Origin of the sequence: Pradoshia eiseniae (assembly GCF_002946355.1) — a bacterium.
Lineage (GTDB): Bacteria > Bacillota > Bacilli > Bacillales > Pradoshiaceae > Pradoshia > Pradoshia eiseniae.
Genome location: NZ_PKOZ01000006.1, coordinates 172,429 through 223,827, shown reverse-complemented (window position 1 = coordinate 223,827; position 51,399 = coordinate 172,429). Strand labels below are relative to the sequence as shown.

The following is a 51,399-nucleotide window of genomic DNA, read 5'->3' as shown; positions in this document are numbered from 1 at the left end:
ACCGAAGTCATCTCATCGCCGCATAAACACGGCACATCCCTTTTTATTAAACTGTCTACTTTATAGGGTGCAGTTCATAGCCCATTAGGTACGTCTTTTAATTACTTCTTCTTGACGGTAGCTTTCTTCACCTTGCTTGTGTTGCCAGCCTTATCCTTCGCTGTTACAGAGAGGGTGGTATCGGCTTTTTGCTTCTTAATTTTGACGGAGTAGGAACCATTTTTCTTGGCTGTGGCTGAGCCGAGCGTTTTCTTGCCCGCCTTGACGGTCACCTTTGCACCGGCTTCAGCTTTTCCGGTCACCTTTGTTGAATTGATGGTTACTTTATTAACAGAAGGTGCTGATGGAGCTGTTTTATCCTTTACCGTTACTTTCTTCGCTTTGCTTGTGTTGCCAGCCTTATCCTTCGCTGTTATAGAGAGGGAGGTGCCGGCTTTTTGTTTCTTGATTTTGATGCTGTAGGATCCGTTTTTCTTGGCTGTTGCCGAGCCGAGTGTTTTCTTGCCTGCCTTGACGGTCACTTTCGCACCAGCTTCTGTTTTCCCGGTTACGGTTTGGGTTTTATCGGAAACCGCTCCGACAGTCGGGGCGCTTGGCGCTGTTTTGTCTTTAACGGTAATCTTAGTCTTGCTGCTTACTAAACCAGTCTTCTTATCGGTTGTCGTCGCATAAAGGACAGTACCGGCTTTTAGCTTATTCGGAAGCTTGATGGAAAACTTGCCTCCAGTCGCAGTTGCTGTCAGCTTCAATTTCTTATTATCTGTGATGGTGACAGTTGAGCCGGTAGGAGCCTTGCCTGTGATTGTCTTGCTTGCATCAGACACGGCATTTATGCTCGGTTTCTTAGGACCAGCAACCTTGTTAATAGTTATCGTTTTGATGACCTCATGTCCGACCAGGTCTGTGAGCACGAATTCAACTTCGTTGGCCCCATTTTCAAGATTTAGGGTAATATCCTTTGTTTTCTTGAATTCCTTGTATGTCGGGGAGTCTTCCATATCTACGAACGTGTTGATTTCTTCATTTCCATTGACCAAAAGGCGGAGCGCATTATAATTGTCTGTGACAGATACGGTCACCTTTTGGGTGGATGATGAGGTATATTCTTTATACTTCACATCAAGGGTTGGAGCTTTTGTGTCAATATAGATTTCTCTGTTGAAATCAATCTCATTCCCTGCCTTGTCAGCGGCAAGGAAACGGATTTCCTGTTTGCCTTCCTTGCTGAAGGTAATGGTGTCTTCGAAATCGTGTCGTTTCTTCTCCTCATTCCATGTTAAAGTCAGATCCTTCGTTTTTCCTTCATAGGCGACCTTCACATAATCTAGCTCAGAGTCATCTGTTACATACCCTTTGACAGGGATCTCCAATGAATCGAAATTACCGGTAGCTTCCGGAATTTCAGAAACGATATATGGGACAGTCTGGTCACCACTTGTTTGGAAATCATGGTTTCCGGCATAATCATGGGCTATGACTTTAATATCGTCACCTTCATTGACGGTAACCGGTGTTTTGTCTTCATCCTTGTAGGTATAATCCGTTAGCTTAATACGATATTTGTTATCGCTTGTTGGCGCGATGCGGGCATCGAGCTCATTTCCGTTAATGGAGATGGTCAGGTATTTGATTCCAGATCCAGAACGAGTATCTGCTGCTTGGAAGGTGATGGTTTTTGTTTCATCATCATATTTCAGCTTCGATACAGTTGGAGCCGTATTGTCTACCAGTACAGGCATTTTGAAGACCTGCGGCTGCTTGCCCTCATAGTCAATCATCGACTTGACTTGATAGTAATATAAGCCTTCAGCAACTAGCTTATTATTGGCCTTTCCATCCCACTTTGTCATGGCTGGGTTTAAGGACACTGAGGATGATGCGTAATAATTCTTCCGCTGATTCTTGTCCGTAAATAATTTTCGAAGGACATTGCCATTTGAATCAACAACCGAGTATTCTACTGTTTTGGCATTACGCAAGAACGAGAGAGCTGGTGCTGCTGTGTCATATACACCATCTCCGTTTGGCGAGAAGGCGATTCTTTCCGGGCTCAGGGTGTTATTGAATGGGTCAACTCCATAATAATCGCCAGTTACTGGATCTACCATGCCGGTTTCTCCATAGAAGGACTCCGGATCATTTGGCAGCGGATCGATGATATTGGCCTTATTCCAATCACCCTTAAAGCCGACAAAAGGAATTGACAGCGTTGGCAGGGAATCTTCCTTGTTTTTGGCTTTTAAGAAGACAAAGCCTTCTGTGAAGTACCCGTTTTTGAATGCTTTTTCAAGATTTGATTTGGCATTCTTTAAATTGATGGTAATGGTTAAATCCTTTGATTTCCCTGCTTTAACGGTCAATGTCTTATCTGATGTGACAACTGCTTTTTCGATTTCTTGTGGTGTCAAATTATTGAAGAGTAAGCCGCCTTTTTCATAGAGGGCATCTGTCAATACGCTCGTGTCGACCGTATAAGTTGCATCCTTTTTGCTGAAGTTCGTTGCTGTTAATGTGAAGGAGAATTGGTCCTTCGTGATTTCCCTTAAGGTGACCTTTCCTAAGTCCGTACCCTTTTGGACAACGTAAACAGGTGTATGGATGGCTGAATTTAACTGCATGACACCCGAACCTTGTCTGCGCGGTGAGTAATAGGTGCTGCCTTCAGGATCTTTAATGGTTGCAGATGTGTTCATTAATAACGTTTTCGCACGCTGAACCTTATCTTTGCCCGTTAGCTTAGGGAAGGTTTCTTCCACATATTGAAGGACTAGGGCTGAACCGCCGGCAACATGCGGGGCAGCCATCGATGTTCCGCTCATGACCCCGTATTTATCATTGTTTAAGGTCGAGTAAATCTTTCCGCCTGGTGCTGCGATTTCAGGCTTGAAATCAAGGTTAGGCGTTACGCCCCAAGATGTGAAGGTGGATAGATGGCCTGCAGAGGTGTTCTCAAGCTGGATCATCTCTCCGGTAAATTTGACTGTTCCTGTGCCACCTGCTTCAATAATTTTCTCTTCAAACTTTGTTCCATCGCTTACCCGTAAGGAAACGAGCGGAATGGTTGGATTGCTTAACGCCATGCTGACAAAATCGCCGTGAGCAGGTGTCCCTCTGACGATGACGCCACTCGCGCCAGCACTTTCCGCTTGCTTTTGGATTTCTCCGTAATTTGGATTCGCCGCAGTCCTCACAGCAAATACAATCTTGCCTCTGACATCCTTGCCCTCATATTTATCAGGGGCACCATCTGCCACATAGACTACTTCCTGCTCAGCTTTTTTGAACACATCGAGCGGGAGAGGGGAAGCCTGTGTTTTGTATCCGGCATCATAAGCGGTACCGCCGATCGTGAAGGTGAATTTGTCGACAAAAACATGTGTGTTTTCAAGAGATGCAACAGAAATGGAATCCTTCGACACGCTTGGTGAACCGACTAACCCGATATCGGGATTAGAGGCAAGCGGGTCATGATAGCCATCAGAGAATTGGGCGGAATTCCCGGCAGAAATGGACATGAGGACACCATTTTGTACGGCCCTTTCAATCGCTTTTTGTTCCGGGTCTTCCGGGTTTTGGAAGGCGCCTGTTGAGCCTAGGCTCATATTGATGACATCTGCGCCAAGCAAGATCGCATCATCAATCGCCTTGATATAGATATCTCCCCAAGTAGATGGCATGGCTGCGTCATTTCCAAAGACTTTTAGAGCCAGTAACTGTGTTTCAGGGGCAATCCCCTTGATGCCGCCGCTTTCTTTTTGGCCATTGGCACCAACTGTCCCACCGACATGCATCCCGTGCATGGAAGCATCAGGGCCGAGGTCGAGGATTTCTTGGTTTTTGTCATAATAATTGTAGCCATATGGCACCTTGACTGTGTGGTATTTGCCAGGTAGCTTGTTCGTGGAGATGGATGCTTTCACGTCGCTTTCAGATAACTTTGCTTCTGTCTCGTCTGTAAGAATCATGTCTTTATGGCTTGGGTCGATGCCGGTATCAACGACACCGACAACCGTACCGGTACCATCATATCCGTCTACCCATGTCTCTTCAGCTTGGACAATGTCTCCGCTTGAGACCATATCTGGTTTCGCTTTTGGCCGTTCATACTCATTTGCGATATAAACGGATGAAACATTGGAGAGCTTTTCGATTTCCGGGATGTCAGAAACCTTCGCCTCGCCGCTGACCCCGTTAGCAACGACCGTGAAGGAATTTTCTATAGAGAAAGTAATACTCTTTTTCTTGATGGAGGAGAGAAGGTCTGATTGTTCCTCCTTAACAGGAGATTGCAGGGCATTTTGCTTAGATTTGGACAATTCCTTAAATAGTACGCCTTGCTCTGTCGCGTATTCAATGGCAGGGCTTCCTTCTAATTCAATAATGATTCGAACCTTTTCATTTGGGTCATCAAACTGGCTTAAATCAAGCTTCGCTTTTGCTTTACCGTCAAACGTTCCAGCGCTTTTTTGGTTATCTGTATTTGCGCTTACGCTCCCTAATCCCAAAAGTAAATTTGAGAGTAATAGAATAACCGCTAAGAAAACAGCAGCTCCTTGCTTGAACATGTTTTTCATCCGATTTCCTCCTCTTTAGTTTTCGGGTAGAAAAGAATACGCTTCCTCCTTTGCCTAGGTATGTAGTTGGAGTCATAAGACTGCCAATATGTTAAATTTACCACCTTAATTATCATAGATAAAGGAAAATTTGTAAAAATTTAGTATATTAAGAATTTTGGTGGGGAAGCTTGCGACTCCTGCGTTTCATTTGGCATGCAAGAGTCGCAGAAGCAGCTCAGTCTAGAGACCTAGTTAAAAATCAAGCTAGAGGTCGTTATCTAAAAAAATGATTCCAGCTAAACTTAAGGCATAAGGAGGGAATGCAAAATGAAAAACATCGGAATCATCATCATAGCGATTATCGCCGGTTTTATTGTCATTGGAAATATTGGACCCATCCTCGTTCTGGGTATTACGGTAGGAGCACTTTATTTCGTGTTTAAGCAGTATGTAAAGGCGGATAAGAATGGGAAATTCATCTGGGGAGCACTAGGGCTTATTATCCTGATTGCGGCCATTAGTAATCTGTCGGCTTTTGTTGGTCTAGCTGCAATGGTGCTGCTGTATTATCTCTATAAAAATTATCAGGAAGATAAGACGGAAAAGGTGAACAGGGATGATCCATTCAAGAAGTTTGAGAGGGAATGGGAAGAATTAAGCAAAAAATAAGAAGAGGAGTGCTGGTAAAATGACAGATTTTTTCACAAAATTAAAGAAAACATTGGAAGCAGATCTATATGAGGTCATGGAAACGAAGGATAAGAAGCATCCTTTATATAAGCTGAATCAATATTTGCGGGAATCAGAGAATGAGGTTGGGCAAGTTCAGCGATTGATTGAAAGGCAGTATCGATTGAAGGATGAAGTGAAGCGTGAGCACCAGGCAGCCTATGATATGGCGCAAAAACGCAAAGACCAAGCGGAGATTGCGCGCAGCACTGAGGGGGCCGAGGAGCTTTATGAGTATGCGGTGCGTGAACAGACGATTTATGAGGAAAGAGCATCTCGCCTTGAACATATGCTTGTGCAAATCGAGCTTGACCTTAAACAGCTTGAAGAAAAATTTACCGCCATGCAGCAAAGTTTGAAGGATATGCATATTAAGCGGCTTGAGTTGATGGGACAGGATAATTTGTCTAAGGTATATGGGAAGATGGAAGAATTGATTGAGAAGGGGAGAGTTCCGAATGGAAAACGGAAGTCTTCAAACAGAGACAGTGATCCCCTAGATATGCGGGTTAGAGCAAATCATTATGGAATGATTATGGATACACGTCTTGCAGCCATGGAGAAAGATGTGAAAAATAGAGGGGATTTAAGCTAGAAAGATGATATGCTAGTAGGTAGGGCGCAGGCATTGTGACTTGCGCCTTATCGGACTTTTTTGTAGGAGGCAATCATATGTCAGGGTCGAAGGAACAATCACATTTGAAGCTCATATTGGTTGGCCTATTGATTGCAGGCTTGTTCGAAATTATTTTCATCCGGTTCGATGAGCTGCTCTTCAATGGAATTGCTGCCTTGGTATGCCTGTTTTATGGCTATAAGAATTATGCTACCATGACTGGAAAGATTGTCTTATGGGTTGGCCTATTCTTCGCTGTATCAGGACTAATCAGCTTATTCGTCGTACGTGCTATTATTTTTATTTTACTATTATTATTTCTTCTTCATTATCTGCAAAAAAGACGAGAGCCTGCTGAGATTAAGCCTTCCTTTGAAGGGAGCCAGGAAGCTAATTTTGTAACAGTCCATGGTCCGGTTTCAAGCCGTTTATTTGGGAATCAGTCCACACCTGAGGAGATTTATGAGTGGGATGATATCAATGTTGGGGTAGGATTTGGAGATGTGGTTATGGATTTAAGCAATACGGTCCTTCCAAAAGAAGAATCTATCATCGCCATTCGAACAATCGCCGGCAATGTGGAGATTCTCATTCCATATGACATTGGTGTAAAGCTATCTCATACAGCTCTCTACGGCACTGTTCGCTTATTCGACCAAGAGAAACGGGAAATTCGCAATCAGCAGATTGCCTATAAGACGGAAGGGTATGAGGAATCGAGCAGCCGCGTCAAAATCGTGACCTCTATCGGTGCAGGAAGCATCGTGGTGAGACGGGTATGAGTATCGTCAAACGCCAGATTCTCATCTGCCTGACTATTGCCGTTATCGTCGTCATCATCATGGCTGGAGCCTATTATTATGTGTTCACGCCATCTCACTGGAAGCCTTTCTATGAGAAAGAAATCTATCATATTCCATTTATATTATTTGTTCCGAGCGTTGCCATCGTCATTGGCTTGTTATTTGGGATTGCGAGCGGCTTATTTTATAAAAGTGAAATCAAAAGTCTCGATGAAACAATCTATAAGATGAAAAAGGGAGAAACCATCGAATATGCGAAGGAACCGAAAATTACGGATATCCGGGAGGCTGCCGAGAAATTAGCGGGGGTGCAGAGTACGATGCTCGAGCAGGTGAGGCGAACACAAATACTTGCCACCGAGAAGACGGAGGAGCAGGAAAAACTCGTTCAAAGCATGGTGAAGGAGGAGCGGAACAGGCTGGCAAGGGAATTGCATGATTCCGTCAGCCAGCAGCTTTTTGCTGCCTCGATGCTGATCTCTGCCATCAATGAATCCCCTGATGAATCTAGTGAATGGCGCTCAAAGCAACTGAAGCTTACAGAGGGGATGATTCAGCAGTCCCAGCTTGAAATGCGTGCGCTTCTTATGCATCTTCGCCCGGTGCAGCTAAAGGATAAAAGCCTGAAAGAAGGGGTAGAAAATCTCTTATATGAGCTGAAGCAAAAGGTGCCGTTCGAGGTTTATTGGAATGTCGATGATTTGCTGTTAGAGAAGGGGGTTGAGGACCATCTCTTCCGAATCCTTCAGGAATCGGTCTCGAATACGCTGCGCCATGCGAAGGCGAGCAGACTCGACGTATATATTGTCAAGCATGAGCAAATGGTGATTCTGAGAGTCATTGATGATGGCAAGGGCTTTGACATAAATACAGCGAAGGCAGGCTCGTATGGAATGGACAATATGCGTGAGCGGGCTCTTGAGATTGGCGGCACCTTCAAGATTATATCTTTTCCAAATCAAGGGACACGTGTGGAAGTACGGGTTCCAATCGTGAAAATGGGTGATAGCAAATGATAAAGGTATTATTAATAGATGACCATGAGATGGTGAGGATTGGTGTCTCTGCCTATTTATCCTCTCTGTCAGACATTGAAGTGGCAGGTGAGGCGGGGACCGGCGAGGAAGGGGTTGCTCTCGCGCTTTCTTTGCGGCCGGACATAATTTTAATGGACCTAGTCATGCCTGAGGTGGACGGGATTGAGGCAACTAAGCGGATTATCGCTAAATGGCCAGAAGCTAAAATTATCATCGTCACAAGCTTCATAGATGACGAGAAGGTTTATCCTGCCTTAGAGGCAGGAGCTATCAGCTATATGCTGAAAACATCGAAGGCAAGCGAGATTGCCAATTCCATAAGAGATACTTATAAAGGCCAAACCGTCCTGGAGCCTGAAGTGACCGATAAATTAATGGCCAAGCTCAGAAAGCCAAAAACACAAGCGTTGCATGAGGAATTGACAAGCAGGGAAAGGGAAATCCTGCTGCTAATGGCGAAGGGGAAATCGAATCAGGAAATCGCGGATGAGTTGTTTATTGCCATAAAAACGGTCAAGACCCATGTAAGTAATATCCTGTCCAAATTACAGGTACAAGACCGGACGCAGGCCGTGATTTATGCATTCCAGCATCATTTAGTTGAAGTGGAGGAGTAATCCTTCGCTTTTTTGTTTGGATAAACAAAAGATAATCATTTAGTCAGACCAAAAAAGGCTGTCCTGCAAATCCCTTGAAAGTGGGCTTTGCAGGACAGCCGCTAACGATTTAATCCCGTTTATGCATATTGCCGTCATAATCACGTGTTCTATCTTTTTGAATGGCCTGCTCCTCAGGCGGCTGGGTATTTCGTTCGAGATCTTCTGTATCCTGTCCCATTCCGCGCAGGAAATCAAGTAATAGACCGACGGCGCGATTGACTTCTGGATCCTTTAGGGTTTTGGCAAAACCAAGATAACTGATTGGCTTTTCCTGTTCTTTATTCTCGGCCATTCGAGCGACACCGGCATTTAATTTCACTACGAATGGTTCAAGCTGCTTGACATTGATTGTGCCTAGGACGCCGACCAATAGGAGCATGTTCTTTAAAAGGTTGGTTGCTTCCGGGTTGTCGAGCGCTTTGACAAGGGTGTAAAGCACTTTGTCCCCCTCTGCAAATAAACTTGTGGCCATCGTTAGGGCACCGCGGTTATTCATATGCTTCAGCAGGTCAATCGTCTCAAGAATGGCATCCTTGTTATCTAAAAGAGCTGTTTCAATTTCGCGTAGATCCTGTGCTCGTTTTTCCTCTGCTGTCATTTCAATCTTGTGGACATTTTTGATAGCCTTAGCCATTATTTTTCCGCCCCACTTTCGCTAGGTCTCCAGGGAAGATATAATCCTTACGTGCCCATTTACGCTCTACTTCCACCCCTTTTTGCGGGTTAGGGTTTCCGTTCCGATGGTTGATGCGCGGAAGCGGACTGTCGCCATCGTAGCTGATTACTTCCATCTTCGCTGATATTTCCTTGTAGGCTGGTGTGTCTGTGTCCTTGTCAGCAAAGCTGGATGTTAATAGATTGATTGCCCCGTCTCCTGAATCATTTAATGGGAGATAAACTTCCTTTCCTTTGACCCGGTCTGTAATGAGGCATTTCACTTTTGCTGAGCCGTATGGAGAAGTCAAACGGACAAGGGTACCGTCCTTAAGGCCTCTTTCCTCGGCAAGCTCCGGTGATACCTCAAGGAATACCTGTGGTGTCTTCGATGTGATTCCTTTGGATTTATAGGTCATATTGCCTTCATGAAAATGCTCCAGTAAGCGTCCGTTATTGATATGCAAATCATATTCCTCGTCAAACTCAAGCGGTTTTGTCCATTCGACTGGGAAGAGACGCGCTTTTCCATCCGGGAACGGGAACCGGTCCTTAAACAAGAGCGGTGTGTCAGTTCCATCAGGGGCAACCGGCCATTGCAGGGTGTTATAGTCTTCTAGCAAATCATAGGATACTCCTGCATAAAGCGGTGACAGGGAAGCTGCCTCTGCCATGATTTCGCTAGGGTGACTATAATTCCAGCCTGCTCCAAGCTTATTGGCTACTTCCATGATAATCTGCCAATCAGGTTTGGAATCGCCGAGCGGTTCCATCGCTTGATATAAGCGCTGAATACGACGTTCTGTGTTTGTGAATGTTCCTTCCTTCTCAAGGCTCGGTGCGGCTGGGAGAACGACATCGGCGAACTCGGCCGTTCTGGATAAGAAAATATCCTGTACAACGAAGAAGTCAAGCTTTTCAAAAGCAGCATGAACATGATTGATATTGGAATCGACCAATGCCATTTCCTCGCCTTTTAGATACATCGCTTTTAAGGAACCGGCATGAATCGCTTCAATCATATCATGGTTATTTAGGCCAGGGCGGTCGGTTAATTCAACACCCCATGCTTGTTCATACTTGGCACGAACGTCAGGGTCAGATACAAACTCATAACCAGGGAATCGGTCTGGCATGCTGCCGAAATCACTTGCCCCTTGAACATTATTATGACCGCGCAGCGGGTAGGAGCCGGCACCAGGACGAGCATAATTCCCTGTTATCAGCAATAGGTTAGAGATGGCGGTGCTTGAATCACTACCGCCAAGATGCTGGGTAATCCCCATTGCCCAAAGCACACATACGCCGTCAGATTCATGAATCGTCTTAGCGATGGTGATTAAATCTTCTTTCGAGATGCCCGTTACTTCTTCGGCATAATCAAGGGTATATTTTTGAATGCTCTCAATATAGTCCTCAAGGCCGTTTACCTTCTCTTCAAGGAAACGTTCGTCAGCCCAGCCTTGGTCAACGATGTATTTTGTCACGGCAGACAGCCAGACGAGGTCTGAGCCTACTTTTGGCTGGACGAATAAATCTGAGCGGTCAGCCATTTCGTGTTTACGAATGTCGGCGACGATCAGTTTTTGGCCATGCAGCTTATGAGCTCGTTTCACGCGTGTTGCAAGCACCGGATGGGATTCAGCTGTATTAGAGCCAATGACGATTACGCATCCTGCCTGTGCGATATCTGTGATGCTTCCGGAGTCTCCGCCATAACCGACTGTTCGGAACAAGCCGACTGTCGCAGGTGACTGGCAATAACGGGAGCAGTTGTCTATATTATTCGTGCCAATGACGGCACGCCCGAGCTTCTGCATCAGATAGGATTCCTCATTTGTACATTTGGAGGAGGTGATGAAGCTTAAGGCATCAGCGCCATGATCTTCCTTGATTTCTGTGAATTTAGAGGCAATGAGATTGAGGGCCTCTTCCCATTCTGCCTCACGGAAATGGTCTCCTTCACGAATCAATGGTTTTGTGAGGCGTTCCTCGCTGTTGACATAATCCCAGCCAAATTTTCCTTTAACACAGGTAGAAATGCCGTTAGCCGGTGCTTCTACTTGCGGTTCGACCTTCAAAATCTTGCGCCCCTTTGTCCAAACATCGAAGCTGCAGCCGACACCGCAGTACGTACATACAGTTTTTGTTTTTTTGATCTTAGCGTCACGCATTGCGGATTCGACATCAGAAACAGTGAGGATAGAGCCATAACCTGTCTCAACGCCTTTAATGATTTCAATCATCGGACGCAAGGTCGGCTTTTCGATTGCGGTCATAAAGCCAGCTTCGCCAACCATGCCTTTCTCCATCATCGCATTACATGGGCAGACGGTTGAACAATGCCCGCAAGAAACGCAAGAGGACTCATTGATTGGCACATCATTATCCCAAATAACGCGCGGTTTATCCCGTTCCCAGTCGATGCTGAGCGTTTCTGTTACTTGCACATCCTGGCAGGCTTCAACACAGCGGCCGCACAGGATACATTGATCCGGGTCATAACGATAGTAAGGATGGGAATTGTCCTCTTGGTAAGGCTTTGGCTCAAAGGGGGTGCTTTGATGATTGATTTTCATTTCCTTAACAGTATTATGTACTTCGCAACCCCCGTTATTGTAATCACAGACTGTACAATATAGTTCATGCTTATGAAGAATTCGGTCCATCCCGATTACCTGGGCTTTTTTTACCTCTTTCGATGTGGTGTCAATGACATCTCCAGGTTTGACATTTGTTGAACAGGAGCGCACCAATTCGCCATTTACATTGACAATGCATGTGTCACAGGTTTCAATCGGTCCTAAGCTTGGATGATAACAGACGCTTGGAATCTCGATTGAACTGTCTGAGAGCAATTGCAAAACCGTTTGCTCAGCCTTCAGCTCCACGTCAACTCCGTTGATTTTGACTTGATTATTGCTCAAATTGCCAAACCCCTTTCGGTTAAAAAATAATATTACCCCATAGTAAACATACTTAGAAATCTCTACCCTATTTATAGAGGGTGAAACACCATTTATGGAATATGTGTCTAAATATGTTATTTTTACTCAAAGCAAGGGTATAGACAGGAAATGGTAGGTGAGTGATATGGATGAGAATGTAATAAGGAAGCAAACAATAACAAAATATATGGATGGAAAACTAGAAGAGAAAGTGGACGAGATAGCTGTGGAGTTTCCTTTCACGATTCATGTGAATGGCGAAGAATTTGCCACTATGGTTTGCACACCCAGCCATCTAGATGAGCTTCTTCTCGGTTTTTTAGCTTCAGAGGGCATCATTCGCTCAAGGGCTGATATTCTGGACTTTCATATAGATGAGGGGAAGGACTTTTGTTACGTGACGCTTCATAATAAAGCGCCCTTCAGTCAAAGGGAGACAGGGAAAAGATTCATTGGCTCCTGCTGCGGCAAGAGCCGTCAGTTTTATTATCAAGTAGATGTGAAAACAGCGAAAACGTCCTATTCGAAGGTGACGATCTCGCCTAAAGAATGTATAAGGATGATGACAGAGCTTCAAGACGGAAGTACCTTGTTCAAGGGAACTGGCGGTGTCCACAATGCAGCGCTATTCCTTGGTTCTGACCTGATTGTGGCAAGAAGCGATATAGGCCGCCATAATGCCCTTGATAAGCTGCTTGGGTATTGTCTCATTCATCATATTCCGGTGCGTGATGGTGTAATCGCCTTTAGCGGGCGCATTTCTTCTGAGGTTCTTTTGAAGGCAGCGAAGATTGGAGTGGGGATTATCCTGTCTAAATCGGCACCAACAGACCTTGCCATTGAGCTGGCAAATGATTTGAATATCACGGCAATTGGTTTTATCAGGGGAAGCAGCTTCAATGTATATTCTCACCCAGAACGGGTGAAGGAAAGCATGAAGCAAACATCCTCTCAATGATTTGTGCCATTCCAGTCAAATAAATAACAGCATTACCTGAAACTAATATAGAATGGATATAAGACATTTCGATATTATAGAAAGGGCAAAAGAATAAGAGAGAAGGAATAAAATGAGTGAACAAGTTCAACATGGTGTCAGTCAAAACGCTGTAAAGGAGAAAATATGGACGCGTGATTTCATCCTAATTTGTATCGCGAATTTCCTGATTTTTTTGGGTTTTCAAATGACGCTGCCGACAATTTCTCTTTTTGTGAAGGAGCTCGGCGGAAGCGATCAATTGATTGGTTTCGTAGTCGGAATATTTACTTTTTCAGCCCTTTTGATTCGGCCATTTGCCGGCCAAGCCCTTGAAACAAGAGGGCGTCGCCTGGTCTATATTGGCGGCTTGATTGTCATAATTTTGACAGTGGGCACGTTCGGATTTTTAGCGAGCATCGCCTTGCTTTTCATCATGAGGATCATGCAAGGATTTGGGTGGGGATGCTTAACGACAGCATCCGGTACGGTAGCTTCTGATGTCGTGCCATCCACAAGAAGAGGGGAAGGTCTCGGCTACTTCGGATTGTCGGGGAATTTAGCGATGGCGATTGGTCCTTCTATCGGGCTAGCGCTTGTGGTCTTGATTCCCTTTAATCAATTCTTCCTGATTTGTGCGATTTTGCCGGCATTGGCTCTTTTGGCCGCATCCCAAATTCATTTCAAAAAAGGAGAGGTCAAGAAGGTATCCTCATCCCGTAAATTTTGGGATTTATATGAGATAAGTTCGTTGAAGCCTTCTATTTTGGCCTTCTTCATTACATTTACTTTTGGAGGAATCGCCACTTTCCTGCCGCTCTATACAGCGCAGAAGGGTGTGGAAGGAATACAGTATTATTTTCTCGTCTATGCTGTTTCTGTCATGCTGACCCGTACCTTTGCCGGACAGCTGTATGACCGCAAAGGACATAAGGCTGTTTTTCTCCCAGGCACATTACTAATGGTCATTGCTATGTTTCTTTTGTCTTGGCTGCCGGGAACTGCCGGACTGTTAATCGCTGCTTTCCTTTATGGATTTGGTTTTGGCAGTGTCCAGCCGGCCTTGCAAGCTTGGGCGATTGATCAGGCACCAGCGAACAGGAAGGGAATGGCCAATGCAACTTTCTATTCCTTCTTCGACCTTGGAATAGGAATAGGAGCCATTTCATTCGGGCAGATAGCGCACTCCTTCGGGTATGGCAGCATATATGCAACCGCGGGAATTTCGGTATTGATAGCGATGATTCTGTATGTGATTTTGACAAGAAAGAAGACTGTGTAAGAAAGAGATGCCCGTAATTAAACTGGTACTCTCATATCATTTATAAAGAGACTAAGCTATGAGAAGATGATCCCTAAATTGAACAGGGGTCATCTTCTTTAAGTTCCATTGATAATAGTCATTATAATAGTAAATTATATTGTGCTGTCTATGGAGAGTCCCATATTATGGCCTAATCTTAAACCATAAGGTCACGGTATCTCAAGAAGCAGGAAATCAATAATGAAGAATAGAATATTATCTAGATAAAGGAATTTGCCGATTTAGGTGTTGGTACTAAAGGTAGAAGGGAGTGTGGAAATGTCTGTAAAAAGCGTGTCAATTCTATATCATTTATTATTGTCATTAGGGGCTTTTTATGTAGGCGGACTTATGTTTTTAGGAAGGGGCGCTTTCGGTCCGTGGCCGCAAGAGTGGATTGGGAAACTACCATTTACTAGCTGGGGAAGTCTTGCTTTATTTGGGATACTTGTTTTTGGTTTCGGGAATCTCTTTGCTTTTGTTTATGGGATTGTTAAGAAGGATACTAAGGTATTTCTGATTACGATAATGATGGGCGCTTTGTTCTTCTTTTGTACCATTTTATCAAGAGTACTTTTGGGTGAATGGTACTTGCCTACAGGGCAATTTTTGATCGCCAGCATAATCCAGCTTTCACTTGGTTTACTAGGATTGCTTACTTTTATCATAAAAGAAAAATCTATTAGATTTTCTTAAATGTTTTTATTCGCTTCCAAGTGTAGGCAGTGTCTGTTTCCCTATGCTCTAATGAAATCTATAGAATCAAGAATGAACATATATTAGAAGAGATGAGGTGAAGCATACAGTGAAAATTGTTATTGCACCGGACTCATTCAAAGGCAGTTTATCGGCACTTAAGGCAGCGGAGGCAATTGAAAGGGGCGTTAAGAAGGCCGCCCCAGATGCACAAACAGTTTTAGTTCCCGTTGCTGATGGCGGAGAAGGAACTTTGGACAGCTTGGTGTCCGCTACGAATGGTCGAAAAGTTCAAGTGAAGGTCAAGGGGCCGTTGCTGGAGCCAGTCCAGGCTGAATATGGGGTGCTTGGCGATGGGGAAACATGTGTCATTGAGATGGCGCGTGCATCAGGCCTTAATTTAATTGAACCATCACGCTTGAATCCAATGATTACTACTACATATGGAACAGGGGAATTGATTACGAAGGCGCTCGATGATGGCTGCCGCAAGTTTATTCTTGCCATTGGCGGAAGCGCTACCAATGATGGCGGAGCTGGGATGCTTCAGGCGCTGGGTATGAAGCTATTAGATGGAGAAGGACAATCCATTCAAGGTGGCGGCGGAGCACTTCGTGAACTGGCCAAAATAGATGCCAGTGATTTTGATGCTCGTATAGCGAATAGTGAATTTTTAATAGCTAGTGACGTGCAAAATCCGTTGATTGGCAAGGAAGGCGCTTCTTATGTCTTTGGTCCGCAAAAGGGAGCTACGGCAGAAATGGTTGACCACTTGGATCGAAACCTCAAACACTTTGCTGATTTAGTAGAGGAACAGACAGGCATTCGATTGCATGAAATGGCTGGAGCGGGGGCTGCTGGTGGAATTGGCGGAGCATTCCAAGCCTTTTTCCCGTCGAAAATGAGGCGGGGCATTGATATGGTCATTGAATATACAGGGTTAAAAGAAAAGCTGATTGGAGCAGAGTTTGTTTTTACAGGCGAAGGCCAAATTGATTATCAAACTGCTTCAGGAAAGACACCGATGGGGGTTGCGCAAGCAGCGAAGAGAGAGGGGATACCTGTTTTTGCTTTAGCGGGCTCCATTGGACAGGGGATTGATGCTTTGTATGAGCATGGCATCACGAGTGTTCATAGCATCATAAATGGACCAATGCAGCTTGATATGGCGATGAAGTTGGGAGCAGAGTTACTTGAACAGACAGCTGAACAAGTAACTCGAACGTATGTTAGCTGTAAAATAGAGAGTTAACTAGCAGCAGGTTGGCAGGAGAATGTAAGCAGGATGAGATTTTCACAGGGATTATGGACAATATGGGGGGAGTATTATGTTATTTGTTGTGATTATTCTTGGGGTATTATTGATTGTTTTGGCAACGACAAAATTCAAGGTACATCCATTTTTATCATTAATATTAGGGACTTTGTTTGTCAGCATAGCTTCCGGGATGCCATTAGCTGAAGTCGTCGAAAATATTAATGGCGGCTTCGGCAGCATTATGGGCGGAATTGGAATCGTCATTGTATTTGGGACGATTATTGGTACGATATTAGAAAAAGCGGGGGCTGCTTATCGAATGGCAGAAGTAGTCCTTCGCATTGTTGGGCCAAAGCGACCACAGCTGGCGATGAGTATTATTGGCTATATTGTTTCGATTCCGGTATTCTGCGACTCTGGTTTTGTTATTCTGAATAGCTTGCGTAAAGCATTAGCAAAGCGCGCGAAGGTAGCTCTAGCTTCAATGTCCGTAGCATTGGCAACTGGTTTGTATGCAACGCATACGCTGGTGCCACCAACACCAGGACCGATTGCCGCTGCAGGGAATATTGGGGCAGAAGGATATTTAGGGACCATTATTTTGATTGGGTTGATTGTGGCCGTTCCGGCAGTTGTTGTCGGCTACCTGTGGGCAACCAAGGTTGCTTCGAGGATTGAAGTAGAAGAGGATGCAGAAGAATTAGATTATGAGAAAATAGTGCAATCGTTTGGTAAAATGCCGTCAACGTTTCAAGCTTTTCTTCCTATTATTTTGCCAATCATTTTAATCGGAATTGGATCGGCAGTAACAGCGATGGGTATGGAAGGGAATATCACCTCGTTCTTGACGTTCTTAGGAACACCGATTATTTCATTAATGCTAGGTGTAGTGGCGGCACTTCCATTATTACCGAAATTCAATGAAGAAACATTAACGAATTGGATTGGCGCTGCTTTGCTGGATGCTGCCCCGATTTTATTAATCACAGGAGCTGGTGGCGCATTTGGAACCGTTATTAAAAATACGGGCGTTGCAGACATCATTCAAGGCTGGGATATAGCGGATGTCTTTACGGGTGCATTATTCTTATTGATTCCATTCTTAATCGCAGCCGCATTAAAAACGGCACAAGGTTCTTCAACAACGGCTCTTGTCATTACTTCATCCTTAATTGCTCCGTTATTGCCAACAATGGGCATTGAGGATGCAGTGCCGTTAGCACTCGTAGTCATGGCCATCGGTGCAGGTGCCATGACGGTCAGTCACGTGAATGACAGCTTCTTTTGGGTTGTCACCCAATTCAGCGGCATGAAGGTAACAGATGCCTACAAAGCCCAAACAATGGCGACCTTATTGCAGGGGATTGTGACGATTGTTTTCACTATGCTTCTCTGGGTAATATTGGTTTGATAGATTAGCCAGCACTGACAAAGACACTCGAAAAATTCCGGGTGTCTTTGTTTCATTTATCATATGATTCAATAGATCTCTTAAGTTATGTTTATCCTTTTGTGGAATGATGTACAAAAAATTGTTATTATCTTAATATATCTTTAGCTATTGTCGGTTTTCTGTAATTACTTCATAATTTAAATTGCAATGACTTGTTTTTTCGGAAAGGAACTAAATGATTGTGACCATTCAAGAGGAATATGAAAATATAGATGTATTCGTTGGGCAAATTAAGTACGCAAAGAGACTACAACAATTATTATGTGAAAGATTAGATATGGACTTGCCAAAGGAATATGAGTTATCTGAAATAGTGGTCGAACAAGCACTATTTTCTTATATAGACGTACTGGAAAATTATTATAGATTGAGCGGAGACTCGTGGGAAGAGTTTTATCAGAAATATCACGGTGTAAAGAATGTTCCTAGACGGTTAGAGGATTTTAGAGAGCAGAAAAAAGGAAGCTTGCGGCTTTTGAAGGAGCGGGAGGATTAAATCCTAAGCTGTCCTGATAAGAAATAGTCTTACGTAATCATGGATTATATTATTTCAAGAAAAGAAACTCGCTAATAAGTTGGCGAGTTTCTTTTCTTATATCAGCAGCTTAATGTATTATGAGGGTCTGCAATCAGGATTATTTCTGAATAGGCGGTTCATTCTCAACCGGTACTTCCGCTATTTCTGCCGTCTTATTTCGAGTAAAGTACACAAGGATTGGACGTGGAAGTGGAACCTCGGCGAGTACCATTCCGGCCAAAATGAGTAACGAACCAGTGATGGCCGCAGGACCGAGCAGTGCCCCGTTCCATGCAAAGTCGCCAACGACAGCAAAGACAGGCTCAGTTGCAAAGATAAGTGCTACATGGGCAGGAGTTGTGTACTTGATGTAATGGGTTTGTGCGATGAAGGCAAAGACCGTTGCAAACAAGCTCGTGATCAATAAGGCAATGATGATAAGCGGGCTGCTGAACACGGAAGCCGAGATTGTCGGTTCAAATAATATAGAAGAAAAACCGCTCAATAAACCGACCGTCAAGCATTGGATGAGTACGAGATTAGCAGTATCCGCTTTTGATGTATATTTCGCTGTATAGACGAGCTGAAGCCCAAAACAAATGGCACATATAAAGGTCAGGACGTCTCCTAAATTGATCGAGGATAAATCTGAAAACGCCATGATATACAATCCGGCAACCGCAAGGACAGTTCCAAAGTGGGATTGCAGCTTTGCTTTTTGACCAAGGATGAAAAAGCTTAGGAATGGTACTAAAGCAACCGATAAACCGGTAATGAAGCCGGATTTACCTGATGTAGTGTATAGCAAACCGTATGTTTGCAGTGCATAGCCGGCAAATAGCAGGATTCCGAGTATAAGACCATATTTAAACTGTCCAGCCAATTTTTTTAGCTGTAAGGGCTTTGAAGCATTAAAGTATAAATAAACCCATAAGATGAGAGCCGCAAGCCCGAATCTTAAGCCATTAAAGGCAAAAGGGGGTAAAGTAACGATTGCATCTTGAATGAGGACAAATGTCAGTCCCCATACCATCGCAACGCTTAGTAAAATAGTATTGGCGGCCAAGCGATTTCCTGCCATGTACATTCCTCCATATTGAATATCAGCTTCACATTTCCAGTATTTTCTCACTATTTTATTCATACATCAAGTTATTTAGCTAGGAATAACAGACAGAAAGACTCTCAACTAAATGCGTTTAGGGAAGTGCGCGGAGCATAGGTGAGCAGTTAATTGTCAAATTCTCGATTAGTGGCCAAATATTATGAGTGATGAGAAAATATTAGGTTATTTATCTATTTGAGCCGGCAAATGGCGAATCGCAAACAGTGCCGCTTGTGTTCGGTCTTGTAAGGAAAGCTTTGATAATATATTGGATACATGCGTTTTGACAGTTTTCTCACTGATAAAGAGTGTGGAGGCTATTTCTTTATTGCTTTTGCCATTCGTAATTTCTTTCAGCACTTCTTTTTCCCTGCTGGTGAGCGAGTTGAGTAAATTTTGTTCAGGCTTTCGCTGTGTTTGCAGGGCTGACAATAACCCTTCCGTGACCTTTGGATGAATCTGTTTCTCCCCATTCACTAATTTAGATATTGCCTGGATAACCTCTTCTGGGTCATTTTCCTTCAATAAATAGCCCAGCGCACCAGCTTCTAGAGCTGGAATGGCATGATTTGCATCCGAGAAGCTCGTCAGGATGAGAATCTTGATTTCCGGCTTCAGACGGAGGATTTCCTTCGTAGCAGAGATGCCATCAATCTTAGGCATCACCAAATCCATAAGCATAATTTCGGGTGAAAGCTCAAGAGCCTTGGCGATAGCTTCTTCTCCATTGGATGCTTCACCAATTACCTCAAATTCATCCTGGCTCGATAGCAGCAAGGAGAGTCCTTTTCTGACGACTGGATGGTCATCGGCAATTACAATTTTGATCGTCATAGTATATTTCCTCCTCTGTTAAATTGGCAGTTCAACCTTTAGGGAGGTACCTTTTCCGCGCTTGCTGTGCAGGGCCATTCTCCCATTCATACTTTTGATTCTCTCTCCCATACTTTTCAGGCCGATGCTTGGCAAACAGGTTTCTTCGGCATACTGAAAACCAATGCCATCATCTGATACGATCATAACCACCGTATCTTTTTTATAATGTAAAACAATATTAACCTTGTGTTCTCCTGAATGCTTTAACGTATTATGGAAGGCTTCCTGGGCAATCCGCCAAAGGGTCTCCTCCTGGAGAGAGGTAAGCATGGAGATTCCTTCAACAGATAAATTCACCTCTAGACCGAGCATTTCCCCGTATTTCTTCAAAGAGCAGGCCAATCCTTCTGCAAGTCCTGCCGGACGAAGCTGCCAGATAAGAGCTTTCATTTCAGCCTGCGCATGCTGGGACATTCTTTGAATATCTGACAAGACTTCCTTGATGGGCATCTCTTTCGCTAAGCGAATACCGGCACTTGAGGTGACGTTAATGGAATAGAGCAGTTGATTGACAGAATCATGCAGGTCCCGAGCAAGACGATTTCGCTCTTCGGCAATTTTGATATCCTGTTCCTTCATGGTTAGGTGAATTCGTTTCAAGGCTGTTCCGATTTGATAGGCGATGGATTCCAAGAGAGAGAGCTCATGAGCCTCAAATGTCTCTTTGTTGGCTACAGCAACATTCAGTAATCCGAATGGCTCCTCGCCGGCTTTCAGCGGAACAGTTGCGTGGTAGACAAGTCCATATGTATCACCCCAGTTTCCTAGGCGTGCATTTTCCAAGCGCTTGCATTCCATAATATTCGATGCCTTCGTCAAGGTCCCGTTTCGAAAGCGGCTGACACACCAGCAATCCCCCTGTGTTAGCGCCTGATGCTTTGGATTCGAAAGTGCTGGCGGCAGAGACTCGGCGGCGGCAAGCTCATATTCCCCTTCTCCGTTAATGAGAAAAATCCAACCCGCTTCAAGCGAAGTCAGCTGCAGAAGCTTCCGCAAGCAATCTTCGAGCATAGATTTTAGTTCTGTACTCTCATTTAGCGTTTCGGCGATGCTCTTTAAAATCTCCAATTCTGATAGATAACTATCCCGCTTCATTTCCCAGCCTCCCAACAGATGGTTTGTTATTATTATACATTTGGATACAACTAAAGTTGTAGAACATTTCCTCCTAATCACGGATGCTCTTAAATAGTGTTCTTCCGTACCATATAAGTAAGATTAATGGAAAGGGAGAGATATACATGAAGACGATTATGATTACAGGCGGATCAAAAGGGCTTGGAAGAGCCTTAACTCATGCATTTTTGCGCAGAGGAGATAATGTTGCCGTATGCGCAAGGGGAGAAGATGGGCTAGAGAGTTTGCGAAGTGAAACGAAACGATTGGCGGGTAAGCTTCTTGCGGTAGCTGCAGATGTATCGATAGAACGGGATGTAGAACGCTTCATTTCCTTGGCGGAGCAAAAATTCGGCCGCATCGATGTCCTCATTAATAATGCGGCCATTCTCGGACCAAGCCCGATGCCTTTATTGCTTGATTATCCTACTTGTGATTTCCTTGAAGTGCTTAAGGCAAATATCGCAAGTCCTTTCATGGTTACGAAACGGGTGCTGCCTGGGATGCTTGTCAATGGGAGCGGGTCTGTTATCAATATCACCTCTGAGGCCGGCGCAATTGGTTATGCTGGATGGGGAGCCTATGGCATCTCGAAATTCGGCGTTGAAGGGCTGACTGAAACATGGGCAGACGAATTAACTGAGACTGCAATCCGGATGAATATGGTCGACCCCGGCAGCATGGACACTGAGATGCATCAGCTGGCTGTGCCGGAGCGTGATTATAGTCTGCCGAAGCCGGATGAGCATCTTGATGTATTTCTCTATCTTGCCTCGGATGCTTCACTCGGTGTAAACGGCAAGCGATTTGAAGCGCAGGAATTCCATTTGGAGGGGGAATATTGATGGGGGCTATCCGTAAATCGTTCAGCATTCCCGTTGAATTGAATGCCTGCATTCCCCCAGAGGAGAGGGGAGTGAGGAGGGACGGTGTGAAGCTGATGGTGATTGAAAAGGAAACAGGGAAAATCGTTCATGATGTCTTTTATCATTTAGGCCATTATTTGCGAAAAGGCGATCTACTTCTTTTGAATAACAGTCGAACCATTCCGGCTGTCTTATGGACACATTGTGGAAAAGAAGTGCGGCTGGCAAGATCATGGACTAGCGGATATTGGGATGTGCTGATAATCGGTGACGAGGTAGAAGCGGGAGCGGACCTTCATTTCCCCAATCAATTGATGGCTAAGATAAAGAACCGAGTTGATGGGACTCCTTTGTGGACCGTATCGTTCAATCAAGAAAATGAGCTGTTTTTTGATACACTTTACCGCCATGGTGAGCCCATCCGTTATGAATATATTGATACACCATGGAAGCTCGAAAGCTATCAAACGGTTTATGCCTCTGTTCCCGGCTCGGCAGAAATGCCCTCAGCAGGCAGGGCATTCAGCTGGGAGCTGCTTTTTGAGCTGCAGAAAAAGGGGATTAAGCTAGGTTTTTTACAGCTTCACACTGGCTTAAGCGATTTTTGCGATGATGAATACCCAGTGAAGCCTGCAGTCAATCCAGAATATTATCATGTGCCGGAGGAAACCCTCAAATCAATCCATGCAGCAAAAAAAGTGGGAGGAAGAATCATTGCTGTCGGAACAACCGTTGTCAGAGCGGCAGAATCAGCCATTCTTACCGGCAAGGCGGAAGGAATCACCACTCTTTCAATTGGGGAGCATGACCAGCTTCAAGTCATTGATGGTCTCTTGACTGGTTTTCATGAAGCAGAGGCAAGTCATCTTGATTTGCTTTGCTCCTTGATTGATTCGCAAAAATTAGTTGCCGCCTATGAAATGGCGATTAAAGAAAGGTATTTATGGCATGAGTTTGGAGATATGAATTTGATTATATAGGAGGGTTCAGATGAGGTTTCATCATCTAGGGCTTGAAGTATTCTCCATTGATGATTCACTCAGCTTTTATTGTGGCTATCTTCAATTTGAGCTAGAACAAGTTCTACTATTGGGCGGAGAGAAGATTTACTTTCTGACTAACGGTGGTCTGCGGCTGGAGCTTGTGGAATCTAAAGAAGCCCCTAATATGCATATTTGCTTTGAAGTGAAGGAATTTCCGGCTAATTTGCCAGCCGATAAAGAGTATCATTCATATGAAAATGGCTGGGAGTCTTGCTTCTTTAACAATGGTGAAGGTCAACTAATCGAGCTCCTAAAGAGGAATTAATGAACAGCGAATCGAATAAAAGAATGGATGAATCAAGTTAAAGGGAGTGAAGTTGGTGATTACGATCAGACGATTATGTGATTGTACGCTTCAGGATGTCATTCTCGCTTGGAATGAAGGATTTGAGGGCTATTTTGTCAAAATGAACTTCTCGTTGGAACAATTTCTGAAACGATTGGTGCACGAGGAATTGTCCGCTGAGCATTCTATTCTTCTGTATGATGGGGATACTCCGGTTGGAATCGTTTTGAACGGTATGCGTGAAATAGATGGAAAGAAGCTGGCCTGGAACGGAGGGACTGGTATTGCCCCCGCATACCGGAATAAAGGGCTTGGACGCTTGGCAATTGCTGAATGTATCCGGATCTATGAAGAGGAGGGGGTGGAAAGCGCGACATTAGAGGCCATTGCGGAAAACCATCCGGCAATCGGCCTGTATGAAAAAATGGGGTATAAAACAATTGGCCGTCTTATGAATTATAGTTGCAGCAAGTCAATTGGATTGCCTGCCCGCTCAGCAGCATACCGTACTGAATTACGTCCTCCTGCAGAATTGGGCAGACTTTCGTTCTTTCATGAAAATAGACCGTGGCAAACACAGCGGAGAAGCATTCAAAACGGAGAGGCCATCGTTTTGATTGATGAGGAGGGAAAGGAATGTGCCTATGCCATTTATCAGAAAGGATGGCAGGAAAATGGGGACTTGCAAGCTATTTATTTATACCAGGCTGAATTATGCTCAAGCCCTAAACCAGAAATGGTGGAAGCCCTTCTTCAAGCGGTGTTTGGAGCGAGCCCAGTCAGCTCGTATGTAATTAACCTGCCATTAAAAGAGGATGGATGGGATCTGGCCTTGAAGGAAATGGGCTTTAAGGAGACCGTCGGCCAGGTTTGGATGGAATACAAGTTTAATTGATTGAATTTTTGTGATTTTTGATATACTTATTTTGGGAGAAGTATACCAAAAAGGAGGAAGATCAGATGCATGATATTATTGTAATTGGCGGAGGTCCCGCTGGAGCAAGTGCAGCCATATTAGCAGCTAAAGCAGGCAAGAAAACGATTGTACTCGATAATGACAAAGGGGTAACAAAACGAGCTTGGTTCGAAAACTTTTATGGAATCGAAGAGATTGGCGGACCGGACTTGATTGCCATCGGCAAGAAGCAGGCTGAAAAGTTCGGGGCAGGCTTCTTTAATGAGACAGTCGTGAGAATAGAATCTGGAGATGAAGGCGTGACAGTCATCACTGAAGACAATCAATACACCGCAAAAGAAGTCATCATTGCAAGCGGCATGCTCACTGCTGTCGCAGATGAATCTGGCATTCAGAAAAAGCCTGGCACAGAGCCTCGTGTAAAGACAATCATTGATGTGGATGCAGACGGGAAAACAAATTTACCCCATGTATGGGCTGCAGGTACGGTTGCCGGTGAAAGCATGCACGGTATCATTACCGCTGGCCACGGAGCGAAGGTTGCCATCAATGTCATCAGTGAGCTAAATGGCGAACGCTATGTGGACCATGATTTGTTGAAAGGCTGAATATATGAAATGGAGAGAGGATTGCCTTGGGCAGTCCTTTTTTATTTCATTGGGAAAAGGGATATGCAACTGGGTCGAACTACAATTTAGTATGAAGGGTGGGTCAAGTGTGGGCGAAAGGTGGGAGAAGCCAGGCAAACCCCACCCTTGCCCCAGGCAAAGGGTATGAAGGGTGGGTCAAGTGTGGGCGAAAGGTGGGAGAAGCCAGGCATCACCCACCCTTGCCCCAGGCAAAGGGTATGAAGGGTGGGTCAAGTGTGGTCGAAAGGTGGGAGAAGTCAGGCATCACCCACCCTTGCCCCAGGCAAAGGGTATGAAGGGTGGGTCAAGTGTGGTCGAAAGGTGGGCGAAAGGTGGGAGAAGCCAGGCAAACCCCACCTTTGCCCCAGGCAATGGGCATGAAGGATGGGGAAAGGGTGGACCAAGGGTGGGAATCGTCATATATTTTCCAAACGCAATTCACGGTCCACTTCCTCGAGGAATTCGCCTGCTTTCTTCCTATTGATCACGAGGTCAGCGTATAGGTCGAATCCGGTTGGTTCCATATTGACAATAACAAGCTTTGCACCGTGCTGCTTGGCAATTAGCGGAAACTGGTTGGCGGGTGTGACAGATAAGGAGGAGCCAATCACAATAAACAAGTCAGCGCGGATGCTTTCTTCTTCGGCCATCAAGAATGGCTCCTCAGGCAGCATCTCCCCGAATAGGATGACAGATGGGCGCAGCTTGCCGCCGCATGCTTTGCATGCATAATTCTTTTCTAAATACATCTCGCTTCCATATTCAGTCCCGCATGATTGGCAATGGACTTTCTGCAGTGTTCCATGGAGCTCCGCCACTCGAAGGCTTCCAGCCTCCTGATGAAATCCATCCACATTTTGGGTGATGATGCTTTTGGCAAGCCCTTCTTCTTCCCATTTGGCTAGAATTCGATGACCTTTATGAGGTCCATGTTCTTTCACTCCTACGACACGCTCCCGGTAGAAGTCGAAGAACTCCTTTACATTTTGATTGAGAGTCTCGGTGCTTGCAATTCGGCTCGGGTCTTTTTTCTTCCACAGTCCTTTTTCATTTGAGCGGAAATCAGGCAAACCACTTTCAGTGCTCATTCCTGCTCCAGTGAAAATGACGGTATAGGCTGATTCTTTTATCCACTTCGCTATTTCCATCACGCTGTCCTCCTCGGTTGCTTTGTATGAAATTCATTATATCATTTTGCCTGAAAAGAGTTTTTACAGTTTTTGCTTGAAACTTTAGTGAGGAGAAGTGATAATAGAGTATAAAATTATCAGAAAATTTATACGTAGGGGATATGCAGAATGAAAGTAGTGAAATTTGGGGGTACTTCTCTTGCTTCGGGAGAACAACTGGAAAAAGTGTTTGATATTGTCGTATCTGATCAGGATAGGAGATTAATAGTCGTTTCTGCACCAGGGAAGCGGTTTTCAAAAGATATAAAAGTAACTGATTTATTGATTGCGACTGCACAGGCCTGGCTGAAGGGGAGCGAGGATGATGATTTGTTTCAGGCGGTCATTAACCGCTATCGGTCCATTACGGATAGTCTTGGTATGAGCGATGAGGTAATTGAACGCATTACAGCGGACCTGATAGAATTATTGAAGGGGGACCGCAGCAATCCGGAGCAGTTCATGGATGCTATCAAGGCGAGCGGGGAAGACAATAATGCTAAATTAGTGGCAGCCTATTTCCAGCATAGAGGAATAGAAGCCGCCTATATTAATCCGCGTGAGGCTGGACTAATTGTGAGCAGTGAGCCAGGTAATGCCCAAGTGCTCCCTGAATCGTATGAAAGGCTGTCACATTTGAAAGAGAAAAAAGGGATTCTGATTTTCCCGGGATTCTTTGGTTATACGACAGACGGGCGTGTCATGACGTTCCCGCGCAGCGGTTCGGATATAACGGGCTCGATTCTGGCAAATGCCGTCAAGGCGGAGTTGTATGAGAATTATACAGATGTCGATGCTGTATTTTCAGTCAACCCGTCGATTGTTGAAAACCCGAAAGAAATTGCAGTGCTTACGTATCGGGAAATGCGGGAGCTTTCCTATGCTGGATTTAGTGTTCTGCATGATGAGGCGCTTATTCCCGCCTTCCGTGCTGAGATTCCGGTGAATATTAAGAACACGAATAATCCTGATTCTCCTGGCACCATGATTGTGAGCAGGAGGGCAGAAACGAATGGACCGGTTGTCGGAATCGCAAGTGATAATGATTTCTGCAGCATTTATGTAAGCAAATATTTAATGAACAGAGAAATCGGCTTTGGCCGCAAGCTGCTTCATATTTTGGAGGAGCTTCATCTCTCGTATGAGCATGTTCCATCCGGAATTGATGATTTAACCGTCATCCTGCGTCAAAATCAACTGGATCATGAAAGAGAACAGATTATTATCGATCGCATTAAGAATGAATTGGATGCTGATGAGGTGAAGGTCGAGCATAATTTATCCTTAATTATGATTGTTGGGGAAGGAATGCGCTCCAATGTTGGAACGATGGCACGTGCATCAAGAGCTTTGGCTGACAAAGGCATCAATATCGAGATGATCAATCAAGGATCCTCCGAAGTATCGATGATGTTTGGAGTAAAGGAAGCTCAGGAAAAGCTTGCCGTTCAAGCGCTGTATGAGGCATTTTTTACAGATGTACTGGTATGAGAAAGAGTGGTGAGTCATGTTGGTAAAAGCGATTATATTTGATTTGGATGATACGCTTCTATGGGACCAGCGAAGCGTAAAGGAGGCATTCGCGGCAACGTGCAAGGCTGCGAGGGGAAAATATGATTTAGACCCTGGGCGATTGGAGGAAGCAGTGCGAAAAGAGGCGACGCGGCTCTATCAATCGTATGAGTCCTATGCTTTCACGCAGATGATTGGCATCAATCCCTTTGAAGGCTTGTGGGGAAACTTCCTGGATGATGAGGATAATTTCCGGCAATTGGCTAAGGTCGTTCCTTCTTACCGGAAAGAGGCGTGGATTAACGGGCTGAAGGCGCTTGGAGTTGATGACCCTGCTTTTGGCGAGGAATTGGCGGAACGCTTTCCTAAGGAGCGGAGACAGCGCCCATTTATCTATGAGGATACCTTTACCCTTCTAGATCAGCTTCACGGTCGCTATCAATTGCTTTTACTCACGAATGGCTCGCCGGATTTGCAAATGACAAAGCTAGAGATCACACCGGAGATTTCACCATATTTTGACCATATCCTTATTTCGGGCGCCTTCGGCAGAGGGAAGCCGGATCCGGCGATTTTTGAGCATGCGCTCAGCCTGCTTCAAGTTTCAGCGGAGGATGCTTTAATGGTCGGAGATAACTTGAAGACAGATATTCTTGGGGCAAATCTGGCGGGTATACCGTCTGTATGGGTCAATCGTGATAATAAATCTCCTGGTGAGGTAAAGCCTGTATATGAAATTAAGCGGTTAATGGAATTAAATGAATTATTGACGTCCATCAAATGAATGGCAAGAGTGGCTCCCGCAAACCGGGGGCCATTTTTATGAGCATTTTTCATGCGTTGTGGGGCAAACTGGATATTATTGACTTCCGCAAACAAGAAGGTGATACCTATGCTAAACCGATGGACGATGGAAACGAAGTACATAATGGCTGCATCCGTTCTAATAGGTCTTTATCTTGCCCCAATGTTCCTTTTGGGTGAGAATTCACATATTCGGCTGCATGATAATCTTGATTCAAATATAGCCTGGTACAAGGTGTTGAGGGATAATCAGCAATTATTTGGGCCAATTGATGATACGATAGTCCAAATTATTAATGGATTGCCCCGCAATGCGTTTGGAACGGAATTCAGCGGGATTCAATGGCTTCATTATTTGTTGCCTTCTATGACGGCTTATGCTGTCAGTCAGGTGATTGTAAGGGTTTTTGCTTTCTTGGGAATGTACCTTCTATTGAAGAAGCACTTCCTGAGGGAAGAGCAATATGGCTTTATTCGTGTCTTCACGGCACTTGCTTTTAGCTTAACGCCGTTTTGGCCATCCGGGATGCTGTCCACACTAGGTCACCCGCTTGCCTTATACGCTTTCTTGAATCTCCGCAATCGGGATAGCTCATTCAAGGACTGGCTCATTCTGGCGCTGCTGCCTTTTTACTCAAGCTTTGTGCTAGGGTTTTTCTTCTTTTTAGCGGCGATGGGATTGCTCTGGCTCTATGATGGAATCTTCAGGAAAAGGTGGAATGGGCGTTTTTTTGGTGGGATTCTCTTCATGACAAGTGTTTATTTGCTGGTTGAGTACCGGTTGGTTTATTCGCTCGTATTTCCTGGGGAGCCGAATAGCCGGGATGAATATTTCAGTGCGTACTTGAGTTTTGCTCAATCGTTCCGGCTCATTTTTAAGAATTATATTGCTGGCCATACACATGTGCTCACCTTGCATCAGTTTATCATCATGCCGTTATCCTTTTTGGCTCTCTGGTTTATCATTCGCGATAAGCGATGGAAGAACGAGAAGATTTTCGTTTTTCTATTTGTGCTTAACTTTGTCCTCTCCGCTTGGTATGCGTTTTGGTTTTATGAGGGCTGGGATTATCTGAAGGAACGAGTCTCGTTATTAAATGCCTTTAACTTTGCGCGCTTTCATTTTATGCGTCCGCTTGTTTTGTATTTGCTGTTTGCTTTGTCCTGCAGGCTTATGTGGAAACGCGGAATGAAATGGCGTCAACTGGCCAAAATAGCCATGATAGCCCAGTTGTTCATCCTGTTTCTCGGCAATCCAGAGGTGTATTACGGGAAGAGAAATACGCCTTCATTTAAGGAATTTTATGCAGAGGAGCAGTTTAAGGAAATCGAGGATTTCATCGGGAAGCCCCAAGATTCTTATCGGGTGGCAAGTATCGGCCTTCATCCCGCTATCTCACAATACAATGGATTCTACACGCTTGATACGTACAATAATTATTATCCGCTAACCTATAAGCATCAGTTCCGAGAAATCATTGAAGACGAGCTTGATAAGAATAAAAGGCTTAAGAATTATTTCGATAACTGGGGCGGCCGGTGTTACATTTTTGTCGATGAACTTGGGAAGAAATATGATTATGGCAAGAATTCAAAGAAGAAAATCCGCGAGCTCAAGCTGAATACAGAGGTGTTCAAGGAGATGGGCGGGGAATATTTTTTCTCAAGCGTGCCCATCCTGAATGCGTCCGTTAATGGGTTAGAGCTGCTCGAGGTATTTGATCATGAGGATTCTGCTTGGAGAATTTATTTATACCACGCCGTCTAAAGGAGCGAACGTAACATGAAATTGCCCGTTTTGACGATTATCGTTCCATGCTATAACGAGGAGGAAATCCTGCCGAAAACGATGGACGAGCTTACGGCTGTCCTCCTGGAGCTCATGGAGCTTAAGCTTGTATCCAATAACAGCAATATGTTATTTGTCGATGATGGAAGCAAGGACCATACTTGGAACCTGATTCAAGTGGAAAGTATGCAAAATCATTTGGTCAGAGGGATTAAGCTGGCAGGGAACGTCGGCCACCAAAATGCCCTTTTGGCAGGTCTTGAAGCTGCCCAGAGGCAATCAGATTGCGTCATTTCCATTGATGCAGATCTGCAGGATGATGTATCCGTCATCCGTACGATGGTAGAAAAATATAATGATGGCTATGATATTGTGTATGGTGTCAGAGATAAGAGGCAGACGGATACATTCTTCAAACGGAATACCGCACTTGCTTTTTATCGGGTAATGGGAACGCTCGGTATCCAGTTGATTCCTAACCATGCCGATTACCGGCTCATGAGTAAGAGGGCGTTGAAGGAGCTGCTAAAATATAAGGAAAGAAATCTCTTCCTGCGCGGGATGATTCCCTTGATTGGGTTCTCGCAAACGAAAGTCTTTTATGAAAGAAAAGAGAGGGAGAGAGGGATATCCAAATATCCTCTTAAGAAAATGCTTTCCTTTGCCTTCGATGGGATTACGAGCTTCAGTGTCGCCCCAATCCGGTTTGTCACCTATCTAGGCTTTATTACCTTGCTTGTAAGCATACTTGCCGGCGGCTATGCCCTGCTGCAAAAATGGCTTGGGAACACACAGTCAGGCTGGACATCCATTATGATTTCCCTGTGGATCATCGGCGGTCTGCAGCTGATTGGAATCGGGGTTGTCGGTGAGTATATCGGTAAAATCTTCAAGGAGGTCAAACGCAGGCCGATTTATGCGATTGATGTGGATCATTATTCAGAGAACCTGGAGGATGAAGAGGCCGATGAAGCTGCCTGGAAGCGGAAAGGAACCTCATGATCGATAGAAAGGGACTCAGATGACATTAGATTTAATTACAGATTATGTTCATACCTATGGTTATTTTGTGATATTTGTCGTGCTCTTCATGGCGATGATTGGCATCCCGGCACCAGAAGAAACGTTAATGCTGCTAATTGGCGGCATGCTCTTGGATAGCGGACTTCAATTCTTTGCCGTCATTGCGATTGCCCTATTTGCGGTCAACACAGCCATGCTCGTGTCATACATCGCAGGCAGAAGGCTTGGAAATCGGCTGGTCATTCGTTATGGCCATAAAATCAATTTGACGCCAGCTAAATGGGACAAGTTAAAGAAAAGGCTTGAGAAATATGATGGCAAAAAGATGATTTTCACTTATTTTCTGCCGGGTATGAGACAATTAATGCCCTATCTATCTGGCACAAGAAAGGTCTCCTATCCTGTCTTTCTCGGATTTACTTTTACGGGCAGTCTTTTATGGGCGTTATTCTATACGACAATTGGCTATTACCTGGGAGATGTGCTTGGCCCGACCCTTTTAGCCATCTTCGCGTTAGGGATTTGCTTGTTTTTCCCCGCTATAGTGATTACCAAACGAATAGTAAAGGCCAAACCTAATGAGAGGGATTTGGCACATAAATAAGGAATCCCCAAAAAGGGGATTCCTTATTTTATTCCTTCTTTGAAAGCTCCTCTTCCGTTACCCATTTATGGTTCGTCACTTTATCGCTGCCATCCGTTGGGGCGTAATCAATCATATAGACGGTTGTCTTTTCTGATGAATCAATCACTGCAGTGGCACCGTGCATTCCCTCCATATGATCAGCGGTGATGGTTATTTCAGTCCCAGGTTCAAGGGCTGCTTCTCCATTTGCCTCTTCGATTTCCTCATGGATAACCCATTTATGATTTTCTACCTTTTCCCCGCCATTTGTAGGAGTATAGGAAACGCTATACGCAATCGTATCATAGGCACCGACTATGGTGGCTTCAGCACCCTTCATACCTTCCATATGACCTTCTTTTAAGATGGCCGTGCTTCCAACCGGAAAGGCTGGATTTTCACTTTCTTTCACTTCCTCAGGCACGTCGCCGGAATTTGAATGCTCCATGGCGGAATGGTCCACTTCCTGGCTCTTTTCTTCAGGAGCGGAATCTGAACAGGCACTGACCACCATCAGCATTAGTATAGATACAAAGATGAATAATGGTTTCTTCAAATTTATCCTCTCCTTTTTGTATACGCCCATCATAACAAAGGGATTTATTACCATGCCATGATTGTGCATGGGGATGAATCTACAACCAAGCTTTGTTGAGAAAATAGTCCGAATATACAATTGTTAAAATATGTATCTTGAACTATAATTGTTAGATAATTCCAAAAAGTAAAGGGGGTATAAGATGAAGATTTATATGTCCGTGGATATGGAGGGGATAACAGGGCTTGTGGACTATACCCATGTATCCTCGGAACTGCATAATTATGAGCGAAGCCGCCGAATCATGACTGAGGAAGCGGATGCCATCATTACAAGCCTCTTCAAGAATGGAGCCGAGGAAATCATTGTCAATGACAGCCATAGCAAGATGAATAATCTCCTCGTTGAGCTATTGCACCCTGATACACAGCTTATTACCGGTGATGTGAAACCCTATTCCATGATGCAAGGGTTGGATGCATCCTTTGATGGAGTCATCTTTGCCGGATACCATGCCAGGGCATCTATGCCAGGCGTCCTTACACACTCCATGATTTTTGGCGTTCGAAATATGTACATAAACGATCAGGCTATCGGAGAACTAGGGTTTAATGCCTATGTAGCCGGCTATTATGGGGTTCCTGTTTTGATGGTGGCTGGAGACGACCAGGCGGCTATTGAAGCAAGCCAGCTGATTGAAAATGTCACGACAGTAGCCGTAAAAACAGCTATTTCCAGATCGGCTGCGAAAACACTCACTCCTGCCAAGGCAAAGCTAATCCTAGCGGAAGTGGCAAGTGAGGCTTTAATAAAACGCTCACACATCAAGCCATTGGTGCCCCCGGAGTGTCCTGTTCTCCGTATAGAGTTTGCTAATTACGGACAAGCGGAATGGGCGAATCTGATGCCTGGAACCGAATTAATTGAAGGAACAACGATGGTCAAATTCGAGGCGAAGGATATCCTTCAGGCGTATCAGGCCATGCTTGTGATGACGGAATTGGCGATGCACACGACGTTTTCTTAGGGAGGAGGTGACGAATGAATACATTTATTGTCCGCCGTCTCATCTCCATGCTTCTTACCTTATGGCTCATTATTACAGGCACATTCTTTCTGATGCATGCCGTTCCCGGGTCACCCTTTAATGAAGAAAGGACAACCAATGAGGCGGTACAGCGTAATCTGATTGCCTATTATAAACTAGATGAACCCTTGATTGTTCAGTATGTCAATTACTTAAAATCGGTCGTAACCTTGGATTTTGGTCCCTCCATCAAAAAATCCTCACAGACTGTGAATGATATGATTTCTTGGGGGTTCCCGGTCTCCTTGGAACTTGGTCTTTATACATTGATTGTAGCGATAATATCAGGAATTACTCTTGGTGTCATTGCCGCTTTGAGGAGAAATGGCATCATTGATTACCTGGCAATGACAATTGCTGTTTTAGGAATATCGATACCCAATTTTGTGCTAGCCACTCTATTCATTCAAGTTTTTGCCGTTAAGGCAGGCTGGCTGCCGGCCGCTACCTGGACGAGCTGGCGTCATATGATTTTGCCGACATTTGCCCTTGCGACAGGTCCGATGGCCATTATTGCCAGACTTACGCGTTCGAGCATGCTGGAGGTGCTGACCCAGGATTACATACGTACTGCACGGGCAAAGGGCTTGAGCCCAGCGAAGATAGTCATTAAGCATGCGCTCCGTAATGCTTTACTGCCGGTAGTGACGGTACTCGGCACGCTGGCTGCGAGTATATTGACCGGAACATTTGTCATTGAAAAGATTTTCGCCATACCTGGGATGGGCAAGTATTTCATCGAAAGCATCAATAATCGTGATTATCCCGTGATTATGGGGACAACCGTTTTTTACAGCTCTGTGCTGATCATCATGCTTTTCTTGGTGGATATCGCTTATGGAATTCTTGACCCTCGTATCAATTTGAACAAGAAAGAGGGGTGAGCTTGTTTTGCAAATGAAATCCAAGCAGCAGAATAAAATACCGGATGAGTGGTTTCAGCCGCTTGAACGATCTGAGATGGATGCAGAAGCAGTCGTTCGTCCAAGCAGAACGTATTGGCAGGATTCATGGCACATGCTTCGGGAGAATAGGCTGGCGATGGCCGGGCTGGTCTTCCTTGCATTTCTTATCATCATGGCGATCATTGGTCCGTCCCTCTCACCAAACTCCATTGAAGAACAGTCTATTATGAATCAAAACATGCCCCCATCCTCTGAATATTGGTTTGGAACTGATGATTTAGGCCGTGATGTATTCGCTCGTACCTGGTATGGGGCACGTGTTTCCTTATTTGTAGGTATCATGGCGGCTATGATTGATTTCTTTATCGGGGTTATTTATGGAGGAATTGCCGGCTATAAGGGAGGCAGAACAGACCATTTGATGATGCGGGTCATTGAGGTCCTGTATGGATTGCCGTATTTATTGCTTGTCATTCTCTTAGCTGTGGTGATGGGACCTGGTTTATTTACAATCATCATTGCCCTCTCTGTGACGGGCTGGATTGGCATGGCCCGTATCGTACGAGGTCAAGTGCTCCAAATCAAGAATTATGAATTCGTGCTCGCATCAAAGACGTTTGGGACGAAGACGAGAAGAATCATCCGCCGCAACCTATTGCCAAATGCGATGGGACCAATCATTGTCCAGCTCACCTTGACTATTCCATCAGCTATCTTTGCTGAGGCATTCCTTAGCTTTCTGGGTCTCGGTATCCAGGCTCCGCATGCGAGCTGGGGAGGAATGCTGAATGATGCATTGGGTGTGATACTGAGCGGCTACTGGTGGCGATTATTCTTTCCTGCCTTGTTCATCTCATTGACGATGTTTGCCTTTAACGTCGTGGGAGATGGATTGCAGGATGCGCTCGATCCGAAGCTTAGGAGGTAATGGTATGGATAAAGTGCTGCAGGTAGATAATCTGCATGTTCAATTTTCGACATTTGGCGGAATCGTTCATGCTGTCCGGGGAGTGTCTTTTAGCCTTCATCGCGGTGAGACGCTGGCAATCGTGGGCGAATCCGGCTGCGGAAAAAGCGTCACCTCTCAGAGTATTATGGGACTTATCCCAGCTCCGCATGGCCGTATCACGAAGGGGCAAATCCTATATGGAGATAAAGATCTCACTAAATTAAAGGAGGCGGACTTAAGGAAGATACGCGGTGTTGATATTTCGATGATTTTCCAGGACCCGATGACGGCATTGAACCCGACGATCACCATTGGTGAACAAATCACAGAAGGACTTATGGAACATCAGAGATTATCGAAATCAGCTGCAAAAGCAAGAGGGATTGAGTATTTGAAGCTGGTCGGAATTGCTAACCCGGAAATACGGTTCAAGCAATATCCGCATCAATTCAGCGGGGGGATGAGGCAGAGGATTGTCATTGCGATGGCCTTGATTTGCGAGCCTGATATATTGATAGCCGATGAGCCGACAACGGCCTTGGATGTCACCATTCAGGCGCAAATTCTCGCTCTCTTTCGAAAAATTCAAAGGCAGACAGGGGTTTCAATTATCTTGATTACACATGATTTGGGTGTGGTTGCTCAGGTGGCTGACCGAATTGCCGTCATGTATGCCGGAGAGATTGTTGAGACTGGCGATAGAAGAGATATCTTCTATCATGCCCGCCATCCATATACAAAAGGCCTTCTTCAATCCGTCCCTCGTTTGGATCGGGAAGAAGCGGATTTGGTTCCAATCAATGGCTCACCGCCGGACTTATTTGCCCCTCCGCAAGGCTGTCCCTTTACGGCACGATGTGACCACGCCATGGAGGTATGCGCAAAAGCAGACCCAGAGAGAACGCATATAGGAAATGCTCATTTTGTGAATTGCTGGCTGGAGGATGAGAGGGCAGGAGGAAGACGAATAGCAGCTAAAAAGAGTGCATTTATTAATTTATAAGGAGGATAAGGATGAAAAAAACAATTTCCATTTTGAGCATGCTGGTATTACTCGTGTTTAGTGCGGCTTGTACAGCGACAAAGGAATCAGGTAATGAAGGCAATAAGGATAATGCAAACAATGATGAAAAGGTGCTTTATTTAAATAATGGAGAAGAACCTACCTCCTTTGACCCGCCAATCGGCTTTAATGCGGTTTCATGGAATGCCCTTAATAATTTGATGGAGGGATTGACGAGGCTTGGGAAAGATCATGAACCAGAGCCGGCTGCAGCAGAGAAATGGGAGGTATCAGATGATGGGAAGCAATATACCTTCCATATTCGAGAAAATGCGAAATGGTCAAATGGCGATGACTTGAAGGCTTCTGATTTTGTCTATGCATGGAAACGCCTTCTGGATCCAAAAACAGCCTCTGGTGCAGCCTTTTTAGGTTATTTCATTGAGGGCGGAGAAGAATTTAACACGGAAAAAGGGTCTGCGGATGATGTCTTGGTTGAAGCGGTTGATGAGAAAACCTTCAAAGTGACATTGACAAGCCCGCAAGCCTATTTTTTAAGCGTCATCACCAATCCAGCCTTCTTTCCTATAAATGAAAAGGTAGCGAAAGAGAATCCGGAGTGGTTCGCTGAAGCTGACAGCTTCGTAGGAAACGGACCATTTATTCTGTCTGAATGGAAGCATGATAGCCATATGACTATGGAGAAGAATCCTGAATATTGGGATGCGGATACCGTGAAGCTTGATAAAGTGAATTGGGCCATGGTCAATGATACGACGACTGAATATCAGATGTATACGAATGGAGAGCTTGATACCTCTGATGTTCCTCCTGAAATGACGAGCCAATTGATGGAGGAGGACAAGGTGAAGATTGATGAGCAGGCGGGCCTGTATTTCTTCCGTTTCAATGTAGAGAAGGAACCTTTCCAAAATATCAATATTCGTAAAGCATTCGCAATGGCGACAGATCAAAAGCAATTGGTTGAGTATGTGACTAAGAATGAGGAGGAGCCTGCTTATGGATTTGTGGCACCAGGGTTTAACGACCCGTCCGGCAAGGACTTCCGGGAAACGAATGGGGACCTGATTGTCACAGATGTGAACAAAGCGAAGGAACTGCTCGCCAAAGGGCTAGAGGAAGAGAACTATGATAAGCTTCCTGAGGTCACATTAACCTACAGCACAGGAGATGACACTCATAAGAAAATTGCGGAAGCCCTCCAGCAAATGTACAAGGAGAATCTTGGGGTTGATGTGAAGTTGGCTAATTTAGAGTCTAATGTTTTTGCAGAAGATCAAAAAGCATTAAAGCTGCAGTTCTCCAGAAGCTCCTTCCTGGCTGATTATGCAGACCCTATCAACTTCCTCGAAAACTTCCAAACTGGCCATTCGATGAACCGAACAGGATGGAGCAGTGAAAAGTACGATTCGTTAATTAAGGAAGCGAAGGATGAAAGTGATGAGGAGAAGCGTTATGAATTGATGTATGAGGCTGAACAAATCCTGATGGGTGAGATGCCAATCATTCCAATTCACTTCTACAATCAATTGTATTTGCAGGCTGATGGAGTGAAGGATATCGTCCGTCATCCAGTTGGTTATCTAGAGCTGAAGTGGGCGGATAAAAAATAAGCCTAAGGACAAGGGCGAGATGAATACAATAAAGAGAATCTAGCATTTGAAGAAAAGGATGTTCGCCTCGAACATCCTTTTCAAAAGGCGGGAGTGTGAAAAATGGCTGTAAGACCAGATAAGCTTAAAAGAGGAGACAAGGCAGGAATCATTGCTCCGGCTAGTCCTCCAGACTTGGCCAATTTAAAAAAGGCTGTTCCATTCTTTGAAGAGACCTTAGGGCTAGAGCTTGTTTTTGGCAATAACATTGAAAAACAATATGGCTATTTGGCTGGACGGGATGAGGAGCGGGCAGCTGATGTAATGGACATGTTTCAAGATCCGGATATTAAGGTGATTTTTTGTGCATGCGGAGGATATGGCACAGCGAGAATGGCTGATCGGCTAGACTATGAAATCATCAAGGACAATCCAAAGATTTTTTGGGGTTATAGTGATATCACCTATCTTCATACGGCCATTAGGCAGCGCGCTGGATTGGTCACCTTTCATGGTCCCATGCTAGCGAGTGATATTGGAAAAAAGGACGTTCATTCGCAAACGAAGCATTCATTTAAACAATTATTCAGCGGAGATAAGCTTTGTTATTCAGAGGAACTAAACGAGCTTGATGTCTTAGTCGAGGGGAAGGCGGAAGGTGAGCTAGTCGGCGGCAACCTATGTTTGATCACCTCCTCGCTTGGTACGAAAAATGAGCTTGATACCGATGGGAAAATTCTTTTTATAGAGGATGTACATGAAGAACCGAGAAATGTTGACCGCTATTTGAACCAGCTCTGGAATGCGGGAAAGCTGCAAGCAATTGAGGGGCTTGTCATTGGTGATTTCTCAGACGGGGAACCAGAGCGCCAAAAAACATTGACGCTTGAAGAGGTGCTGAGTCATTATGCTGACTTGATTGGGAAGCCGGCAATGAAGGGATTTATGATTGGCCATTGTGATCCCCATTTTGCTATACCGCTTGGCACAATAGCCACGATTGATACTACCTCTAAAACATTAGCGATTGAAAGCGGGGTAGCGAATGAAAGTAACGAATATTGATACATTCAATGTGAGTGTGCCGCTCATCAAGCCGTTTAAAACAGCCATACGTACCGTGTTATCGGCTGATTCGCTCATTGTCCGTCTCGATTGTGATAACGGAATTAGCGGATGGGGGGAAGCGCCGGCAACAGTCGCGATTACCGGGGATTCACTGACTTCCATAGAGGCCGCCATAAAGGATTATCTTGGCCCCTTTTTAATAGGGCGTAATCTTCTAGCTTACGAGGAGGTACTCACTGGGCTTGCTGGGGTAATGGTTGGCAATACGAGCGCTAAGGCTGCGCTTGATATGGCTATCTATGATTGTCTTGCCCAATATAGCAAGCTTCCTTTATATGAATATTTAGGCGGAGCTGCCGGGGAGCTTGAGACGGACATGACTGTCAGCGTGAACAGCCCAGAGGAGATGGGGGATGATGCGGAGCGCTATATTGGCGAAGGCTTTTCGGTTTTAAAGGTAAAGGTCGGTATCGGGGATATTGCCCAAGATATCAAACGGGTGAAAGAAATCAGGAAACGGGCTGGCGGGCAAATCCGTATCAGACTTGACGCTAACCAGGGCTGGTCTGCTAAAGATGCAATCAAGGCCATCCGGCAGATGGAAGACGAAGGGCTAGACATTGAGCTGGTTGAGCAGCCCGTAATAGCGCAGGATTTATATGGGCTGAAGAAAGTGACTGATCATGTAGATACATTAATTATGGCTGATGAAGCAGTCTTTTCGGCAAAGCAAGTGTTAGAGGTCATCAGAATGCGTGCGGCGGATTTAATCAACATAAAGCTTATGAAGGCAGGGGGTATCTATCAAGGGCAAATCATCAATCGTCTGGCAGAGACCGCTGGAATGGAGTGTATGGTAGGAAGCATGATTGAAACGCATTTGGGCATTACGGCTGCTGCCCATTTTGCGGCAAGCAAGAAAAACATCACCCGCTTTGATTTCGATGCCCCTTTAATGCTATCAAAAAACATCCTCGAAGGCGGATTACAATACGAGGGTAGCAAAATTCATTTGCCGGATGGGAAGGGTCTTGGCATCAAGCGTGTTCAAACTCATGAGGGAGGAGATTAAATGGAAGAAAAAATAATGCAAATCGCTGTATCTGTCGCAACAGTCTGGACATCCAATCAGTCTCCGCGGGAACTAGATCAGCCGGCAACAAGCAATCCGGCAAGAATCTCAGAGTGGCTGATGTCGATGGCGCTTTCAGATTTGATGGATTTACACAATGCTAATCGAGTCCAAACACAGCTATTATTCGGTGAAGAAGTGATTGTTACTGGCATGGAGGGAGAATGGGCATCCATCATTGCACCGAGCCAGTATTCCTCAAAGGATAGCCGAGGCTATCCGGGATGGGTTCCTCTCGGCCAGCTGCGGGACATTAAAGATGCAGCTGATGTCAAAAAAGGAATGGCTGTCATCCAAAGCAAGATGGCATTGTTGCATATCGAGGGAATGGACTCCACCATTCCGATTTGTTACCAAACTGCCCTGCCCTTCCTAGGTGACAGCGGTGAAACCATCATGGTTCAAACGCCGCTTGGCAAAGGGGAATTGCATAAGGAAGATGTGCAACTATTAAAAGAAGGTGAATCGCTTCCTGAAAAATCAGGCGAGGCCATTTGCCAAGCGGGTGAACGGTTCCTCGAACTCTCGTATTTATGGGGCGGTGTCAGCAGCTATGGCTATGATTGCTCTGGATTTGCCTATACGATGCTAAAGGCAAATGGGTATGTCATCGCACGCGATGCAGGTGACCAGGCACAGGGAGGAAGAGAAGTGAAACTCAATGCTATTGAGCCAGGGGACCTTTTGTTTTTTGCCTATGAGGAAGGGAAGGGACCGATCCATCACGTCGGAATTTATCATGGTGATGGCCGGCTGCTTCATTCGCCGAAGACGGGGAAATCGATAGAGAGTATTCTGCTTGAAGGGACAATTTATGAGAAAGAGCTTTGCTGTGCCCGCCGCTATCACAGGAATTCGGGGGAACAAGAATGAAAGAAGATACCATGCTTGAACTTGCGGGAGTGAAAAAGCACTTTAAGATTAGCCAAAAGGACGTAGTCAAAGCTGTCGACGGGATTAGCTTTCATATTGCAAAGGGAGAATCGGTCGGTCTTGTAGGGGAATCAGGCTGCGGTAAATCAACCTTGGGAAGAACGATTATTGGCCTCTATCAACAAACAGACGGGCAAATTCTCTTTAAGGGCAAGGATACAAGGTCGTTAAACAATAAAGAGAGAGCTAGTTTTCACAAAGATATGCAGATGATATTTCAGGATCCGTATGCTTCCTTGAACCCGCGTTCAACCGTTATGGAAATCATCTCTGAGCCAATGGAGGTCCATAACCTTTATCCGAATAAGAAAGAACGGATGAATCGGGTAATCGAGCTATTAGAGAATGTGGGTTTAAGCCGTGACCATGCCAATCGGTATCCGCATGAATTCAGCGGCGGTCAAAGGCAGAGAATCGGCATTGCCCGGGCACTCGCCCTGAACCCGGATTTCATCATTGCCGATGAACCAATTTCTGCCCTTGATGTTTCTGTCCAAGCGCAGGTAGTGAACCTTCTAAAAAAGCTGCAAATGGAGAAGGGGCTGACCTATCTGTTTATTGCCCATGACCTGGCGATGGTCAAGCATCTGGCCAATCGTATTGGCGTAATGTATTTAGGTCATTTGGTCGAAATGACGGAGAGTAGGGAGCTATATGCGGACCCACTTCATCCATATACGGAGGCATTACTTGGCGCGATTCCCATTCCTGACCCAGATGTGGAGGATGCGCGCGAGAGAACCTTGTTAGAAGGGGAAATCCCGAGTCCGACTAATCCGCCGAGCGGATGTGTTTTCAGGACAAGATGTCCTTACGCAATGGAAGCGTGCAGCATGAAGAAGCCTGAATGGCAGGAGGTTCATAAAGGCCATTTCGTTGCCTGCCATTTGTATAATAAAGAAGTAATGGGAGGGGATGTAAGGAAGCATATTGCAGCCTCACGCCAATAGCGATAGGAGCATTTCTTCAATCGTTAACTATGTTAAAATAATAGTTAGTCGAAATCAAAAGAGGTGCAGTGAATGCTTGATAAAATTAAAGGCGGTTTATTCGGTGTTGCGATTGGAGATGCTCTGGGCGGAACAACTGAATTTATGTCCGAACGGGAAATCAAGAATAAATATGGACAGTTAACGGATATCATTGGAGGCGGGGTATGGCAGTTAAGTCCAGGCGAGGTAACCGATGACACGGCCATGACCTTATGTGTCGCGAAAGGAATCATTCAATACCCAGATGATCCAATTCCGCACATGGGGGAGGAATTCTTGAGCTGGTACGCTCAAAAGCCAAAGGATGTCGGCATTATCATCAGTCAGGTATTGACTACGTATAAGGATAATTGGGAGGAAGCGGCTAAGGAGGTTCATCATCGTTTGAGCGGAAAGAGCGCTGGAAATGGCTCATTAATGAGATGCTTACCTATTCCGCTTGCATACTCAGACCAAAAGAAAATGGAGGAACTGACGATTCGTCACTCCAAGATGACACATTATGATGATTTAGCCTCTGACGCTTGCTTGATCTATAACCGGATCGCCTCTCGTTTATTAAATGGGGATGAATTAGCCGTATCTCTCCGTGAAGAAACAGCGGGCACGCTTTATGAGGAGGCGCTCACAAGTGAGCCGGATTGCCTGCCAGACGGGTTTGTGGTACATACGATGAAATGGGTCGTACATATCCTGTCCAATAGGAAGACCTTTGAAGAGGTGGCAGTTGCTGCAGCCAATAAGGGACATGATACAGATACGGTCGCAGCGATTGCCTGCGGGCTTAAAGGGATTGAAACAGGCTATGGTCAGCTGCCTGAGCGATTTAAGGAAAAAATCCTTATTCAAGAGGAATTAAGCCAAGTGGCAGCCGACCTTGCTGAAATTCGCAGAAACAGACAATAATTTAAGAAGGAATGAGCACCAAGGGCGGCCTTCACTTTAAACTTTTACGGTGAGGACCCCAGCCGGATGCTCTTTTTCCAGCCAGTACTATAGACCTTGAGTGTGGAATTGCTGCACACAAAAAAAGCAGGGCATTCAAGTAGTTGATTGCCCTGCTTTTTGCATGATTGATTGAGGTTAATTCTGCGGCCTATCCATATTCCAGATAATGATACCCTCTTCTGTCTTAATGCCGGTCAGAAGAACACGATCCCCGCTTGTGAATTTCTTCGTAATATCGGTATTCAAAAGTGACCCTCGAAGCTGATAAGCAGCAGAAATCTGTTTGGGTAACTTCACTTCGATGGTATGGGAGTCTGCCATGCCTGAAAAAGTCGCTTCTATGTATTGAACCAAATCTCCTTGCTTAGGTGTATAAATAATGGCCATATCCGCGATTTGGTTTTGGCCGTTTTTGTCTTGAGAATAATAAAGGACGATTGCGTCATCTGCTGCTAGCTTATTTAAGACAGACCTGCATGGACTATTTTCTTGACACTGAAATGTCTTTATCTTTCCGTCTAAATCCACCTCAATGGTATGCTGATCTGCGATTCCAGTTACTTTTCCTTGTGCTTCTTTGTAGGTAATTTGAGTGGATGATGCGGCTAGAGAAGATGTGGAAGCTGAATCTGTCGTTGAAGAATTACTTGCCCAGGAAAAATTTTCTCCCCAGCTGGATAGGGTGTATCCTGAATACAGGATGCCTGCTGCCACAAATAATATTCCAATCTTCAAAAGGCTTCTTCTAATCGCTTTTTTCTTTTTCTTGCTTCGTTGCGTGCGCGATAATCTCATTCTGTTTGGACCCTCCCCTTTTACATAAGAGACGAAAAATCTCATCTCTTATAATAATTTGTCATTTCTTTGATATATATGTCCGTCATTGACGAAAAAAATTGCTTTTATCGTGAGAAAATAAACCAATAGAAAATAAACTCACTTTTATAGGGTATTCGTTCATTATTCACGGAATGATTACAAAGTCATTTTCTCCTTTTACTAATGAGGATTAATCGGGTAGTTGAATCAGCGAAAAGAATACATCTCGGAAAGTGTATGGTTGCTGGGAATTCTGGCTTGAAAAATCCATCAAAAAGAAAATTGTACAATGGGAATCAGTAGAATACGTGACCTACAGCAATTGCTCCTTTTTGTAAATTATCTAAGAATCTATTATACTGAATTCGAGATATATGTCTTATATTAGGGATGGTGAAAAGCCGTGATTGATTATTTTTCAAAAGGGGAAGATGAGCTGGCACCAACGCTTTTCATGCTTCATGGAACAGGCGGGACAGAAATGGACCTTGTGCCGATTGCGGAACGGATTTCCCCTGGCTCATCTGTGTTGAGTGTGAGAGGGAATGTTCTTGAAAATGGAATGCCACGCTTTTTTAAGAGATTGTCAGAAGGGGTTTTTGATGAAGAGGACTTAAAATACCGCACAGAGGAGCTCCGAGAATTCATAGACGAAGCAGCCGATAAGTACGGTTTTGATCGGCATAATGTTTTGGCAATTGGTTATTCCAATGGGGCAAACATTGCGGGGAGCCTTTTATTCCATTATGAGAATGTCCTTGCTGGTGCCATATTGCTCCATCCGATGGTTCCAATCCGAGATATACAATTACCTGAAATGCCGAATCTACCTGTCTTTATTGGAGCGGGCAGGAATGATCCTATTTGTCCTCCAGAGGAAACGGAAGAACTAGCGGAAATGCTTGCCGATAAAAATGCTGATGTCACATTGCACTGGGAAAACTATGGGCACCAGCTCACATATGCAGAGATCGATGCCGCAGCTAACTGGTTCAGGAAGCGATTTTCTTGATGGAGGTGTTAGCATGATTACAATAGATCCAACGGCTATGAGTGAGAGGGATAATTATAAATTCCTGACTGGAACGATTATTCCCCGCCCAATCGCGATTGTTTCGTCTATTTCAAATGAAGGGGTTGTCAATATAGCTCCGTTCAGCTACTTTACGATTGTGAGCGCAAATCCGCCTATGATTGCTGTTTCTGTCCAAAGAAAGAACAGGAAAAAGAAAGATACCTCTCAAAATATATTGGACTCCCGCGAGTTTGTTGTTCATGTGACGGATGAAAGCAATATAGAAGATGCAAATCAAACTGCAGCTGAGCTTCCTCCAAGCGTAAGCGAGCTTGAGGTGTCAAGCTTCCAATTGACTGAAAGTGAGACCGTTCGCGTTCCCGGAATCGTCCCCGCAAAGGTGAGGATGGAATGCACACTCGCCAAAGCGATTCCTCTTGGCGGACAGGTGGCTGATGACGCTAGCTGCGACCTTATCATCGGAAATGTCACCCGTTATCATATTGATGAATCCATCTATGAAAATGGACAAATTGATGCTGAGGGATTACGGCCAGTCAGCCGTCTTGCCGGCAATCATTATATGAAATTGGGAGAACAATTCATTCTTGAAAGACCGAAATGAAATGATACTAGACCTTGCCTTATTTAAGGGCGAGGTCTTTTTTGCTTTTTTCTATCGTCGATAATAAATACTTACATATTCCTATAAGTTTTACTTGTTTTGAAAATAAAGGGTCTAAATATCTAAAATATTTACAATATTTTTAATTTTCTTGCAGGATTATGAATGGCTATTCAGAATATATAATCTCTATACGAGTGGTTGCGCTTTCATAACCACCATTACATAGATATTACGGACAAACTGGGGGTTAGATATGAACAAATTTAATAACGGAAATCGATTTGCAAGCCTTAGACAAAGCAGAGGATTCTGGGTGTCGGTTATTGCCGTATTACTGGTACCGCTCTTGTACGGCTTAATTATGCTCACGCCAAGCTGGGGCCCGTATGATAATCTATCGAATTTGCCTGTGGCAGTCGTCAATAATGACGCTGGAACGGTGAACGATGGCAAGGAGGTGAATGTGGGCAAGGATTTAGAAGCGAAATTAAAGGCCGGCAATGATTTAGGCTGGGAATTCGTAAACAGCAGCCAAGCACAACGCGGACTTAAAGATAACGATTATTATATGGTGATTGAAATTCCTGAGGATTTCTCCAGGAAGGTTGCGACGGTCATGGACGAAAATCCCGAAAAGCCTGAGTTGAAGTACATCCAAAATGAAGGCTTGCATTTCATTGCCGCAACGGCAACCAACACGGCAATCGAAAAAATCAGCAATCAGCTTTCAAATGAAATCACAGAAACCTATACAGAAACCGTCTTCGCATCCTTAGGAGATGTAGAGGAAGGATTCTCCGAAGGTGCTGAGGGAGCTAAAAAGCTCAATGATGGCTCAGTGAAGCTTCAAGATGGGACAGGAACATTGCTGACTTCCTTAACAGGCAAGGCAGGAGACATTAATAAGCTGGCTGATGGAGCTAATCAAGTAGCAGCTGGTAATGCTCAAGTGAATTCAGGCTGGAAAACAGCGGTCCAGGGGTCTGGCCAGTTAGCAAATGGAGCCGGTCAGGTGGCGGCCGGGAGCAGGACGCTTAATCAGTCCTTGAGCGAGAAAAAAGGGGATATTGAAACATTGGCAAATGGGGCTAAATCTATAGCTTCGGGAACAGGTTTGTTATATAACTCCTTAAGTTCAAAATCAAATGACATCGAAGCGCTCGCAAAAGGAACCGAGGATTTAAGGAAAGGTTCTCAAACGATGTATGGTCAGTTATCTGGAAATAAGGATCAGATAGAGGCGTTGGCTGAAGGAGGAAAAGCAGTAAATAAAGGAGCAACGGATCTTAAAGATGGTACAACTAGTATGCTAAATGGTCTTCAAAATGCAAAAGCTGGAGTAGACCAAATATATGAAGGGATTCAGCCATTAGAAGAAGGTAGTGCGGCTTTGGCAGCTGGCTTGAATCAACTTGCATCTCAAACACCTGACCTTGCAAAAGGTGCTTCAGATGTAGCAAAGGGTCTTGAACAATTAGGCGAGTTAGTACCTGGTTTAAAAGCAACGAAAGAATATAATGATCTTTTAGAAGGTGCTCGCAAGGTATCAGCAGGTGTAGAGGCAGTTAATAGTGGTATAACTAAAGAGGATGGATTGAAAAATGGATCTGTAGCTCTTTCTCAAGGTATATCCAATAAACTAAAGCCAGGAGTTGGAGCATTATCATTTCAATTTGGAGATAAGATTATTCCTGGTCAAGAAAAACTTGTTGATGGAGCTGAGAAGCTTGCTGCAGGAGCAACACAAATTCAAGCTGGTACTACAAAAGTAAACACAAGCTGGGATGCCCTAACAACAGGAGCTAAGTCACTCAATGGTGGACTGACCACTGTCGCAGCAGGCAATGCATCTGTGAATGAAGGTTGGAAGACGGCTGTTGCTGGAACAAGTGAATTGACAGCAGGAGCCAAACAAGTAGCAGACGGCAACGCTCAGGTCAACGAAGGCTGGAAAACCGCAGTTGACGGTTCAGGTCAATTGGCAGCTGGTGCAAACCAAGTGGCAGATGGAAGCAAGGAGCTCAATTCTTCCTTAGCAGCGAAATCGGGGGATATCCAAACACTTGCAGCAGGAGCGAAGCAAGTGGCGGATGGCAATGCTACTGTAAAGACTGGCTGGGCAGCGATGACAGACGGTGTTAAGCAGTTAGATGATGGTGTCGGTCAAGTGAAGGATGGAACACAGGAACTAGCAACAGGTTTAGACAATGGAGCTAAAAGGGTAGCTGCCACAAACAGAGAGGATGCAAATAAATCTCAATTGGCCAACCCAGTTCAATTAGCTGGCGAAAAAATAAACGGTTATCCATTCTATCGTTACGCCAATGCGCCATATGTTTTATCACTAGCCTTATTTGTCGGTGCATTGCTGATGGTCATGGCAGTCGGAGTAAGAAGACCGGCAGGCGCGGAAATGTCGCCTCTTGCATGGTATGCGAGAAGATATGGATTCCTTGCATTGTTGGTATCTGGTCAGGCCATTTTGTTGACCGTTTTTACATCATTCTACGTTCATTCTGGATTTTTAAATACGATATCTATGATTCCTTTTGCCATGTTGGCAGGCTTGACGTTTATGACCATTGCATTTTTCCTTGTCATGCTATTAGGGAATATTGGTTTACTAATCGGAGCTGCCTTCTTGATTATGCAGCTTTCCACGACAGGTTCAGCATTGCCAATAGATATGCTGCCTGAATATTTAAGAAATTTAAGTCAGTTCTTGCCGATGTCTTATTCTATCGCCGGCTTTAGATCATTGATTTCGCTTGATGATTTTGGCGGCATGCTGGTTAACGGAGGCATATTGTTCATTTTCCTTGCTTTGTTTGCGGGATTGGCCTTTGCTGTATCGTACCTCAAGAAAGACAGAGCTGTTGAGGATAGTGATCTGGCAGCTTAACAGAATAGTAATAGAAAATCCTATCTACTGGTTATATATACCTATATGGTGTATTATTTCCATAATAGGATTTTCTTTTTGTGTAAATAGTGTGGTTGTTCCATATTTTAGTTGGGGGGTGCCAGCATGAAACGAAGTATATTACCAGCATCATCAAATATGAAGGATTTTGAAAGATTTCTAGAATCACCGTTCGAGGCGGGAGTTATGCTCGAACTTCATTTGTCTCAGATTAAGCATGTCACACAGATGGCAAAATCTAAAAATAAGAAATTATTTTTTCATATAGATTTAATACATGGATTGAAAAATGATGAATATGGCACACAGTATTTATGTCAGGAATTTCGCCCATATGGGTTGATATCTACTAAGTCAAGTGTGATTCAGCAAGCTAAAAAGCATGGGGTCGTGGCGGTTCAGCGTATCTTCATGATTGATAGTCATGCGATTGAAAGAAGCTTCAGAATTGTGGAGAAATGTCAGCCGGACTATATTGAGGTCCTCCCGGGATCTATGCCTGCCATGATTAAGGAGGTTTCAGAAAGATTCCAAATTCCGGTGTTTGCCGGAGGGCTGATTCGGACTGAGAGAGAGGCACATGAAGCATTGGCGGCTGGCGCTACATCTATCACGAGTTCGAATCATAAATTGTGGGAACATTTTTCTGTAAAATGAGAAAAAAGTAATAATTTTGAAAGAAAAGTCATTGACAGCGCTTTCAACAAGTTTTATACTGTGATTAAGTTAATAATTCTGGTCGAGACTTGGAGACACAGGTAAGCGTTGCCCTTTATTTCTCATAGATGGGTTGCTATACCTGTGCTCTTTTTTTGACCATAAAAACATTGAGGGAGTGGTATTCATGACACCATTTATGGGTGAAGTACTAGGTACAATGATCCTGATCATTATCGGGGCAGGGGTATGTGCTGGTGCAAATTTAACAAAGTCTTATGCAAAGGATGCTGGCTGGATTGTCATCACGATTGCCTGGGGTCTTGGGGTAACACTTGGCGTATTTGCCGTTGGCAGTATTAGTGGAGCTCACTTAAATCCTGCTGTTACAATTGGTTTAGCGTTTGCTGGAGCATTCGATTGGAGTCAGGTTCCTGCTTACATCGCCGCTCAAATGATTGGTGCTATTTTAGGTGCAGCTATTATTTATCTTCAATATTTCCCGCATTGGAAAGCAACTGAAGACCCTGGAACAAAGCTTGGCGTTTTTGCTACAGGCCCAGCGATTCCACATGCTTTCTCTAACCTTTTAAGTGAAATTATCGGAACATTCGTCTTATTGCTAGGATTGCAATTTATTGGTGCGAATGAGTTTACGGAAGGCTTAAACCCGATTGCAGTTGGTCTTTTGATTGTCGCAATTGGGATGGCTCTTGGCGGTACTACTGGTTATGCCATCAATCCAGCGCGTGACCTTGGACCAAGGATTGCCCATGCGATTCTGCCGATTGCAGGAAAAGGTCCATCCAATTGGGGTTATGCTTGGGTACCGGTTGTCGGTCCAATCCTTGGCGGTTCTTTAGGGGCATTATTCCATCAGGCTTTCTTCCTTGGTGAAATGACGTTGACATTCTGGATGGTGCTTGCGGCAACTGTCGTGGTATTGCTGATTGCCTTGGCTATTGGCCCGAAGAATCAGGATGCAGCTATTCAAGCGTCAGATGAGCCAACAAAAGCAAGATTGTAAGATAATAACGGTTAGAAGAAATAACAAATAGATTCAGTGATGAATAGGATGGGAGAGAACAAAATGGAGAAATATATTTTATCAATCGATCAGGGGACAACTAGTTCAAGGGCGATACTTTTCAATAAAGCTGGGGAGATTGTTCATACCTCTCAAAAGGAATTCACTCAATATTTTCCGAAACCGGGCTGGGTTGAGCATAATGCTAATGAGATTTGGGGATCTGTCCTAGCGGTCATCGCAGGCTGTCTGTCTGAAGCCGGTGTATCTGCGTCCCAAATCGCAGGTATCGGTATTACGAACCAGCGTGAAACAGCTGTTGTCTGGGATAAAGAGACTGGGAAGCCAGTTTACAACGCTATCGTTTGGCAATCACGCCAAACAAATGATATTTGCGAAGAGCTGAAAGAAAAAGGCTACGAAGACTTAGTCCGTTCAAAAACAGGTTTGTTGATTGATGCCTACTTCTCAGGAACAAAAGTGAAGTGGATCCTTGATCATGTAGAAGGGGCCCGTGAAAAAGCGAATGAAGGCAAACTTCTATTTGGTACAATTGATACATGGCTCATTTGGAAGCTTTCAGGCGGAAAAGCGCATGTGACGGATTATTCCAATGCCTCACGTACCCTTATGTATAATATTTATGACCTGAAATGGGATGATGAGCTTCTTGAGATCTTGGATGTGCCAAAATCTATGCTTCCGGAAGTTCGCCCATCCTCTGAAGTATATGCCGAAACGGTTGAATACCATTTCTTTGGAGAGAGTGTTCCGATTGCCGGTGTCGCAGGCGACCAGCAGGCAGCCTTGTTTGGACAGGCGTGCTTTGAAAAGGGCATGGCGAAAAATACGTATGGTACAGGCTGCTTCATGCTGATGAACACAGGCGAAACACCAGTGAAATCAGAGACAGGCTTACTTACAACTCTTGCATGGGGAATTGATGGAAAAGTTGAATATGCATTAGAAGGAAGTATCTTTGTAGCTGGCTCTGCGATTCAATGGTTAAGAGATGGCTTACGCATGTTTAAAGATGCGGCAGACAGTGAAGCTTATTGCAGACGCGTAGATTCCACTGATGGCGTGTATGTCGTTCCTGCATTCGTTGGTCTTGGCACGCCATATTGGGATAGTGATGCAAGAGGTGCTGTCTTTGGATTGACACGTGGAACAACAAAGGAACATTTTGTCCGTGCAA

The 51,399-nt window shown here is 44.6% G+C and carries 47 protein-coding genes (1 of these 47 only partly in view); 37 read left to right on the top strand and 10 right to left on the bottom strand.

The window, feature by feature from the left end; all coding sequences use genetic code 11:
* Positions 1-101: 101 nt before the first annotated feature.
* Positions 102-4,574, bottom strand: coding sequence for an Ig-like domain-containing protein (locus CYL18_RS12175; RefSeq protein ID WP_104849781.1), 4,473 nt, complete (start codon positions 4,572-4,574; stop codon positions 102-104).
* A gap of 309 nt (positions 4,575-4,883) precedes the next feature.
* Here CYL18_RS12175 and CYL18_RS12170 point away from each other — a divergent pair, with 309 nt between their 5' ends.
* The 5 genes from CYL18_RS12170 to CYL18_RS12150 all read left to right on the top strand — a co-directional run bounded on the left by CYL18_RS12170 (position 4,884) and on the right by CYL18_RS12150 (position 8,358).
* Positions 4,884-5,225: a lmo0954 family membrane protein gene (locus tag CYL18_RS12170; protein WP_104849780.1), complete on the top strand. Its 342-nt coding sequence runs from the start codon at positions 4,884-4,886 to the stop codon at positions 5,223-5,225.
* A gap of 19 nt (positions 5,226-5,244) precedes the next feature.
* A complete protein-coding gene (locus CYL18_RS12165; protein ID WP_104849779.1) occupies positions 5,245-5,880 on the top strand; it encodes a PspA/IM30 family protein in 636 nt (211 codons plus the stop codon).
* A gap of 77 nt (positions 5,881-5,957) precedes the next feature.
* Positions 5,958-6,683 carry a cell wall-active antibiotics response protein LiaF gene (gene liaF, locus CYL18_RS12160; protein WP_104849778.1) on the top strand — a complete coding sequence of 242 codons (726 nt, stop codon included), beginning with the start codon at positions 5,958-5,960 and terminating at the stop codon, positions 6,681-6,683.
* On the top strand, positions 6,680-7,720 hold the full coding sequence (locus CYL18_RS12155; RefSeq protein ID WP_104849777.1) for a sensor histidine kinase: 1,041 nt from the start codon (positions 6,680-6,682) through the stop codon (positions 7,718-7,720). The genes liaF and CYL18_RS12155 overlap by 4 nt, the downstream gene beginning before the upstream one ends.
* A complete protein-coding gene (locus CYL18_RS12150) occupies positions 7,717-8,358 on the top strand; it encodes a response regulator (protein ID WP_104849776.1) in 642 nt (213 codons plus the stop codon). Before CYL18_RS12155 ends, CYL18_RS12150 begins: the two co-directional genes overlap by 4 nt.
* A gap of 109 nt (positions 8,359-8,467) precedes the next feature.
* On the opposite strand, the gene CYL18_RS12145 is transcribed toward CYL18_RS12150, so the two are convergent.
* Together CYL18_RS12145 and fdhF are read right to left on the bottom strand one after the other, a co-directional pair.
* Positions 8,468-9,034 (bottom strand): DUF1641 domain-containing protein, encoded by a 567-nt coding sequence (locus CYL18_RS12145; RefSeq protein WP_104849775.1) that lies wholly within the window; start codon positions 9,032-9,034, stop codon positions 8,468-8,470.
* A complete protein-coding gene (fdhF, locus tag CYL18_RS12140) occupies positions 9,027-11,981 on the bottom strand; it encodes a formate dehydrogenase subunit alpha (protein WP_104849774.1) in 2,955 nt (984 codons plus the stop codon). The genes CYL18_RS12145 and fdhF overlap by 8 nt, the downstream gene beginning before the upstream one ends.
* A gap of 166 nt (positions 11,982-12,147) precedes the next feature.
* Here fdhF and fdhD point away from each other — a divergent pair, with 166 nt between their 5' ends.
* A complete protein-coding gene (gene fdhD, locus CYL18_RS12135) occupies positions 12,148-12,960 on the top strand; it encodes a formate dehydrogenase accessory sulfurtransferase FdhD (RefSeq protein ID WP_104849773.1) in 813 nt (270 codons plus the stop codon).
* 112 nt (positions 12,961-13,072) lie between these two features.
* Positions 13,073-14,260 (top strand): MFS transporter, encoded by a 1,188-nt coding sequence (locus CYL18_RS12130; RefSeq protein ID WP_104849772.1) that lies wholly within the window; start codon positions 13,073-13,075, stop codon positions 14,258-14,260.
* A gap of 51 nt (positions 14,261-14,311) precedes the next feature.
* On the opposite strand, the gene CYL18_RS19115 is transcribed toward CYL18_RS12130, so the two are convergent.
* Positions 14,312-14,395, bottom strand: a complete 84-nt coding sequence (locus CYL18_RS19115) for an IS3 family transposase (protein WP_407984539.1) — start codon at positions 14,393-14,395, stop codon at positions 14,312-14,314.
* A 165-nt stretch (positions 14,396-14,560) separates the two neighbouring features.
* On the opposite strand from CYL18_RS19115, the gene CYL18_RS12125 reads away from it, so the two are divergent.
* The 4 genes from CYL18_RS12125 to CYL18_RS12110 all read left to right on the top strand — a co-directional run bounded on the left by CYL18_RS12125 (position 14,561) and on the right by CYL18_RS12110 (position 18,184).
* A complete protein-coding gene (locus CYL18_RS12125) occupies positions 14,561-14,977 on the top strand; it encodes a hypothetical protein (RefSeq protein WP_104849771.1) in 417 nt (138 codons plus the stop codon).
* Positions 14,978-15,086: 109 nt separating this feature from the next.
* Positions 15,087-16,229: a glycerate kinase gene (locus CYL18_RS12120; RefSeq protein ID WP_104849770.1), complete on the top strand. Its 1,143-nt coding sequence runs from the start codon at positions 15,087-15,089 to the stop codon at positions 16,227-16,229.
* Between the two features lie 76 nt (positions 16,230-16,305).
* On the top strand, positions 16,306-17,646 hold the full coding sequence (locus CYL18_RS12115) for a GntP family permease (RefSeq protein ID WP_104849769.1): 1,341 nt from the start codon (positions 16,306-16,308) through the stop codon (positions 17,644-17,646).
* Positions 17,647-17,863: 217 nt separating this feature from the next.
* Positions 17,864-18,184, top strand: a complete 321-nt coding sequence (locus CYL18_RS12110) for a hypothetical protein (protein WP_104849768.1) — start codon at positions 17,864-17,866, stop codon at positions 18,182-18,184.
* A 139-nt stretch (positions 18,185-18,323) separates the two neighbouring features.
* On the opposite strand, the gene CYL18_RS12105 is transcribed toward CYL18_RS12110, so the two are convergent.
* From CYL18_RS12105 to CYL18_RS12095, 3 genes are all read right to left on the bottom strand, one after another.
* Entirely contained in the window at positions 18,324-19,286 is a 963-nt protein-coding gene (locus CYL18_RS12105; RefSeq protein WP_104849767.1) for a DMT family transporter, read from the bottom strand.
* A gap of 207 nt (positions 19,287-19,493) precedes the next feature.
* Positions 19,494-20,144, bottom strand: a complete 651-nt coding sequence (locus CYL18_RS12100; RefSeq protein ID WP_104849766.1) for a response regulator — start codon at positions 20,142-20,144, stop codon at positions 19,494-19,496.
* An 18-nt stretch (positions 20,145-20,162) separates the two neighbouring features.
* Positions 20,163-21,281: a GAF domain-containing sensor histidine kinase gene (locus CYL18_RS12095; protein ID WP_104849765.1), complete on the bottom strand. Its 1,119-nt coding sequence runs from the start codon at positions 21,279-21,281 to the stop codon at positions 20,163-20,165.
* 146 nt (positions 21,282-21,427) lie between these two features.
* Between CYL18_RS12095 and CYL18_RS12090 the strand changes: the two genes are divergently transcribed.
* From CYL18_RS12090 to CYL18_RS12070, 5 genes are all read left to right on the top strand, one after another.
* A complete protein-coding gene (locus tag CYL18_RS12090; protein ID WP_104849764.1) occupies positions 21,428-22,147 on the top strand; it encodes an SDR family NAD(P)-dependent oxidoreductase in 720 nt (239 codons plus the stop codon).
* Positions 22,147-23,148: an S-adenosylmethionine:tRNA ribosyltransferase-isomerase gene (locus CYL18_RS12085; RefSeq protein ID WP_104849763.1), complete on the top strand. Its 1,002-nt coding sequence runs from the start codon at positions 22,147-22,149 to the stop codon at positions 23,146-23,148. The genes CYL18_RS12090 and CYL18_RS12085 overlap by 1 nt, the downstream gene beginning before the upstream one ends.
* A 10-nt stretch (positions 23,149-23,158) precedes the next feature.
* Positions 23,159-23,476, top strand: a complete 318-nt coding sequence (locus CYL18_RS12080; RefSeq protein ID WP_104849762.1) for a VOC family protein — start codon at positions 23,159-23,161, stop codon at positions 23,474-23,476.
* A 55-nt stretch (positions 23,477-23,531) separates the two neighbouring features.
* Positions 23,532-24,392, top strand: coding sequence for a GNAT family N-acetyltransferase (locus CYL18_RS12075; protein ID WP_104849761.1), 861 nt, complete (start codon positions 23,532-23,534; stop codon positions 24,390-24,392).
* A 65-nt stretch (positions 24,393-24,457) separates the two neighbouring features.
* Entirely contained in the window at positions 24,458-25,021 is a 564-nt protein-coding gene (locus CYL18_RS12070) for an FAD-dependent oxidoreductase (protein ID WP_104849760.1), read from the top strand.
* Between the two features lie 437 nt (positions 25,022-25,458).
* Here CYL18_RS12070 and CYL18_RS12060 read toward each other — a convergent pair whose 3' ends face one another.
* Positions 25,459-26,190: an NAD-dependent deacylase gene (locus CYL18_RS12060; protein WP_104849758.1), complete on the bottom strand. Its 732-nt coding sequence runs from the start codon at positions 26,188-26,190 to the stop codon at positions 25,459-25,461.
* A gap of 150 nt (positions 26,191-26,340) precedes the next feature.
* Between CYL18_RS12060 and CYL18_RS12055 the strand changes: the two genes are divergently transcribed.
* The 5 genes from CYL18_RS12055 to CYL18_RS12035 all read left to right on the top strand — a co-directional run bounded on the left by CYL18_RS12055 (position 26,341) and on the right by CYL18_RS12035 (position 31,943).
* Positions 26,341-27,702 (top strand): aspartate kinase, encoded by a 1,362-nt coding sequence (locus tag CYL18_RS12055; protein WP_104849757.1) that lies wholly within the window; start codon positions 26,341-26,343, stop codon positions 27,700-27,702.
* 19 nt (positions 27,703-27,721) lie between these two features.
* On the top strand, positions 27,722-28,507 hold the full coding sequence (locus tag CYL18_RS12050; protein ID WP_104849797.1) for an HAD family hydrolase: 786 nt from the start codon (positions 27,722-27,724) through the stop codon (positions 28,505-28,507).
* Positions 28,508-28,615: 108 nt separating this feature from the next.
* Complete coding sequence (locus CYL18_RS12045; RefSeq protein WP_201741275.1) at positions 28,616-30,295, top strand: DUF6044 family protein; 1,680 nt, start codon at positions 28,616-28,618, stop codon at positions 30,293-30,295.
* A 15-nt stretch (positions 30,296-30,310) separates the two neighbouring features.
* Entirely contained in the window at positions 30,311-31,318 is a 1,008-nt protein-coding gene (locus CYL18_RS12040) for a glycosyltransferase family 2 protein (protein WP_104849756.1), read from the top strand.
* 19 nt (positions 31,319-31,337) lie between these two features.
* The gene (locus CYL18_RS12035) at positions 31,338-31,943 is read left to right on the top strand and encodes a DedA family protein (protein ID WP_104849755.1); all 606 of its coding nucleotides are present in this window, start codon (positions 31,338-31,340) and stop codon (positions 31,941-31,943) included.
* A 28-nt stretch (positions 31,944-31,971) separates the two neighbouring features.
* On the opposite strand, the gene CYL18_RS12030 is transcribed toward CYL18_RS12035, so the two are convergent.
* Positions 31,972-32,520 (bottom strand): YdhK family protein, encoded by a 549-nt coding sequence (locus CYL18_RS12030; RefSeq protein ID WP_104849754.1) that lies wholly within the window; start codon positions 32,518-32,520, stop codon positions 31,972-31,974.
* Positions 32,521-32,704: 184 nt separating this feature from the next.
* On the opposite strand from CYL18_RS12030, the gene CYL18_RS12025 reads away from it, so the two are divergent.
* From CYL18_RS12025 to CYL18_RS11980, 10 genes are all read left to right on the top strand, one after another.
* Positions 32,705-33,529, top strand: coding sequence for a M55 family metallopeptidase (locus CYL18_RS12025; protein ID WP_104849753.1), 825 nt, complete (start codon positions 32,705-32,707; stop codon positions 33,527-33,529).
* Between the two features lie 14 nt (positions 33,530-33,543).
* On the top strand, positions 33,544-34,473 hold the full coding sequence (locus CYL18_RS12020; RefSeq protein ID WP_104849752.1) for an ABC transporter permease: 930 nt from the start codon (positions 33,544-33,546) through the stop codon (positions 34,471-34,473).
* Positions 34,474-34,486: 13 nt separating this feature from the next.
* Complete coding sequence (locus CYL18_RS12015) at positions 34,487-35,422, top strand: ABC transporter permease (RefSeq protein ID WP_104849795.1); 936 nt, start codon at positions 34,487-34,489, stop codon at positions 35,420-35,422.
* 4 nt (positions 35,423-35,426) lie between these two features.
* A complete protein-coding gene (locus tag CYL18_RS12010; protein ID WP_104849751.1) occupies positions 35,427-36,446 on the top strand; it encodes an ABC transporter ATP-binding protein in 1,020 nt (339 codons plus the stop codon).
* Between the two features lie 11 nt (positions 36,447-36,457).
* Positions 36,458-38,080 carry a peptide ABC transporter substrate-binding protein gene (locus CYL18_RS12005; protein ID WP_104849750.1) on the top strand — a complete coding sequence of 541 codons (1,623 nt, stop codon included), beginning with the start codon at positions 36,458-36,460 and terminating at the stop codon, positions 38,078-38,080.
* Between the two features lie 102 nt (positions 38,081-38,182).
* On the top strand, positions 38,183-39,124 hold the full coding sequence (locus tag CYL18_RS12000; RefSeq protein WP_104849749.1) for a S66 peptidase family protein: 942 nt from the start codon (positions 38,183-38,185) through the stop codon (positions 39,122-39,124).
* The gene (locus CYL18_RS11995; RefSeq protein WP_104849748.1) at positions 39,105-40,199 is read left to right on the top strand and encodes a mandelate racemase/muconate lactonizing enzyme family protein; all 1,095 of its coding nucleotides are present in this window, start codon (positions 39,105-39,107) and stop codon (positions 40,197-40,199) included. Before CYL18_RS12000 ends, CYL18_RS11995 begins: the two co-directional genes overlap by 20 nt.
* Positions 40,200-41,132: a C40 family peptidase gene (locus tag CYL18_RS11990; RefSeq protein ID WP_104849747.1), complete on the top strand. Its 933-nt coding sequence runs from the start codon at positions 40,200-40,202 to the stop codon at positions 41,130-41,132.
* On the top strand, positions 41,129-42,142 hold the full coding sequence (locus tag CYL18_RS11985; protein ID WP_104849746.1) for an ABC transporter ATP-binding protein: 1,014 nt from the start codon (positions 41,129-41,131) through the stop codon (positions 42,140-42,142). Before CYL18_RS11990 ends, CYL18_RS11985 begins: the two co-directional genes overlap by 4 nt.
* Positions 42,143-42,214: 72 nt before the next feature.
* Positions 42,215-43,090, top strand: coding sequence for an ADP-ribosylglycohydrolase family protein (locus CYL18_RS11980; protein ID WP_104849745.1), 876 nt, complete (start codon positions 42,215-42,217; stop codon positions 43,088-43,090).
* A 177-nt stretch (positions 43,091-43,267) separates the two neighbouring features.
* Here the strand turns inward: CYL18_RS11980 and CYL18_RS11975 are convergent, their stop codons facing one another.
* Positions 43,268-43,927: a hypothetical protein gene (locus CYL18_RS11975; RefSeq protein ID WP_104849744.1), complete on the bottom strand. Its 660-nt coding sequence runs from the start codon at positions 43,925-43,927 to the stop codon at positions 43,268-43,270.
* 478 nt (positions 43,928-44,405) lie between these two features.
* Here CYL18_RS11975 and CYL18_RS11970 point away from each other — a divergent pair, with 478 nt between their 5' ends.
* The 6 genes from CYL18_RS11970 to glpK all read left to right on the top strand — a co-directional run.
* Positions 44,406-44,963 carry an alpha/beta hydrolase gene (locus tag CYL18_RS11970; RefSeq protein ID WP_104849794.1) on the top strand — a complete coding sequence of 186 codons (558 nt, stop codon included), beginning with the start codon at positions 44,406-44,408 and terminating at the stop codon, positions 44,961-44,963.
* Positions 44,964-44,976: 13 nt separating this feature from the next.
* Entirely contained in the window at positions 44,977-45,591 is a 615-nt protein-coding gene (locus CYL18_RS11965; RefSeq protein ID WP_104849743.1) for a flavin reductase family protein, read from the top strand.
* 256 nt (positions 45,592-45,847) lie between these two features.
* A complete protein-coding gene (locus tag CYL18_RS11960) occupies positions 45,848-48,496 on the top strand; it encodes a YhgE/Pip domain-containing protein (RefSeq protein ID WP_104849742.1) in 2,649 nt (882 codons plus the stop codon).
* Positions 48,497-48,622: 126 nt separating this feature from the next.
* Positions 48,623-49,174 (top strand): glycerol-3-phosphate responsive antiterminator, encoded by a 552-nt coding sequence (locus CYL18_RS11955; protein ID WP_104849741.1) that lies wholly within the window; start codon positions 48,623-48,625, stop codon positions 49,172-49,174.
* Positions 49,175-49,361: 187 nt separating this feature from the next.
* Positions 49,362-50,201, top strand: coding sequence for an MIP/aquaporin family protein (locus CYL18_RS11950; protein ID WP_104849740.1), 840 nt, complete (start codon positions 49,362-49,364; stop codon positions 50,199-50,201).
* Between the two features lie 63 nt (positions 50,202-50,264).
* A protein-coding gene (gene glpK / locus CYL18_RS11945) for a glycerol kinase GlpK (protein ID WP_104849739.1) crosses the window boundary here: on the top strand, positions 50,265-51,399 show its 5' portion. It continues 356 nt past the right edge of the window; only the first 1,135 of its 1,491 coding nucleotides appear in the window; the start codon lies at positions 50,265-50,267; the stop codon falls past the right edge of the window.

Excerpts from the sequence above, each read along its gene's own strand:
- CYL18_RS12070 (WP_104849760.1), top strand. The coding sequence starts at position 24,458 with ATGCATGATATTATTGTAATTGGCGGAGGTCCCGCTGGAGCAAGTGCA.
- CYL18_RS11995 (WP_104849748.1), top strand. The coding sequence starts at position 39,105 with ATGAAAGTAACGAATATTGATACATTCAATGTGAGTGTGCCGCTCATC.
- CYL18_RS12115 (WP_104849769.1), top strand. The coding sequence starts at position 16,306 with ATGTTATTTGTTGTGATTATTCTTGGGGTATTATTGATTGTTTTGGCA.
- CYL18_RS12055 (WP_104849757.1), top strand. The coding sequence starts at position 26,341 with ATGAAAGTAGTGAAATTTGGGGGTACTTCTCTTGCTTCGGGAGAACAA.
- CYL18_RS12165 (WP_104849779.1), top strand. The coding sequence starts at position 5,245 with ATGACAGATTTTTTCACAAAATTAAAGAAAACATTGGAAGCAGATCTA.
- CYL18_RS12095 (WP_104849765.1), bottom strand. The coding sequence starts at position 21,281 with ATGAAGCGGGATAGTTATCTATCAGAATTGGAGATTTTAAAGAGCATC.
- CYL18_RS12040 (WP_104849756.1), top strand. The coding sequence starts at position 30,311 with ATGAAATTGCCCGTTTTGACGATTATCGTTCCATGCTATAACGAGGAG.
- CYL18_RS12060 (WP_104849758.1), bottom strand. The coding sequence starts at position 26,190 with ATGGAAATAGCGAAGTGGATAAAAGAATCAGCCTATACCGTCATTTTC.
- CYL18_RS11965 (WP_104849743.1), top strand. The coding sequence starts at position 44,977 with ATGATTACAATAGATCCAACGGCTATGAGTGAGAGGGATAATTATAAA.
- CYL18_RS11960 (WP_104849742.1), top strand. The coding sequence starts at position 45,848 with ATGAACAAATTTAATAACGGAAATCGATTTGCAAGCCTTAGACAAAGC.
- CYL18_RS12170 (WP_104849780.1), top strand. The coding sequence starts at position 4,884 with ATGAAAAACATCGGAATCATCATCATAGCGATTATCGCCGGTTTTATT.
- CYL18_RS12035 (WP_104849755.1), top strand. The coding sequence starts at position 31,338 with ATGACATTAGATTTAATTACAGATTATGTTCATACCTATGGTTATTTT.
- CYL18_RS12145 (WP_104849775.1), bottom strand. The coding sequence starts at position 9,034 with ATGGCTAAGGCTATCAAAAATGTCCACAAGATTGAAATGACAGCAGAG.
- CYL18_RS12000 (WP_104849749.1), top strand. The coding sequence starts at position 38,183 with ATGGCTGTAAGACCAGATAAGCTTAAAAGAGGAGACAAGGCAGGAATC.
- CYL18_RS12105 (WP_104849767.1), bottom strand. The coding sequence starts at position 19,286 with ATGGCAGGAAATCGCTTGGCCGCCAATACTATTTTACTAAGCGTTGCG.
- CYL18_RS12155 (WP_104849777.1), top strand. The coding sequence starts at position 6,680 with ATGAGTATCGTCAAACGCCAGATTCTCATCTGCCTGACTATTGCCGTT.
- CYL18_RS11975 (WP_104849744.1), bottom strand. The coding sequence starts at position 43,927 with ATGAGATTATCGCGCACGCAACGAAGCAAGAAAAAGAAAAAAGCGATT.
- CYL18_RS12150 (WP_104849776.1), top strand. The coding sequence starts at position 7,717 with ATGATAAAGGTATTATTAATAGATGACCATGAGATGGTGAGGATTGGT.
- CYL18_RS11970 (WP_104849794.1), top strand. The coding sequence starts at position 44,406 with ATGCTTCATGGAACAGGCGGGACAGAAATGGACCTTGTGCCGATTGCG.
- CYL18_RS12085 (WP_104849763.1), top strand. The coding sequence starts at position 22,147 with ATGGGGGCTATCCGTAAATCGTTCAGCATTCCCGTTGAATTGAATGCC.
- CYL18_RS12005 (WP_104849750.1), top strand. The coding sequence starts at position 36,458 with ATGAAAAAAACAATTTCCATTTTGAGCATGCTGGTATTACTCGTGTTT.
- fdhD (WP_104849773.1), top strand. The coding sequence starts at position 12,148 with ATGGATGAGAATGTAATAAGGAAGCAAACAATAACAAAATATATGGAT.
- CYL18_RS12175 (WP_104849781.1), bottom strand. The coding sequence starts at position 4,574 with ATGAAAAACATGTTCAAGCAAGGAGCTGCTGTTTTCTTAGCGGTTATT.
- CYL18_RS11985 (WP_104849746.1), top strand. The coding sequence starts at position 41,129 with ATGAAAGAAGATACCATGCTTGAACTTGCGGGAGTGAAAAAGCACTTT.
- CYL18_RS11955 (WP_104849741.1), top strand. The coding sequence starts at position 48,623 with ATGAAACGAAGTATATTACCAGCATCATCAAATATGAAGGATTTTGAA.
- CYL18_RS12110 (WP_104849768.1), top strand. The coding sequence starts at position 17,864 with ATGATTGTGACCATTCAAGAGGAATATGAAAATATAGATGTATTCGTT.
- CYL18_RS12080 (WP_104849762.1), top strand. The coding sequence starts at position 23,159 with ATGAGGTTTCATCATCTAGGGCTTGAAGTATTCTCCATTGATGATTCA.
- CYL18_RS11950 (WP_104849740.1), top strand. The coding sequence starts at position 49,362 with ATGACACCATTTATGGGTGAAGTACTAGGTACAATGATCCTGATCATT.
- CYL18_RS12020 (WP_104849752.1), top strand. The coding sequence starts at position 33,544 with ATGAATACATTTATTGTCCGCCGTCTCATCTCCATGCTTCTTACCTTA.
- CYL18_RS12015 (WP_104849795.1), top strand. The coding sequence starts at position 34,487 with ATGAAATCCAAGCAGCAGAATAAAATACCGGATGAGTGGTTTCAGCCG.
- CYL18_RS12130 (WP_104849772.1), top strand. The coding sequence starts at position 13,073 with ATGAGTGAACAAGTTCAACATGGTGTCAGTCAAAACGCTGTAAAGGAG.
- CYL18_RS12100 (WP_104849766.1), bottom strand. The coding sequence starts at position 20,144 with ATGACGATCAAAATTGTAATTGCCGATGACCATCCAGTCGTCAGAAAA.
- CYL18_RS12025 (WP_104849753.1), top strand. The coding sequence starts at position 32,705 with ATGAAGATTTATATGTCCGTGGATATGGAGGGGATAACAGGGCTTGTG.
- CYL18_RS11980 (WP_104849745.1), top strand. The coding sequence starts at position 42,215 with ATGCTTGATAAAATTAAAGGCGGTTTATTCGGTGTTGCGATTGGAGAT.
- CYL18_RS12010 (WP_104849751.1), top strand. The coding sequence starts at position 35,427 with ATGGATAAAGTGCTGCAGGTAGATAATCTGCATGTTCAATTTTCGACA.
- CYL18_RS12125 (WP_104849771.1), top strand. The coding sequence starts at position 14,561 with ATGTCTGTAAAAAGCGTGTCAATTCTATATCATTTATTATTGTCATTA.
- CYL18_RS12090 (WP_104849764.1), top strand. The coding sequence starts at position 21,428 with ATGAAGACGATTATGATTACAGGCGGATCAAAAGGGCTTGGAAGAGCC.
- CYL18_RS11990 (WP_104849747.1), top strand. The coding sequence starts at position 40,200 with ATGGAAGAAAAAATAATGCAAATCGCTGTATCTGTCGCAACAGTCTGG.
- liaF (WP_104849778.1), top strand. The coding sequence starts at position 5,958 with ATGTCAGGGTCGAAGGAACAATCACATTTGAAGCTCATATTGGTTGGC.
- CYL18_RS12045 (WP_201741275.1), top strand. The coding sequence starts at position 28,616 with ATGCTAAACCGATGGACGATGGAAACGAAGTACATAATGGCTGCATCC.